General features: G+C 31.7%; 39 protein-coding genes, 3 pseudogenes and 2 riboswitches (2 of these 44 running past the window's edge). Of the genes and pseudogenes, 5 read left to right on the forward strand and 37 right to left on the reverse strand.

The genetic code is table 11. The annotated features are described in order from the left end of the window. From GXK57_RS08780 to yidA, 21 genes and pseudogenes are all read right to left on the reverse strand, one after another. Positions 1 to 449, reverse strand: the 5' end (the start) of a protein-coding gene (locus GXK57_RS08780) for a HAMP domain-containing sensor histidine kinase (RefSeq protein WP_160674501.1). 610 nt of this gene lie to the left of the window's left edge; the window shows 449 of its 1,059 coding nt (coding positions 1-449); it begins with the start codon at positions 447 to 449; the stop codon falls past the left edge of the window. Then, positions 446 to 1,120, reverse strand: coding sequence for a response regulator transcription factor (locus tag GXK57_RS08785; protein WP_160674504.1), 675 nt, complete (start codon positions 1,118 to 1,120; stop codon positions 446 to 448). Before GXK57_RS08785 ends, GXK57_RS08780 begins: the two co-directional genes overlap by 4 nt. Positions 1,121 to 1,522: 402 nt before the next feature. After that, entirely contained in the window at positions 1,523 to 2,626 is a 1,104-nt protein-coding gene (locus GXK57_RS08790; protein WP_160674507.1) for a radical SAM protein, read from the reverse strand. 99 nt (positions 2,627 to 2,725) lie between these two features. Beyond that, positions 2,726 to 3,157, reverse strand: a complete 432-nt coding sequence (locus GXK57_RS08795; RefSeq protein ID WP_160674510.1) for a ferritin family protein — start codon at positions 3,155 to 3,157, stop codon at positions 2,726 to 2,728. Positions 3,158 to 3,530: 373 nt separating this feature from the next. Then, positions 3,531 to 6,692, reverse strand: coding sequence for an LPXTG cell wall anchor domain-containing protein (locus GXK57_RS08800; RefSeq protein WP_160674513.1), 3,162 nt, complete (start codon positions 6,690 to 6,692; stop codon positions 3,531 to 3,533). Between the two features lie 156 nt (positions 6,693 to 6,848). Further along, positions 6,849 to 6,930, reverse strand: a riboswitch (cyclic di-GMP riboswitch). A gap of 99 nt (positions 6,931 to 7,029) precedes the next feature. Then, positions 7,030 to 8,262 carry a response regulator gene (locus GXK57_RS08805; RefSeq protein ID WP_160674516.1) on the reverse strand — a complete coding sequence of 411 codons (1,233 nt, stop codon included), beginning with the start codon at positions 8,260 to 8,262 and terminating at the stop codon, positions 7,030 to 7,032. Between the two features lie 14 nt (positions 8,263 to 8,276). Continuing rightward, positions 8,277 to 11,363 (reverse strand): ATP-binding protein, encoded by a 3,087-nt coding sequence (locus GXK57_RS08810; protein WP_160674519.1) that lies wholly within the window; start codon positions 11,361 to 11,363, stop codon positions 8,277 to 8,279. Between the two features lie 547 nt (positions 11,364 to 11,910). After that, positions 11,911 to 13,779 carry an alpha-amylase family glycosyl hydrolase gene (locus GXK57_RS08815; RefSeq protein WP_160674522.1) on the reverse strand — a complete coding sequence of 623 codons (1,869 nt, stop codon included), beginning with the start codon at positions 13,777 to 13,779 and terminating at the stop codon, positions 11,911 to 11,913. Continuing rightward, complete coding sequence (locus GXK57_RS08820) at positions 13,751 to 14,821, reverse strand: LacI family DNA-binding transcriptional regulator (RefSeq protein ID WP_160674525.1); 1,071 nt, start codon at positions 14,819 to 14,821, stop codon at positions 13,751 to 13,753. Before GXK57_RS08820 ends, GXK57_RS08815 begins: the two co-directional genes overlap by 29 nt. Positions 14,822 to 14,931: 110 nt before the next feature. Then, positions 14,932 to 15,840 (reverse strand): sugar ABC transporter permease, encoded by a 909-nt coding sequence (locus GXK57_RS08825; protein ID WP_160674528.1) that lies wholly within the window; start codon positions 15,838 to 15,840, stop codon positions 14,932 to 14,934. 45 nt (positions 15,841 to 15,885) lie between these two features. Beyond that, positions 15,886 to 16,776, reverse strand: a complete 891-nt coding sequence (locus GXK57_RS08830) for a sugar ABC transporter permease (RefSeq protein ID WP_160674531.1) — start codon at positions 16,774 to 16,776, stop codon at positions 15,886 to 15,888. A gap of 232 nt (positions 16,777 to 17,008) precedes the next feature. Further along, entirely contained in the window at positions 17,009 to 18,214 is a 1,206-nt protein-coding gene (locus GXK57_RS08835; RefSeq protein WP_160674534.1) for an extracellular solute-binding protein, read from the reverse strand. Between the two features lie 193 nt (positions 18,215 to 18,407). Beyond that, complete coding sequence (locus tag GXK57_RS08840; RefSeq protein WP_160674537.1) at positions 18,408 to 20,714, reverse strand: alpha-amylase family glycosyl hydrolase; 2,307 nt, start codon at positions 20,712 to 20,714, stop codon at positions 18,408 to 18,410. Between the two features lie 295 nt (positions 20,715 to 21,009). Beyond that, positions 21,010 to 21,669: an HAD family hydrolase gene (locus tag GXK57_RS08845; protein ID WP_160674540.1), complete on the reverse strand. Its 660-nt coding sequence runs from the start codon at positions 21,667 to 21,669 to the stop codon at positions 21,010 to 21,012. A gap of 5 nt (positions 21,670 to 21,674) precedes the next feature. Next, positions 21,675 to 22,139 (reverse strand): 6,7-dimethyl-8-ribityllumazine synthase, encoded by a 465-nt coding sequence (gene ribE, locus GXK57_RS08850; protein WP_160674543.1) that lies wholly within the window; start codon positions 22,137 to 22,139, stop codon positions 21,675 to 21,677. Positions 22,140 to 22,309: 170 nt separating this feature from the next. Continuing rightward, a pseudogene (ribB, locus tag GXK57_RS08855) lies at positions 22,310 to 22,906 on the reverse strand (3,4-dihydroxy-2-butanone-4-phosphate synthase); the annotation flags it as partial. Positions 22,907 to 22,957: 51 nt separating this feature from the next. Further along, positions 22,958 to 23,608: a riboflavin synthase gene (locus GXK57_RS08860; protein ID WP_160674683.1), complete on the reverse strand. Its 651-nt coding sequence runs from the start codon at positions 23,606 to 23,608 to the stop codon at positions 22,958 to 22,960. A gap of 34 nt (positions 23,609 to 23,642) precedes the next feature. Further along, positions 23,643 to 24,068, reverse strand: a pseudogene (ribD, locus tag GXK57_RS08865) (bifunctional diaminohydroxyphosphoribosylaminopyrimidine deaminase/5-amino-6-(5-phosphoribosylamino)uracil reductase RibD); the annotation flags it as partial. A 522-nt stretch (positions 24,069 to 24,590) separates the two neighbouring features. Further along, a riboswitch (FMN riboswitch) is annotated at positions 24,591 to 24,704 on the reverse strand. A gap of 60 nt (positions 24,705 to 24,764) precedes the next feature. Beyond that, a complete protein-coding gene (locus GXK57_RS08870; RefSeq protein WP_160674552.1) occupies positions 24,765 to 25,469 on the reverse strand; it encodes a hypothetical protein in 705 nt (234 codons plus the stop codon). Between the two features lie 317 nt (positions 25,470 to 25,786). After that, entirely contained in the window at positions 25,787 to 26,158 is a 372-nt protein-coding gene (locus GXK57_RS08875; RefSeq protein ID WP_160674555.1) for a FlxA-like family protein, read from the reverse strand. A gap of 342 nt (positions 26,159 to 26,500) precedes the next feature. Then, positions 26,501 to 27,307 carry a sugar-phosphatase gene (gene yidA, locus GXK57_RS08880; protein ID WP_160674558.1) on the reverse strand — a complete coding sequence of 269 codons (807 nt, stop codon included), beginning with the start codon at positions 27,305 to 27,307 and terminating at the stop codon, positions 26,501 to 26,503. A gap of 309 nt (positions 27,308 to 27,616) precedes the next feature. On the opposite strand from yidA, the gene GXK57_RS08885 reads away from it, so the two are divergent. Then, on the forward strand, positions 27,617 to 28,171 hold the full coding sequence (locus tag GXK57_RS08885; protein ID WP_128215506.1) for an AAA family ATPase: 555 nt from the start codon (positions 27,617 to 27,619) through the stop codon (positions 28,169 to 28,171). 182 nt (positions 28,172 to 28,353) lie between these two features. Here the strand turns inward: GXK57_RS08885 and GXK57_RS08890 are convergent, their stop codons facing one another. Further along, positions 28,354 to 29,946: a peptide chain release factor 3 gene (locus tag GXK57_RS08890; RefSeq protein ID WP_160674561.1), complete on the reverse strand. Its 1,593-nt coding sequence runs from the start codon at positions 29,944 to 29,946 to the stop codon at positions 28,354 to 28,356. 803 nt (positions 29,947 to 30,749) lie between these two features. On the opposite strand from GXK57_RS08890, the gene GXK57_RS08895 reads away from it, so the two are divergent. Further along, complete coding sequence (locus tag GXK57_RS08895) at positions 30,750 to 31,778, forward strand: acyltransferase family protein (RefSeq protein ID WP_160674564.1); 1,029 nt, start codon at positions 30,750 to 30,752, stop codon at positions 31,776 to 31,778. A 67-nt stretch (positions 31,779 to 31,845) separates the two neighbouring features. Here the strand turns inward: GXK57_RS08895 and GXK57_RS08900 are convergent, their stop codons facing one another. The 8 genes and pseudogenes from GXK57_RS08900 to GXK57_RS08935 form a co-directional block, all read right to left on the reverse strand. Then, complete coding sequence (locus GXK57_RS08900; RefSeq protein ID WP_160674567.1) at positions 31,846 to 32,505, reverse strand: hypothetical protein; 660 nt, start codon at positions 32,503 to 32,505, stop codon at positions 31,846 to 31,848. Between the two features lie 170 nt (positions 32,506 to 32,675). Continuing rightward, a complete protein-coding gene (locus tag GXK57_RS08905; protein WP_160674570.1) occupies positions 32,676 to 33,821 on the reverse strand; it encodes an RNA-guided endonuclease TnpB family protein in 1,146 nt (381 codons plus the stop codon). Next, positions 33,799 to 34,422 (reverse strand): annotated as a pseudogene (locus GXK57_RS08910) (IS607 family transposase). Before GXK57_RS08910 ends, GXK57_RS08905 begins: the two are co-directional and overlap by 23 nt. 81 nt (positions 34,423 to 34,503) lie before the next feature. Further along, the gene (locus GXK57_RS08915; protein WP_160674573.1) at positions 34,504 to 37,014 is read right to left on the reverse strand and encodes a glutathionylspermidine synthase family protein; all 2,511 of its coding nucleotides are present in this window, start codon (positions 37,012 to 37,014) and stop codon (positions 34,504 to 34,506) included. A 206-nt stretch (positions 37,015 to 37,220) separates the two neighbouring features. Then, positions 37,221 to 37,550, reverse strand: coding sequence for a hypothetical protein (locus GXK57_RS08920; protein WP_160674576.1), 330 nt, complete (start codon positions 37,548 to 37,550; stop codon positions 37,221 to 37,223). Between the two features lie 13 nt (positions 37,551 to 37,563). Next, positions 37,564 to 38,190, reverse strand: a complete 627-nt coding sequence (locus tag GXK57_RS08925) for a hypothetical protein (RefSeq protein ID WP_160674579.1) — start codon at positions 38,188 to 38,190, stop codon at positions 37,564 to 37,566. Between the two features lie 22 nt (positions 38,191 to 38,212). Beyond that, positions 38,213 to 38,416, reverse strand: a complete 204-nt coding sequence (locus GXK57_RS08930) for a hypothetical protein (RefSeq protein WP_128215513.1) — start codon at positions 38,414 to 38,416, stop codon at positions 38,213 to 38,215. 374 nt (positions 38,417 to 38,790) lie between these two features. Next, positions 38,791 to 39,624 carry a Cof-type HAD-IIB family hydrolase gene (locus tag GXK57_RS08935; protein ID WP_160674582.1) on the reverse strand — a complete coding sequence of 278 codons (834 nt, stop codon included), beginning with the start codon at positions 39,622 to 39,624 and terminating at the stop codon, positions 38,791 to 38,793. Positions 39,625 to 40,164: 540 nt separating this feature from the next. On the opposite strand from GXK57_RS08935, the gene GXK57_RS08940 reads away from it, so the two are divergent. Both GXK57_RS08940 and GXK57_RS08945 read left to right on the forward strand, forming a co-directional pair. Further along, positions 40,165 to 41,178: a 6-bladed beta-propeller gene (locus GXK57_RS08940; RefSeq protein WP_160674585.1), complete on the forward strand. Its 1,014-nt coding sequence runs from the start codon at positions 40,165 to 40,167 to the stop codon at positions 41,176 to 41,178. A 242-nt stretch (positions 41,179 to 41,420) separates the two neighbouring features. Continuing rightward, positions 41,421 to 42,026 (forward strand): hypothetical protein, encoded by a 606-nt coding sequence (locus tag GXK57_RS08945; protein WP_160674588.1) that lies wholly within the window; start codon positions 41,421 to 41,423, stop codon positions 42,024 to 42,026. A gap of 396 nt (positions 42,027 to 42,422) precedes the next feature. Here GXK57_RS08945 and GXK57_RS08950 read toward each other — a convergent pair whose 3' ends face one another. Then, positions 42,423 to 42,806 carry a desulfoferrodoxin gene (locus GXK57_RS08950; protein ID WP_160674591.1) on the reverse strand — a complete coding sequence of 128 codons (384 nt, stop codon included), beginning with the start codon at positions 42,804 to 42,806 and terminating at the stop codon, positions 42,423 to 42,425. Between the two features lie 414 nt (positions 42,807 to 43,220). On the opposite strand from GXK57_RS08950, the gene GXK57_RS08955 reads away from it, so the two are divergent. Beyond that, positions 43,221 to 43,436: a hypothetical protein gene (locus GXK57_RS08955; protein ID WP_160674594.1), complete on the forward strand. Its 216-nt coding sequence runs from the start codon at positions 43,221 to 43,223 to the stop codon at positions 43,434 to 43,436. Between the two features lie 101 nt (positions 43,437 to 43,537). Here GXK57_RS08955 and GXK57_RS08960 read toward each other — a convergent pair whose 3' ends face one another. From GXK57_RS08960 to GXK57_RS08985, 6 genes are all read right to left on the reverse strand, one after another. Then, positions 43,538 to 52,105 (reverse strand): glucoamylase family protein, encoded by an 8,568-nt coding sequence (locus tag GXK57_RS08960; RefSeq protein ID WP_160674597.1) that lies wholly within the window; start codon positions 52,103 to 52,105, stop codon positions 43,538 to 43,540. A 390-nt stretch (positions 52,106 to 52,495) separates the two neighbouring features. Next, positions 52,496 to 54,148 carry an ABC transporter ATP-binding protein gene (locus GXK57_RS08965; RefSeq protein WP_160674600.1) on the reverse strand — a complete coding sequence of 551 codons (1,653 nt, stop codon included), beginning with the start codon at positions 54,146 to 54,148 and terminating at the stop codon, positions 52,496 to 52,498. Between the two features lie 12 nt (positions 54,149 to 54,160). Continuing rightward, a complete protein-coding gene (locus tag GXK57_RS08970) occupies positions 54,161 to 55,387 on the reverse strand; it encodes a 4Fe-4S cluster-binding domain-containing protein (protein WP_160674603.1) in 1,227 nt (408 codons plus the stop codon). A gap of 2 nt (positions 55,388 to 55,389) precedes the next feature. Further along, complete coding sequence (locus tag GXK57_RS08975) at positions 55,390 to 56,766, reverse strand: radical SAM protein (RefSeq protein WP_160674606.1); 1,377 nt, start codon at positions 56,764 to 56,766, stop codon at positions 55,390 to 55,392. 87 nt (positions 56,767 to 56,853) lie between these two features. After that, a complete protein-coding gene (locus GXK57_RS08980) occupies positions 56,854 to 57,015 on the reverse strand; it encodes a hypothetical protein (protein ID WP_160674608.1) in 162 nt (53 codons plus the stop codon). Between the two features lie 629 nt (positions 57,016 to 57,644). Further along, a protein-coding gene (locus GXK57_RS08985; RefSeq protein ID WP_160674611.1) for a M18 family aminopeptidase crosses the window boundary here: on the reverse strand, positions 57,645 to 57,671 show its end. The gene runs 1,269 nt beyond the window's last position; the window shows 27 of its 1,296 coding nt (coding positions 1,270-1,296); the start codon falls outside the window, past its right edge — the gene reads right to left on this strand; its stop codon occupies positions 57,645 to 57,647.

Raw genomic sequence — 57,671 nt, forward strand, 5'->3', positions numbered from 1 at the left:
ATAGATGCTATCGGTGTCTTAAACTCATGAGATACACTGCTCATAAAATCTTTTCTCAAGTATTCCATGCTTTTAAGTTCTTTTATCATACTGTTAAAATTATTTGCCAAAACTCCTATTTCATCTTCACACTTAGCCTTGATCTGTATATCAAAATTCCCTTTTGCTATTTCTTTTGTGCTATCACTTAATTGTTTTATAGGTTTTATTATATGTTTTGTCACATAAAATACAGTAATAGAGCCTATTAAAGCACATATAATCAACGTTATTATAAGAAGGACTATTTGGGTTACATCTTTTTCTCCAAGATAAAAGTAAATATTCAAGTATTTAAAAATTTTATCTAATACTAGTGCAAAACCTAAGGATACAGCGCAGGAAAAACATAATATACTTATAAATGTAAGGGTAACTTTTGCTCTTATAGAGTTTGCTATCTTTTTCATATATATTTTTCCACCTTATACCCTAGTCCTCGAATGGTTACTATCTTAAATTCTGTTAGGTTATCAAATTTTTTTCTAAGTTTTTTGATATGACTATCTACGGTTCTTTCATCTGTATCTATATCCATACCCCATATCTCATCCATAAGCTGCTGTCTTGTAAATATTTTATTAGGATAACTCAACAATTTGAACAGTAGATAGAATTCTTTTTTTGGCAATTCATAAACTTCATCCCTTGTAGTAACTGTAAGGTTGTCATAGTTTAAAACTACATCGCCTATTACAATCTTACGCTCTGTTGATATCTTAGCTCTTCTTAAAAGAGCGGCAACTCTTAAAACCATCTCATTCATATCTATTGGCTTAACCATATAGTCATCTGTTCCTAGCGCGAAGCCTTTTTCCTTGTCCTCAAAGCTTTCTTTTGCCGTTACCATAAGTATAGGTATGTTGTAATCTGCTTCTCTTAGTGATTTTGTAAGCTCGTAGCCATCAACCTTAGGCATCATTATATCACTGATAATCAGATCTATATGAGTACCTTCCATAAGCTCTAAAGCCTTTTCCCCATTCTCAGCTTGATAAACCTCATAACCAGACTGCTCTAGTTTCGCAGCCATGAGCTTCCTTATATTTCTACTGTCTTCCACCACTAGTATACGAAACATTATAACCCTCCTGTAATTCTGATAACTTTCTTATAATTATTTTTTCCGCATCTGCCTTTTCTGAATGTATGTGAAGAAATTCTGGCAGGCGACATATTCTCTCTTTTACTCTTTATTTTAATAGCATTCTTAATATACTTAAGATTAGATATATAAAAAATGAATGTTTAAATAAAGAGTAAAACTATACTGTTCGAACGTAGTGAGTTTACAGTTTTAGCCAAAGATGTATCACTTCAATCCTTAAACTATTTTCAAAACTCTGCTGGGTTCTGAGCAGAGAATTTGAAAATATACAATCATTATGAAGTGATACATTGGTGGAATATGACAAAATCATATTAATTCTTTGCGCAAGCTCATTTAAGCATCGGATGCGTAACCACTTATTTCAACGCATTATTAAATCAATATACCTTCTCCAAGCAGTCTCTTTACTTCCTCTTCTTTTTCAAATAAAACACATCCACCGGCATGATCACCTGAAAGCACCTCATACTGTTTTAACTTTTTAAATAAAGGTGATTGAAGCGCTTCAAGCAAAGTACAATCCTTTAGATTTGTATCTGAGTATGGTGAAAATGGACATGGTTCTGCTCCACCGTTAGTATTTATGTGGAAGAAACCTCTTCCTGCTGCAAGACATCCTCCAGTATACTTTTCATCTCCAGGGAAGGATACAAAAATTGCATCTTCATATTCTACTCTCAGTTTTCCTTGTTCTACTTCCAATATGTCTCTTTCTATATCACTAGGTGCTAGATGCTTTGTGCTTTCTGCTACTGGCACATACTCTACAAATACCATTGCTCTACAGCCCTTATTATATAGCTTATCAAAGAATTCTTTGCTTGTAACTGTAGAAATATTTTCTGTAGTAACAGTAACGGAAGCACCGTATAATATACCTTTTTTATTAAGAGAATCCATTACCTTCATAAGAGTGTCATAGGTTCCAGCTCCTCTTCTGCTATCAGTTTGTTCCTTATTTCCCTCTATACTTAAAATTGGTACAAGATTTCTGTTCTTATCAAGCAATTTTAAATAATCTTCATCTATCATTGTGCCATTTGTAAATATAGGGAACATTATTTCTTTAACAGCTGACGCCTTCTCTATAACATCTCTTCTCATAAATGGCTCTCCACCAGCTAAAAGTATAAATGGTATTCCTATCTCTCTTGCTTCTTTAAATATTTCTCCCCATCTTTCTGCGGACATCTGATTATTATCTAAGCCTTCTCCACAAGATTTATTTGCTCTAGCATAACAGCCTTTACAAAATAAATTACAGGTACTTGCTATACTAGAAATTAAGAAAGCAGGTATATCTTGTCCATTAGCTTCAAAAGCTTCTCTTTTCTTTTTTGCTTCCTTGCTGGCTAGCATATACTTAACGATAAAAGCTGTCTCTCTTGGGTTCTTGAAAGATGCCTTCACTATATTATTTACTATATTTTCTACCCCACCACTCATATACTCTGATATATTAAAATCATTATCCATAAACCTTTTCCCCCTATTATTAATTCTTTGCGCAAGCTCATCTAAGCATCGGATGACTGACCACTTAATTTAAACACAGTACTTTAACATAGCCTAAATTTATTTAGCTTCAAAAGCCTCACTATATATTTTTGAGTGTGCTATTTCATCTGGAAGTATTCTTTTTAAGGCTTTAATATAGTCCTTATTGCCACCTTCAGCTATCTTTTTTTCAATCTCTACCGCAACCTTTGCTTCATTGCCACTGATCATCTTCAACTTCTTGTTTAGTGGCATTGGTCTTAGCAGATGGCCAACACACTTACCAACAGCAATACAAACCTTCTCTTCTTTCAATTCTATATTATATTGTTTGTGATAAAAATGTTTAAATATTCTTCCATGCATATGTTCTTGCTTGCCTGCTTCTTGTAAATGCTCTCCAAAATTAGGCTTAAAGTTCTTGTATTGCCTTCCAAGCACTGTATACAAACCAAAGGCAAACATCTCTGTACGAAAACTTTTTCTCACTTCTGCTTTTAAATTATCCATAATTACTCCTCACATAGCATAATAAATGCATTATATAAATATACCACTTCATAATAAAACTTATATTTCAAATTCTCCATTCAAAACCCAGCGGAGCTTTGAAAATATATTTCGAATTGAAGTGATATATCTTTAAAAATATACTTCGAATTAAAATGGCTCATATATAGTATATCTCTCTTATGTGTCCTAAATATGACCTAAGTAACACTAACAAAGAATTTTATAGACTCATATTTATTTTTTACCTTATGTAGCAAATCTAAACTCTTGATACTCTAAGGTTTATCCAGAAAAAGATTTTACACTTTCCTAGAAAGTAAAAAAGACTGTTAATCCTAGATTATATGATTAACAGTCTTTAGAATATTATTTACCTACTTTTTTTCTTAGCTAAAACCACTCCTGAAGCTATTATCACAATTCCTAAGATAACTAAAAGATTTGAGTCTATTAGTGCTCCAGTCTTTGGTAGTACCTCAGTTTTGTCTGTAATTACTTCCTTAGTTTGTGCGCTAGCTTTATTTGCATCACTTGCACTTGTCACAGGATCTGCTTTAGCTTCATCAGCATTTGCTTTTACTTCATCAGTTTTCACTTTAATTTCATCAGTATTTGTTTTAACTTCGCCAGTTTTCACTGGAGGCGTTTGATCTTGTATAGGCAAATTCTTAGTTTCAGATGAATCTATCTTTCCATCTTTATAATTATAACTTACATATTTTTTATCATTTATATTACTAACTTGGAACTTATACACTTCATCGCTCAAGTTATAACCCTTTGGAGCAGTCTTCTCTCTAATATAATAGTCTAAATCAAACTTCAAATTATTGAAAGTAACCTTGCCTTTACTATCAGTAGGCTCTGAAGTCTTTATTACATTTTTATATTGATCTAAAAGTTCAAACACTGCACCATTAAGCTTATCATTTGTATCTCTGTCTATCTTGTACACATCGATACTTCCACTTTCCCCTGCACTTACTCCACCTGCTACCTGATATCTTACTGTAACAGGATTTGTACTACTACTTCCATTACTACCGCTTCCCTTAAAGGTTGCAGTGTTTGTAAATGGAGACTTACTCTTGTCTGTTATATTGGTAGTAAACACAAGCTTATAGGCACTTTCAACAGTGGAAGGGAACTTAAAAGTAAAGGTTCTTGTATCTTTATCATATTTCACACTATTTATGCTTAGTGCAACTTCCTCTCCTTTTGTCAAACCTCCATTAGCATTAACTATATTCTTATAAAGCTTTACTGAAGTAGTATCTAGTTCTAGACCTTCTTGCAAGGTATCTACTATTGTACCAGCCTCCATAGGAATCTGATTAGAGTTCACATCTATGTTCCATTCTATAAATGAGTTTCCATCTACATAGTTACTATATTTATTTACAACTGAATTCTTTATTGTTATAGTAGCTGGATCACTAACGTTTGGAGGAATTATATCCCCAGACAATGAAGCACTATTATTTATTTGCTTATCTCCATTACTACTAAAGATGCTCAAGTCTGTAACCCTAGTTTTCAAAGTTATAATCTTAGTATCAGCTATATCACCTAAACTATAATTTACAGTATTCGATGCAGCATCATAACTATAATTATTATTATCAGCTTTAACTCCATTTAAGGTCAATGAATCTTGAACAAAACTCTGTCCACTAGGGATAACATCAGTCACTACAGCGTCCTTTATTGGCATCTTGTTCTTGTTTACAATAATTGTCCAAGTAGCTTCTCTTGTTACGTAGTCATAGTTTGTCCCATCTTTTCTTATTACTTCGCTACTAATATTTTGGTATCCAGTACTTTGACTTGTCTCAATACCTTCACCAATAATTGATGCAGTGTTAGAATAAGTTTTTGAAGTGTTAGCTGCAAATACTTTTGGATCTGTAACCTTTGTCTTAAAAATTATAGTATAGGTTCTTCCTACAGGTCCATCAAAATAATATTTAAGAGTACCAGTCTTATATTTGTCCATTTCTTCTGCATTATAACTAAAGCTACCGCTACTATCTTCGTCTATGGTTGCTGACTCATCAACATACTCTTGTCCTACTGGTATATAATCCGTAACCACAGCATTATTAATATTTGTAGCATTTTGATTCACAACAATCTTCCAGGTTATCTCTCCTGTAGCTGCATTATATCCCGAACCACTTTTATATATTATATTGCTTGGCACTTCTACTGTATTACTATCAGATGCATTTAATGGTACACCTTCTGCTTCAAGCGTAGCAGTATTTATATACTTATTTGACTTGTTTGAGTTATATGCTGAACTATCTACTACATATGTAGAGAAAGTTATGGTATGAGGCTCTTGTATTGTTCCTTGGAAGGTATAAGCAAATACATCATCATAGGTTGTGTACTCATCCAAACCTATACTGTTTCCATCAACCTCTATTGCATATTCATTAAGTCTAAGTCCTCTAGGAATAGGATCTCTAACCCTGGCATCCTTTATTGATAAACCATTATTATTAATCTTTATAACCCAATCTATACTTCTAGTACTTGGATTATAGGTTCCCTTTTTACTTATATAATCAGTTGTAACAACTACCTCTGCCTTGTTTGATAGCTCTTCTTTATCTCCATCATGCTTAAGGGTAACTTGGTTATATTCTGTAGTTTTAGCTCCCTCCGATTGAAACGCTGTAGGATCTGTAACTGTAGTTTTAAATACTATATTATAACTACTATTTATCTGGCCATTGAACTTATAGCGTAAGGTTCCTGATTTTGTACCTTCAGCATTACTTTCCCCTATATAGCTAAATCCAGACATAAGTCCCTTATTATCTATCGTTGCAGAGTTTTCTACATATTTTTGTCCAGAAGGAATCTCATCAACTATTTCAACATCATTTAGTACAAGTTTTTCCGGATTGGTCTTTATAGTCCATGTAATTTGATTTTTACTAGAATCATAACTTCCTGACTTTTGCAAATAAGTCTTTGGAGAAACCGGCTGCTGATGGAAGTTAATATCTATGGTTTTAGTGGAGTTTGCTCCTATATTAAATACTAATTTTTCAGGATTTGCATCCCCTATCTGACTTTTGTTAAAATAACTATCTACATAAAAATATCCGCTAATATTTGAATGTGAACTTGAGTAATCAGTAAAAGTTACAATAACATTACCTAAAGTATCTATATTAACCTTAGCAACTACATCTTCAGAATTAGCTGACTTCAAATCAAGACTTATTGGCTTTATAATCTGAATTTGTTTCGGTATCTTCATTGTGTAGGTATCGCCAGCCTTAACTAATGACGTATTAGGAATTGCAAACTTATAGTTTACTAGTACTTCAGATGTCTTGCTAACATCATTGCCTAATGTTTTTCCACTTCCGTCTGTCAAGTTTAAATCTGTAATAAAGTTAAAACTACTGCTTAAGTCTGCCGCTTTTGCAACTATTGGTTGCATACCAATACCACAGAGTTGAAATAGTACTATAATCGCTAGTGCTATTATAGATTTTCTTGCTTTTTTCATTTGTGTCCTCCTTATATTTTATTGGGGCATAAAATTTGTTTCAAATTTAATAAATGCAAGCTTTTGCTGTATATGACGACAAGTTGCTGTCCATTCTTAATATCACTAGGTTTGGTAATATCAAAATATATTTAGACAGTAAAAAAGACCAAACTATAAATAGTTGGTCGGTTGCACTACTAGCTGGCTATATACAAAGTGCCCAAATAAGTATATAGCTTAACGCTTCCAATATTGATAAATATAATTAAATAATAATAAGTATCAAGTGGTATGTCAATATAAACTTGTTATACTTTTCTTTTAGTTCCTTAAAGTAGCTGATTATTTTAATATTCTAAATTCCTAAATTATTTATTAGAGCATTATATAGCTCTATAGTAGCTTTTCTAGGCTTTACATCAAGCTCTTTTTCTAAAGTCTCCTGCATATCTTTATAAAACTTCATAAGCTTTATTCTGTCCCCTTTATAGAAATATATTTTCATCATAAGCTCATATACTTCTTCATTGTAGGTATTGTATTGAAGTAGCTTAGACAAGTATCTGATAGCTAAGTCATACTGTCTTTTGTCAATATAATAGTGTGCAAGCTTCATTGTTGTTTCAGTATATATGTCATTTAATTTTTGACTTTCATCTATAGCCCATAGATATCCCTTATTACCGTAAAGCTCACCTAGATATAAATCCAGTATAGCTTTAATCTGACTAGCATTGCTATCATCTAAAGTCCTATACTTTTCAAGCTTTCTAAAGTCCCAAAGATCACAATAAAATAAATCTATGTTTAAGGTATAACAGCCATTTTTATACTTTATTAATTCTTCTATAAAACCCGCTTTTTTAAAAGAGGACTTAAGTCTGTATATGGTGCTATGTAGGTTATGCTCAGCCTTTTTTTCTGGAAAGTCAGCCCAAAGCAGTTCACACAACTTCCATTTCTCCACTGGGCGGCCCTCACTAAGTACAAGATACGCAAACAGTTCCTCAACCTTTGAGGTTTCAAACTTGACCTGACTCAAAGACGAAGCACTGTTGCTTTCAGTAGATACAATAAGCTGTCCAAAGGATATAATTGAACATCTCTGATCCTTTTTATCTTCAGCACTACTAGAATCTTCATAATCTTTACTTTTATTAATATTCTCCTCAGCTTCACTAGCTGCTCTGACCTTTTTTTCATTCCCCTTTGATATTATAAGCGGATACCTTTTTATAAGCTTATCCACTGTCCTATTTACCTGTTCTTCTGTTACAGGCTTTAGAATATAATCTGAGGCTTCTACCCTAAATGCATCAAAGGCATATTCTTTGTATGCAGTAGCAAAAATTATCTTTATATCATAATTTAAGTCTTCTAAGGCTTCAGCTAAAGCTATTCCATTAATCCCTGGCATCTCTACATCTATAAATGCAACATCTGGCTTCAATAATTTTATTTGCTCTAGAGCCTCTCTAGGATTTGAGAAGGCTCCTACTATTTCTATATTTTTATTCTTACTTATTATATATTTCATAAGATTAAGTGTTGGCAGTTCATCATCAATAATGATAGCTGATAATCTCAAAAACTTTGCACCTCCTACATCCTTGGCAATTTTATTTTCACCTTAGTATAACGTTCCTCTTCACTTTCTATATTGAATTCACTGCCTTTTATACTTTTAATTCTGTCATAAACATTTCTTATGCCAACTCCCTTTTTTCCTCCATCTCTAAGTAACTCTTCTATCTTTTCTTTTTCAATTCCCACACCTGTATCAAATACTTCTATAATTACCTTATCTTGTTCCTCATTTATTTTTATATCAATAGTTACTCCATCTTCCTTATTATATATGCCGTGCTTTATGGAGTTTTCTACAAGTGGCTGTATAGTAAGGGATGGTATCATGCAATTAGTAAGCTTTTCATCCACATCATATTTAACTGACACCAGCTCTCCAAATCTTGCTTTCTCTATTGCTACATAAGCTTCCACTAGGTCAAGCTCATTATATATGGTTGTAAATATGGAGTCCTTATCAATATCAAACACAGTCCTTAGATATTTGCTAAATTGAGCTATAAGACTAGCTGCTTTTTCACCATCTGTGTAGCAAAATGACATTATGGTACTTAAGGCATTGAATAGAAAATGAGGCTTTATCTGTGCATGTAAAAAGGCCATCTCACTACTTAAAGCCTCCCTGACAGACTTCTTCATATTAATTAAAGTTCTTACTCTAGCCTTTACCTCCCTTTCGTTAAAAGGCTTTTCTAAATAATCATTTGCTCCAGCCTCTAGTCCTAAAAGTATGTCATCACTTTTATGGCTTGCTGTAGTTATTAGAATTGGAAGCTCTATAAGATTATAATTTTCTCTAACCTTTCTGCAAATCTCTATGCCTGAAACCCCTGATAGCATTATATCAAGTATCATTACATCTACCGAATTGTCTAAAAGCTTTTTAAACGCTTCTTCTGCAGAAAATGCAATTAATACATTGTATCCCTCAGCAATAAATGCATTTCTCGCAACATATATGTTGGAAAGTTCATCATCTACGATTAATATAGTGAAATCATGTCCTTCTAACACATCTAAATTATTTTTTATATCCTCGTCTTCATCCTTTATTATAGGCTTTCTTATCAATATTTTTTGTCTCTGGTTAACCTTTGTAGATTGCTTATATGTAGGTATATGAAGAATAAATTGTACTCCAGAACTTTTCTTAGTATTACTAACCTCTAAAACTCCATTCATCACTTCTACCAACTGCTTTGATATTAAAAGTCCCAGCTCCAAACTACTTAGATTTTTCTGTTCACTAAATATATCTTCAATTTCATCTTCACTTAACCCCTCACCATTGTGCTCTAAATTGATATATGTCCTATCATTGAAGGTATTACTTGTAGCCTTTATGTATCCATCTTCTATGCTGTTAACACAGCTTTCTACAAGGTTATATAATATTTGTCTTATTCTGTTCTCATCAGCATAGATGAAGGTATTTTCCTTAACCTCATTAATTAAGTCTATTCTTTTTTTATCAATTAAGTATTTAAAAGTTCCAAAAACAATGTCTATGCATATTCTAAGATCTACCTTATTAAATTCAACTCTAAGCTTGCCGTCCTTCAAGGTGATAAAATCCGATATATCTCCAACTAACTTTGACATTCTGCTGGCTGCCTTATTTATAAGCATTATATCCTTTTTTTCTTTAGGCATATTGTTAAGAAATTCTCTTTGCATAAGCGAATGAGATATATTTATTATTCCGTATATTGGAGTCTTAAGCTCATGGGAAGTCTTAACCATAAACTCATCCCTAATTTTTTCAGATTTTATTAAGTCCTCCGAAAGCTTCGCTGAATTTCTGTATGTGGCAGCAAATCTGTACGCAAGCAATATAGCAGTAAAGATGATAAAACCCAAGAAGGAAAACGCTAAAAATATACTGTCTCCCAGCATGTTATTGTTATACACAATTGAGATAATCGGGAAAACCAATAGACATAACATGGATGCCAAAAATAGTACGCTGCTTTTTTCATCCAAGGTACCATAATCCTTCTTATAAAGGCATCTAATAGAATTTATTAGCACTATCAAAATTATTATCTGATTAAAGGATAAAAAAAACAGCTTAACTGATGAGTATACACTTAAAGGTGTCACAGTAACTAAAATTAAATATGGAATTGTTATAAAATAAACTAATTTATTCACTTTATCACTTAAAAAGGCCTTGTTCATGCTTCTAACAAAAAGAGCAAAAGGAATTATAACAGCAATTGAAAAAAAGTGTTGAAGTTTATAAACTAAATAGCCTAAATCGTTGTAAAAAACCTGCAATAGTATTCTCTCATTATTTGCGAGAACACATATGGATAGCATGATAAAAAAGAGTCCATTGTATAAGAAGCTTTTATCTATAAAATATTTGCCCATTGCATATATTGCTATGTGGTATACACCAAAGAGCATAAGTATCACTGTTCCAGATATATCTAAAGCATTTTGCATATCCACCAAGTCCTCAATTGCATTAGCTGTTCCAAAGGATATGCTATTAGAAATTCCTCCATTTATATAATCATAATTAGCAACTTGTATCACAAGCTCTATATCATACTCCCTAGGCACTTTTTTATATTCAGTAGCCATTCTGCTATTGCCTTCATTATAGAAAAAGATTGTATAGGGGCTATTATTAGCTTTATATTGCTTAACCTTGGAAGATACTACACCTCTTTGATCTAATAGCTTTCCATTTATATAAACTTTACTTGCCATCTTTATATTCTCAAGCTTTATACCTAATAGCTGAGGCTTCTTATCTGTTTTAATCATTAGCCTATAAGTAGCTACACCCTTACCCTTAAGCTTATTTTTGTCTTCCTTCCATAGTTCAGGAACATTGATTGTCTCTTTTTCTAAGCTGTAGTCACTAATTAAATCTATAGGCTCTAACAACTTATTTGGATATACCTGCCACCTTCCATCTAAATTAATAACCCTATTCTCACTAAGCTTATAATTTGATAAGTCAATATATCCATCAACAGCCACAGGAGGCCTTGCCGCCTGACTATTTATATTCATAATCATGAATCCAAGTATTAAAAAACATAATATGCTTATGATTTTCATCGTATCTTTAGTTATTTTTGTCATAATATCTCCTATTGTTATTTTATATATTGATGAACTGCTATATATAAAAATTGATTAGTATGTTTAAGCGCATTTATCTAAATTAAGTTATACAACTTCTCTTTACCTGATTTATTTATGTTACCAAGATATATTTTCTACTAAAGTGCGAAAATATATAGCTCTATTTTTAATATTGGCTATGTTCAATAATATTGTTGAAATTAAGCGGTCATGAAGGAGATGCTATATGAGCGAGTAATTAGCGCAAGCTCATCTAAGCATCGGATGACTGACCACTTAATTTCAACACAGTACTTTAACATAGGCTTAATATTAATCATCTCCAATAGTTATATGTATATAATAATTATTATTACTATATAGTTTATAATGGTTTTATGATTAATACAATATTGTCCATCACCTTTAATTTAATCTGGCATATGCTAACTACACAGGCTATAGCTAAATGATTACCTTTTAAATATATAAAGGCGTAGATAAGCAACTTTCAATTGCTTATCTACGCCAAAATTATTTTCTTAGCATACAAATGCCTATTAATCTATCTAAATATTACTTTTAATAGTGCTGATTCTTTTTTTGAAAGATGAACCTTGATGTAATCTTCAGTAAACCCCTTTACTATAAGAGCATTCGGTACAGTCTTTTCTATAATTTCAATAGTATCTGCTACACCAAGTCTATTCATAGGTATTTCTATGTCGCAGCTACTTTCACTTTGAGAGTTAACAAAAACAAATGCTTTTTTATCGTCAAATCTAGCAAAGGATAGGTAGTCTTCTGAAGCATCTAATATGGAAAAAGAACCTTCCACTAGTATTTCTTCTGTTTTTCTTAAAGAAATCATCTTCTTATAAAGACTTCTTATCTCTCTATCCCATTTATCCTCATTCCACTCCATTGGAAATCTGCAGCCACCACTGGTTCCTAGCTCACCTGAAAGTCCAACTTCTTCTCCATAATAAATGCAAGGTACCCCTGGAAATAAAAACTCCATCATTATTGCAGCAGCTACATCTTTCTTCTCTAAGGAAGGTGAATTATTTATTCTATGAATATCATGACTTCCTAAAAGATTAAACTGGAGAGCCTTCATCACATGAGGTAACTTTCCATAATGGCTCAGTACCTCTTCCTTAAACAAAGTACCACTTTGCTTTTTAAATTTTATATCTTTTATCTTCCAGCCTAAAAATACATCATCTTCCCCCAAGTACTTCCTCATTGGTCTCATGAAACCAAAATAGTTCATGGTCCCATCCCAAATATCTCCTTGAAGATACTTACTACAGTCCGTCCAGTGTTCGCTTACTATATAGGAATCTTCCTTAGTTTCTTTAATTTCTTTCCTTACTTCTTTCCATATGGAAACATCTTGCTGGAACTCATTTACCTTACCTACATTATGAGCTACGTCCATTCTCCAGCCATCTATATTATAAGGTTCTTCAAGCCACAGCTTTAGAACACTATCCTTTCCTTTGTATATGATGTCCTTTACTTCCTCACAATTATAATTTAAAATAGGAAGAGACTCCTCCCCACACCAGCACTCATAGCTTCCGTCATTATAAGTATAATAATACTTTTCCTTTTCTTTAAACCATGGATGGTTAATTCCTGTATGATTTATGGATATATCTAATATTATTCTTATACCTGCCTTGTGTAATGCCTCAGTTAGTTCCTTAAGCGCATCATTTCCACCAAAATGTTTATCCACGTTAAAATAATCAGTACAGTCATACTTATGGTTTGACGGCGCCTCAAATATTGGGTTTAAATATACAGCGTCTATGCCTAATTCCTTTAGGTAATCTATCTTCTTCTCAATGCCTTTTAAGTCCCCGCCGAAGAAATCAACGTTTCCTCCTTTTGGGTAATCATAAGGTTTCTCTCCCCAGGCTAATGCTTTAGTTTTAAAATTATTTAAGGTATATTCATCATCCTTTACATCATTGTCTCTATCCCCGTTAAAGAATCTATCCACGAATATTTGATAAAATATAGAATTTTTCACCCAGCTTGGCTGATTATATCCTGCTACAATCTTAAAATCGTATTCTTCTGAGATTATATAGTCATAAAGTCCTTTTTGGTTGTAAAAATAACAACTATCCTCAGTTGCCATTATAAAGTGATAATTAATAAAAGGCTGATTAATAAATAGCTCAGCTTTATAGTAAACAAAGTTGTGCTCCACTCTTCCCTTGTTCATTGGAAGAATAGATTCTTCTCCATTTCTCGTATATCTTAAATACACTGCTTTTATTGGATTAAGTACTGAAAGTCTTATACTGATCTCTATAGTATCCTTCAGATTGATATTTTCTTTACTTATAAATAGTTTACTTCCATCAGAAAAGACAGAAGCTTTCCAATCATCTACCGTCTTCCTCTCTAAACTCATATACTGACTCCCTTTCTATAAGTTCTACTGGTATTATAAATTCTCTTTTATTTGCTTCATTTGAACCTTCAGTTATCATCTGAACAACCTTTTCACCCTTACCGAATATATCTTGTCTTATAGTTGTAAGTTCTGGAATAAAGTATCTACTACTTTTTATATCATCAAATCCAATTACTGAAATATCCTTTGGAACATTAATCTTTTTTTTATGAAGCCCTTTAATAAGTCCCAAAGCCATAATATCGCTTATTGAAAATACTGCTGTTAGCTCATGTCTTTTTTCCTTTATATAATTGGAAGCATTTATTCCTCCCTCATAAGTAACATCAGTCTGTATAACAAAGTCTTCTCTAAGTTCAATATTATTTTCCTGTAAAGCTCTTTTATAGCCTTCAAATCTATTTCTATGAACTATGCTATGTTCAAGATTGCCAGATAAGAACCCTATATTTTTATGACCTTTCTCAATAAGGTATTTCACTGCAATATATGCACCTTGTTCATCATCAGTATTAATATAATAGAACCTATCATCAGTATTTTCTTGATCTATTACAACTACCGGTATATTTACATCATGAAGCTTTTTATATAAAGTCCCACTTATTGCTCCTAAAACCATAACTCCTATAAGTTCACTATCTCTTAAGGCATTTAAGCAATCTTCTTCATTCTCTATTCCAATAATAAGAGTACTAAAGCCTTTTTCTCTAGCGCCATATTCAACTCCACTTATAAACTCTTGATAAAAAGGGTTATCTGTAAGTACTGTTTTTTTATAGCTTTCCTTTATAGGTATTAGTATTCCTATTAACCTACCTTGTCTTTTAGCTAAATTTCTTGCAGTATTATTAGGAACATAGCCCAACTCTTCAATTGTATTTAGAATTCTTAGCTTTGTCTCATTGTTTACCTTTTCTACTCCATTAAGCACATAAGATACTGCAGCTATAGAAACTTTTGCTTTTTTAGCCACATCTTTTATAGTTACATTTTGTTTTTTTACTGCTTCATCCTTTAAGTTTGACTTTTCTGCCATGTCTAGTTCTTCCTCCTGTACTCTTTATGCTTCATGTTCTACCTTTAGGTATATGGATATCTGTGAACAAATCATTTTAAATGTATATATATTTTAAATTTAAACAGTAACTATCCTTTTACGCCTCCAACTGTAAGCCCAGAAATTAGATATCTTTGCAATACTAAGAATACTATTGTTATTGGTAGTGCTATTAGAAGTGCTCCTGCGGAAAATAATGACCAGTTTACCGCATAATCCCCTGCTGAAGATTGAAGATTGTACAATCCCATAGGCAGAGTGAAAAACTTTGGATCAGTTACAAAAGTAATACCAAAAATATATTCATTCCAACTTCCTAAAAATGCAAATAATGCAGTTACGGCTAAAGATGGCTTTGAAAGAGGTATTAATATCTTTAAAAACACATCCTTCCTGGAAGCACCATCTATAAATGCCGCCTCTTCTATCTCTCTTGGCAGAGTATCAAAATATCCTTTTATATTCCATATTGCAAATACTACTTGCCAACTTGTATATATCAATATTAGCTTAATTGGGCTGCTAATAAAATTTAACTTATCAAACAATCTATATATTGCTACCATAGCCAATATATTTGGAAATGCATTTAGTAATAAGAATAAAGATAGCCCAAATTTTCTTCCACGAAATCTAAATCTTGAAAAAGCATATCCACCTAATAATCCTATAGCAATACTTGCAACTGTTGTTACTGATGCAATAATTGTACTATTTCTAAGCCATATAAGAAAATCCCCTTGATTTATTATATTTATATAATTTGCAAGAGTTGGTTTTTCAGGTATTAACCTTAATGTGGAGGAAAACATAGTGTCAGTAGATCTTATAGATGAACTAAATATCCACAGAATAGGAAACACAGCAATCAATGTAGCTATGATTAAAATAAAGTGAGCAATGCCATGCTTTAACATTTGTTTATTCTTCTTTTTTATGTTTTTGGTTTTAAAGGTGTACGTTGATACCTGATCTTCAGTTAATATCTTTTCACTCATAAATCTCCCCCCTTATATAGTAAGTTTATAATCATACCAAACTCTCTAGCCATTGTATACCTCCTCAGCAGAATCAATCATTCTTCTTCTAAAGGAAGTAATTAAAAGTAAGATTACAAATATAATGAAAGAGAATGCTGCACTATAACCATAGTTGTAGTCTGTAAAAGCTTTGTTATATGCATAAGTTATTACTAAGTCGGTCTTTCCAGCCATACCTCTTGTCAGTAAGTATACTACATCAAACTGCTTAAAGGTAACAAAAAGTGTTATTATTATAGCTGGCAGCACTGCTGGTTTCATTAAAGGAAAGGTTATATATCTAAAGTTCTGGAATATACTTGCGCCATCCAGCTCTGCCACTTCATAATAACTTCTATCAATACTTTGTAGTGCTCCTAAACATACTATCATCATAAATGGAGTAGCAAGCCAAACATTTACTATTATACAAGCTATCATTGCTGTTCTTGGGTTTGATAACCACTCTACCCCATTAAGACCAATGGATTTTAATATTTGATTTATTGCTCCAAAATCATAGTTAAACATACCTCTCCATACCAAGGTTGATATATAACCTGGAACAGCCCAAGGCAATATAAGCATTGTTCTATAAAAGCCTTTAAACTTCAACTTTTCCATATTAAGTAAAAGTGCTAGTACAAGTGCCAATCCAACATGTATTATCATATTCAACGCTGTCCATACTATAGTTCTTAGTATAACCTCTATAAAACCACCATCCAAAGAAGAAAATATTTTTATAAAATTATCTATGCCTATAAAGGAAGGGTTGGCCCAGTGATACATATTTAAGTTAGTAAAAGATAGAACTATTGTATAGATTATTGGGTATATACACAGTGTAACAATTATTAGCATTCCCGGAGTTAAATACAGATACGGCAAAAAACTCCTTCTTTTCTCGTTCATTTATTAATACTCCTTTCTACAATAGGTTTTATGTATAGAAAAAACTAAGTCTTTTAACTTTTTTTCTTCTTCTAAAACTTTATATTCATTTTCTTACCACCACGAAGCTTAAGGTAAATATCCACTTTTATCTTATTTAAAGATGTACCTTAATCCTTTTTTACTCTAGATTACAGGTACACCTTTAAATATTTTATATTAAAAATTAGGGAGTATCATTGTAATGTATTATCTATTTAGCTGCCTTAACCTTATCTTCAGCATCTTTTTGTGCTTTGTCCAATAATTTCTTTACATCTGCATTCTTGTCTGTACTAATTGATTTTAATGCATTTGCTAATGGTTCCCAAACTGATGACATCTCTGGTGAGTTAGGCATTGGAGTAGCGAAATTTGCTTGCTCTAAAAGTTTCTTTGTTATAGGATCCTTAGTCATATCAACCTTTTTGTTTGACACCAAGTAACCACAGTCTAAAAGTGCATTAGCAGTTTTTTCTGAAGCAAAACTTTCTAAAACTTTTCCTGCTTCTTTTTTGTTGTTTGATTTAGCCATAACCATTGCTGCTTGAACCCCTAATAAAGGTTGAGCATTTTTCCCGGTCTTTGACACTACAGGTAACACCTCTATACCTAAATCTATCTTATCTATTCCTTTATATCCCTTAATTGCCCATGAACCATTTACTATAGATGCTGCTTTTCCTTCTTTAAAAAGTCCATCTACAACTTGGTAATCAACATTTTTGGGTAAGTACGCAGTCAAATCCTTTATAAAGTTCAATGCGTCTACTGTTCCCGGTTGACTTAAACCAGGAGCTCCGTCTTTACTTATAGCATATCCATTAAATCCATAAATCCATGGCATCATATGGTATCCATCAGATGTATTAGTTACAAATCCCCAGTTACCATCCTTTGTATTTTCCTTAGCTATTTTTAATAAGTCATCTGTAGTTTTAGGTGGAGTAGCGAGAAGTTTCTTATTATACATAAATGTTAAACATTCAAAAGTCATTGGAACTCCATAACTCTCTCCCTTATAAGTAACTGCTTCTACTGTATTATCTAAATGATCCTTCAATATTCCCTTATCTACAGCCTTTGATATAGGATCTATAATTCCCATTACTGAAAACTTACCTGTCCAATCGTTTGGTCCTATTATTAAATCCGGTAAGTCCTTACTATTCTGTCCTGCCACGGTAAGTTTTTGAGATAATTCGTTTTGTTTTACGAACTTAACCTTTATATGTTCACTTGTTTCTAAATCACTTACTGACTTCTTTAATGCATCTTCAACAGGAGTTTCTAGCTGATGCCACACTACTATAGTCTTTTCCCCACTTCCTCCATTTGTTGCTTTGCTATTGCTACCACATGCCGTAAATGTTGTCATTGTAGCTAAAGCTAAAAATACTGATAATATCTTTTTTTTCATTAATACTTCCCCCTATAACCATATTTATATGACGACTGCTCCAATTCTTATATGCTTTTATGTTATCAAGCCTTTACTTCTGTCAAAAGCTTATTTATAAATGAAGCAGTCTATATATTGTGATAACTTGATTAGTTTATTTTTATAAATATATTTCTTCAGTAATTACTCTTCTGATATAATGCTGTTCTTACTAGTTGCTCCAGTCGTAGATTGGCGTATCTAGTACTCCTTGTGTATCTGAAGAAGATGTTATTACTCTATTAACTCCTGATTCCCATACAGCTTTTCCTGTTGAGTCCTTCTTTATAAACTTGAACTCTATAGTCTTGCCTGCTGGAACACTTACTGGTAATATCCATTCTGGATATGATGGATTTAACATTCCTTCAGTACACTTATTCGAATCCCAGTTTCCAAGTTCAGGAATATTACCAACTATGTGTATACTATCTCCATAGTTTGTATTTGCTCTTACATGGAATATAACTTGGTTTTGATCTCCTGAAAGCACCGTATACCTGAAGGTATTGCTGGTTACTCCATTCTTAGTTACTGTTATATCTACAGGACCTGGTGTAGTATTAGGTACCTTTGCTGTGATTAATCCACTATTATTTGAAACCACTGTAGCACTAGTTGTTCCAAATTTCACACCTACAGTTCCATCTAAATTTTCCCCATAAATATATACTAGATTTCCTGGTCTACCCATAGTAGAAATTACATCACCTATTTTTGCACCACTTAATGTAGGGTTATAGCTCCAAACAGATACTTCACCTCCAGCTAAGGTAAATGCACCGCCTTGAAGCACACCATTAGTTACATTTAAAGTCTTTCCTCCACATAGTCCACCTAGGTAATCAGTATATTGACCATTAGGTATTCCTGCTAAAACACTTGAACTTACAGTAACACTCTTATCAGGTTGTCTATTTATTGCTACAATAACCTGTTTGTCATAATACTTTCTCTTCATAACGATTACATCATCGTTTGAGTAAAGTACTTCTGTAGTACCATAAGCTAATGCATCATTTTCTTTTCTCAATGCTGACATTTTACCTATTACTTTATAAGCAGCAGTTGATGTATCGAAAGCACTGGACTTTTCCATAAATACTCTTCCTGCTACATCACTTCCATCTGCTGGAGTAATATACTGTTCAGTTCCATAATATATGTTTGGAATTCCTCTTGAGCTTAAAAGTGCTACTAGTGCTGCATTATAAACCTTCTGGTTTTTTTGAAGGTATCCAAATCTGCTAACATCATGGTTATCCATAAATGTAACAGCTTGATTTTCATAAGAATAACCTGATTCAGTATAGCCAAGCATACTAGCAAAATCGCTCATGGGCTTTGTGAAGTCACCAAAGGCGGAATTTAAGCTTCTATAGTATTCAAAGTCTAGGTTATTAACTCCAGTCCTATCTGGATAACTCTTAAACTCATCATACTTATCTGATGGTCTTCCTATGAAGAATTCTCCGAACTGAGTTATAGGGCCTGTACTATCACTATCAACAGCATCCTTTAATCCTTTTACAAAGGCTGGATTCATATGGAGGGTTGCATCATGTCTTATTCCATCTATACCTTTTTGTTTCCAGAAAAGTGAAGCTTTTTCTAATTGATTTATTACTAAAGGATTTTCTTGGTTGTAATCTGCAAGAGATCCTAAGTCTTTGTATCTGTATCCATAAACACTTGAATCAGTTCCTCTATCACCTTTATTGTGGAAGAAGTTCTTAGTATCATTGTTTGGATCAGCTAATAGATTCTCTAACTTTCCATCTTTATTTATATCAACAGGCTCACCGTTAACATCAAAAACATAATTTCCATTTGCATCTTTATCCGGCTCGTAAACCTTTCCATCCTCAGCGATATTATTCATCGTAGGATTCTTTTCTCTGCTACTATGATTTGTAACAAAGTCAATGACAAGTTTCATATTGTTTTTGTGAAGCTCATCTCTAAGTCTCGCAAAATCTAGCATAGTTCCGAAGTGTTTGTTAGTTGTAAAGTAGTTGCTTGCATGATATCCATGAAAACTAGTCCAAGTATTTGTTGAACCGTCTGCCTGTTTATCATATATAGGCGTATCCCTATTTTCATAAGGAGCAGATATCCATACTGCTGTAACTCCCATCCCTTTTAAATATGGTATTTTATTTATGATTCCTTGAAAGTCTCCACCTTGATAAAGCTTCAGATCAACTCCGTCCCCTTTACCATCATTGTTTTTATCATCAAAAAGCTCTTTTGATGAAGGTATATTATTTGTTGTATCTCCGTCACTAAACCTATCAGTTATCACTTGATATATAACATCTTTTGATGTTACTGGGCCTAGTGGAGTAGAATTGATAGAAGCTACAGTTGTTGCGGCATTAGCAACTTCTGCCTTACCTACAGCAACATTGAAATAGATGCTTGAGGCAGTAGCCAAGCAGGTTAAGATTGATAAAATCTTTAAGTTTCTCTTTCTCATAAAATTCCCCCTTACTTTGGTTAAGCGTTTAACCAAATACCATAAAAATTAGTTAGTCGGTTAACCGATTAACTAACTTAAGTTTAACTCTATTTGTTATCGTTGTCAATATATAGAATTCGAAAACAGATTTAATTTTCAGAAAAATACTAACTATGAATTTATATTTTAACTATACACGGTAGATAGTCCTTATACCCAGAGATTGTATAGGTATCCTTTATGAAAACTTAATTTATACATGTTTGATAATACCAGCTTCCTAAAATTTTATAACATGTATAAATTAAGTCATCTATATTAATTTTCTTAAATCTGAAATATCATTTATGATTATATCAGCATCTTCTAACTCTCCAGACAAGCCAAATCCATAGCTGCATCCTATTGTAAATATTCCATTCTTTCTTCCAGCCTCTATATCCTGTTTTCTGTCACCTACTATAAGCATGTCATTCTGGTAACTTTTCTTTACAATATTTAAAATCTCATACTTTGGTATATATTTATACTCCTCGGAACATGCTAACTCTTCAAAGTAATCATCTAAGCTAAAGAGCTTTTTGTGACAATCTCTGTAATAGATCTTACAATTACTTATAAAGACCAGTTTAATACCTTTACTTTTAAAGTATTCTAAGGTTTCTATAGCACCCTCATATAGCTCTGGTTTTCCAGCCTCAATTAAGGATCTCATTTCTTCAGCTATGATTTTACTAGCCTTATCTCTTAGATTGTCACTAAGATCCGGCATAAATTCTCTCCACATATCACTGGGGTTGAAACCAAGCCAATAACTTATTTCTCTGTCTGCCCACTGCCTTTCTTCTGCATACCCATTTTCAATGAGAAAGGCATATGCTTTTCTAAAAGCTGGACCGTAGATTCTTATGCTATTGTGCAAAGTTCCATCATAATCGAAGAAAATTGTTTTTATATTTTCAAATTTGGCCATATATTTTACTTAAACTCTCTAAGAAGATTTGCCATTTCTATGGCTGTAATAGCAGCATCATAACCCTTATTTCCTGCTTTTGTACCAGCTCTTTCTATGGCTTGCTCTATGCTATCAGTAGTTAATACCCCAAATATTACTGGAACCTCTGTTTCTAAAGATACACTTGCTATGCCTTTTGAAACCTCACTAGATACATAGTCAAAATGTGGAGTTGATCCTTTTATTACTGCTCCAAGGCATATCACGGCATCGTATTTATTTGATTTAGCTAGTTTCTTAGCTATTAGTGGTATCTCAAAAGCTCCTGGAACCCAAGCTATTTCTATTTCACTTTCCAAAGCTCCATGTCTTTTTAATCCGTCTAGAGCTCCTGACAAAAGCTTTCCTCCTATAAACTCGTTAAATCTTCCTACGATTATCCCAAACTTTAAACCTTGTGCAATTAACTTTCCTTCATACATTTTCATACTTTCTTCCTCCTATTTTTTAACACCTTTTAGATTTTAATTTCTTAATTAAGAATAGAATATTTATTTGATCTTACATTCTTATAACAAATCTTTTAATATTTTTTCTACTATAGCCATTGCTAATCAAACGTTTCATACGACTAAACTAACAATTACTATATAGATTCTCTATATTTTATTAAATCAGCCACTGTTATAATTTTTAAATCATGTAATTTTACAAACTCCATAAGGTCTGGTACTCTTGCCATAGTACCATCTTCATTCATAATCTCGCATATAACTCCAGCGGGGTACAAACCTGCAAGTCTAGCTAGATCAACAGCAGATTCAGTATGACCATTTCTCTCTAATACTCCACCGTTTTTAGCCTCTATTGGAAATATGTGTCCTGGCCTTCTCAAGTCTGATGGTTTTGTATCTGGATTTAACACTTTTAAAACTGTAGCCGCTCTTTCATAGGCAGATATACCAGTCGTTGTTTCTATTGCATCTATAGAAACTGTAAAGGCAGTTTTATGAGACTCAGTATTTTGTGGTACCATCTGGTTTATTTCAAGTTCCATTAATCTTTCTTTATTGACTGGCATGCAGATTAAACCTCTAGCATACTTAGTCATAAAGTTAATAGCTTCAGGAGTAACTTTTTCAGCCGCCATTAACAAATCGCCTTCATTTTCTCTATTCTCATCATCTACTACTACAATCATCTTTCCAAGTTTTATATCTTCAATTGCCTCTAATACTGTATTGAACTTACTCATTTTAATATTCCTCCAAACTATTATTTGCAATTTATAAATGGATCTAACTCTCTAAGCAAAGCCATTCTCTCTTAAAAAATCCATACTTATATCTTCCTTCTTACTAGCCTTACTGTTAATACCTAGAATTTTTTCAACGTATTTACCTATAACATCACACTCTAAATTCACTTCATCACCAAGCTGCTTGCTTAAAAGAGTTGTCATGGACTTAGTATGAGGTATTATGGAAACTCTAAATGAAGTTTTATCTACATACGCTACAGTGAGACTCACTCCATCTATAGCAATAGATCCCTTTTCCACCACATACTTAAGTATAGTTTCATCTGCTGATATGGTTATCCACACTGCATTAGCTTCTTCTAAAAACTTTTCTATCTTTCCTACTCCGTCTATGTGACCACTAACCATATGTCCGCCTAATCTATCACTTAATCTTAAAGCTCTCTCTAAGTTAACCTTACTTCCTCTTTCAAGATCATTAAGATTACTTCTTCTCATAGTTTCTGCCATTACATCTACGGTAAACTTACCATTGCTAAATGAAGTCACTGTAAGGCATACTCCATTTGTACATATGCTGTCTCCAAGCTTCACTTCATCTAATACTGTTTTAGCTGCTATTGTTATTACTGCTGATTTTTCTGTTTTATCTATTTTTTCAACAGTTCCTATCTCCTCTATTAGCCCAGTAAAAATAATCACTCACCTCACTTTTACTTTAAATATCTTTGGATATATAGTTTATAAACTCTTCATTAAGAGCTTTTGCTTCCGTTTCCATTACACCTAAAATAACTTCTACGCCATTATCTCTCAAATGTTTTATGCCATTCCCTGATACTAAGGGATTTGGGTCTTCCATACCTATAACAACTTTTTTTATGTTTTTTTCCACTATAGCCTTTGCACAAGGAGGGGTCTTTCCATAATGTGAGCACGGCTCTAGATTAACATACATGGTTGCACCACTAACATCTTCTGACGCACTTTCAAAAGCATTTATCTCTGCATGATTGCCTCCATAAACCATATGATATCCTTCTCCAATAACTTTCCCATCCTTCACAATCACAGCTCCCACCAGTGGATTAGGGCTAACATAACCGCTACCCTTTTCTGCCAGTTCCAATGCTCTCTTCATAAACTTGACATCCATAAAAATCACTCCAGTCACTTATTTATAATTGGCGGGCTTTAATTTTCTTCTCTTTAACACAATTAATTTATAAACTTTATTTAGTTTTCCATTTATTCAAGTATAGATGTACCCCTTGGCTATAAAATTTTTACTTTCAGCCTCTTCTTTTAGAAATCAGACAAGCTTTAATAAAGATTTTATATTGAATGGGAACTCTATAATCTTTTAAGAGAAAAAAATTAAAGCCCTGAGAAATAAATTTCTCAGGGCGTAAAATACTCACTTTATCTATTAATGACTTCACAATATATTTATAAACACAAAATATTTTCATGCTTAAACATAGATGTACCACCTCATATTAAGATTTATATTTTCAATCTCTCCTCTTATAACCATGAGGGGCTTTGAAAATATATTTCTTATTGAAGTGGTACATCTTCAAAAGCAAAATAGATTAAATAAATCTATAGTTCTCAATAAAAATATAAATTACTGTGTCATTTAAATATATAACTACTCATATTAATAAATTACTCTATTAATCTTCTTCTATCCAGACTTTACTGTCGGCCTCGGAGTCTCACCGAATCTGCCTTACGGCTCGCGGGCTATACCGCCGGTAGGGATTCGCACCCTGCCCTGAAGATATTTATTTAATTTTTTTCAATATAACACTACTAAAATAATTTGTCAACCAATTAATCAATATGATTACTTTATTGCAAAATATGTTTTGTCTTCATCCTTTATGCCAGTAGCCTCAAGAAGAAAGGCTTTTGTTTGAGTAGGTATCATCGTTGCTAGTTGAACTTTTTTACTCTCACCAGCTTTTAAAAAGTCATGACTATTATCTTCTATCTCTAAAACTGGTATTCCAACTATAGCCTTATTATCATACTCAATAGCATTTCCATCAATGGCATGAACCCCAAATTCAGTCATATTATATTGTCTTTTTGCTTCTTTTGGTACACTAACAGTAGCATCAATAACCACAAACTCAAACCCCTCACTAAGCTTGTCGAACTTAATTCCATTATCTCCGCTATTATACTTATCTACCATAGCTTTAGCATCATTTCCACGTGTTATTTTCTCAGCCTTCATAGAACATTTCTGAACCTCACTTGAATCATCCCCTGAATAAAGATATATTAATCCATCTGCATTCAATTCAATTGGCTTTTCCACTGTTCCTTTCGCTAATGTACTTATGTCAACACTAGAATTACTTTCAGCTTTATTGTCGCTTTTATCTTTATTTTCCTTATTCTCTGATTTATCAGAAACCTCTGTTTGTTTATTGCTGCTAGTGCTTGTGTTTTTCTCTGTATTAGCTTTGTTACTTCCACAGCTAACCATTAATAAGCTTACTACTAATACAGAAATTAGTACTTTTATCCTTTTGTTTTTCATAATCCTTATCCCCCTATAAAACATTATTCACTTTTATAATATATATTTTTACATTATTTCATATTTAATTAAATTTTCTACTTAATTATACATTATTATTGATAAAAATACAATTTATCCTATGGTATTATTATGCTTTAGTTATAAAATTTTCATTTGTCCATAATTAATGTACAAACTGAGACAAAAATTATTTTTTCTAAGAGTATCTGTAGTAGTATATAAACAAAAAAGCATGCATAAAAGTAGATTATTCTATGCATGCCTTTATCATATAAAGAATTTCTGTAAATTTTTAACACTACTTATTGTTTATATTATGCCATTACATCTATAATATTTCCAGTAGGATAATGAATGGAAGACTTGGATTTTTCATCATCCTTATCTTTTGAAATTACTTTTGACACTTGACCATTACTTGAAGTAACACTTTCATTATCGTTAGATGTATTTGCTTTTTCTGCTTGCTTTTGCTGGATTTCAGCCTCAATCTGTTCAATCTGAGCTTCAATAGTTTTTACTTGCTGCTGTTTTGTCTTTTCATCTTCCTTACTTGCATTAACTTTTTGTAGTTGACTCTCTAAACTTGCTTTTTGCTTCTCAAGCTGAGATACCTCATCACTGCTGCTGTTGCTACTAAAAGAAGCAACTGCTGTAGTTGATGATGACACTGACGAAATATTCATAATATCTGCCTCCTACCTATAATGAGTTTCTTTTCCCCCTCATTATGGCATAAGACTATGTTTTCTTTATGTGAATTTCCCAAGAAAAAGACAAGCTTTTTATTATCCGTCCTGTGTATATAGCGAACATTTATGGAACTTAATTTATACTTATTATAAAACTCATGCTTCTGTGGATTTTATGGCACGTATAAATTAATAGTTGAGTTAGGATTCCAACCCTTTAGCATTAATTACAGCTTCCTAGCCAGCAAAAAATCCTAATCAGTTCCTCACTAAACTGATTAGGATCTTCCATGGTCTAAAAATACTTTTGGGCTATATTAAATAATATTGTTGCAATTAACAAGCTAATATAAACTTTTCTATTACTTCAGCAACACCATCTTCTTCGTTTGTTGAAGTTACATAGTTAGCTACTTGTTTTACTTCGTCAAAGGCATTGCCCATAGCAACTCCAAGACCAGCAAACTCTATCATATGAAGGTCGTTACCAGCATCACCTACACATATTACTTCTTCTTGCTTAATACCTAAATGCTCTGCAAGAGCTCTTACACCTTCTCCTTTATTGCTTTCTTTATTTAAGAATTCTAGGAAGTATGGTGCACTTCTTACAACTGTGTATTTTTCATATACTTCTTTAGGCAATCTTTCTATAGCAGCTTCTAGTATTTCAGGCTCATCAACCATCATTACCTTAGCAATATCTTCTGCCGCTGAAACCTCATTAAAATCTACTATTCCTACCTCAATACCATTTATTGTTGCTTCAACTTCAGTATATTTGCTCATCTTTGGAGTAATGCAGCCATTATCAGTGAAGGCATGAATATTAAGTCCTAGTTCTTTACTTAGGTTGTACAAATATCTTAGGTCGCTTCCCTTTAATACAGTTTTACCAATAACTTCTTTAGTTTTTGTATTTTGAATCATTGCACCATTAAAACTTAGTACATATTCATTTTCACCAATTAATTCTAATTCTTCTAAGTATCTAGTCAAACCTTGAACAGGTCTTCCAGAAGCAATAACTACTTTAACGCCTCTCTTTTTAGCGCTTTTTATTGCTTTCTTTGTCATATCCGAAATTGTTTTATCTTCTTTTAATAAAGTACCATCCATATCTATAGCAATTAATTTATACATAAATCTTCTCATCCCCCGTTATGTTTTTACGACTTTATTATACCATTGATTAAGTTATTGTTGGGTAATAATAATATGGTATTAGATAAAAATATGTACATTTTGTAACGATTACACTTATTTTATTGTGTTCTACAGTGTATTAAGTTATCTGAATATTTCAAGTTTAACTATGGCTATTATTAACCAAAGTCTTCCTTTTACTAATCCTTCATTGAAATGCTTGTCTAAAACTGCTATAATAACTTTGTTTTCATAAAATTCGGATTCTAAAAGTATATTAGAATAATTTATGCGGGGGTTTGCAAAATGCCAATTAGAATTGCAATTCTAGGTGGTCCTAGATGTGGAAAAACCACATTAATACAACAATTATATGTAGATATGAAGATTAAAGGCTTGAATGTAGGTGCTGCAACTGAATATAGTACTGAGTACCTTAGAGAAAAAGGAATGATTGAATCTATTGCAGAACAGTACGGTATTTATTTAGGACAAAAGAATATAGAAGATTCTCTAAATGACTTTGACTATGCAGTTACCGATTATGCTACTTTTGTGCCTTATATATACGGCCGTTTCATGCTCGGTGATAAAAAAAGAACAGTAAAAGATAAAGAGATATTAAAGGATTTATACTCACTTGCGCTTAAAGATTTGGACAAGTATGATCATATCTTCTTCGTTCCAAGAGAGTTTGGATATACTAAAGATGGCGTAAGATGGCAAGACGAAACTGCAGCTGAGGGTATAGACCTAGCCATAAAGCAATTTTTAGACTCAGAAAACGTTAATTATCAAGTTATCGAAGGTAACACAAAGGAAAGATGCGAAAAAATACTATCTATCTTAGACATACAATAAAAAGGTTTTGATAGAGTACATATTTTCTTATTTCATTCTATACTTTCAAAAAAGCACTAACTTCTCTACTTCAAAGAAAAGTTAGTGCTTTTTATTGTCTATGAAATTATATTTTTTCTTAGCTGAAGAAAGATCGCTTCAGCGACTTTTTTACTGTCTAGTCTATATTTAGTAGCTATAGATTATTCTGTTTTACCTATGTCTGAAAGTATCAAGCCCTTATTGTGATCAAGTGCCCAGCTTATGCCCCAGTCATTTTGGAATATAAGAAGATTTCTATCTCTAAAGTCTTTAACCTTCTTAGTATCTGAGGTTAGGTTTAACTTATCAACATCTATATCATCATTTTCTATCCATCTTACATATCTATAAGATGATCTATCCATCTTTATATCGACATTGTATTCGCTCTTTAATCTATATTCTAGAACTTCGAATTGAAGTACACCTACAACTCCAACTATTATCTCTTCCATTCCAACATAGAATTCTTTAAATACTTGGATAGCCCCCTCTTGAGCTATTTGGCTTATTCCTTTTATAAATTGCTTTCTCTTCATGGTATCCACCGGTCTTACTCTTGCAAAGTGCTCAGGAGCAAAGGTCGGAATACCTTCAAATTTGAATTTTGAAGAATCAAAGCATAAAGTATCTCCTATTGAGAATATACCTGGATCAAATACACCTATAATATCTCCAGCATATGCCTCATCAATTATTTCTCTATCTTGAGCTAAAAACTGTTGAGGTTGTGTAAGTTTTATCTTCTTTCCACCTTGTACGTGATTAACTTCCATTCCTTTTTCAAACTTACCTGAACATATTCTCATAAAAGCTATTCTATCTCTATGAGCCTTATTCATATTAGCTTGAATCTTAAATACGAAAGCTGAGAAGTCTTCCTTAAAAGGATCTATTTCTCCCTTACTTGATTTTCTTGGAAGTGGTGATGATGTAAGTTGTAAAAATTCCTTTAAGAATGGCTCTACACCAAAGTTAGTTAGTGCTGATCCAAAGAACACTGGTGAAAGCTCTCCAGTTCTAACCTTTTCAAGATCAAAGTCATCACCTGCTATATCTAAGAGCTCTATATCTTCCATAAGTTTAGAATGAAGTGCTTCTCCTAGAAGGTCCTTAAATACTGGATCTGAAACATCGCCTTCTACAGCATTAACTTCTGTCTGTCCATGATTGCCGCCATTAAATACTTCGATCGAATTGTTATTTCTTGCATAAACTCCTCTAAAGTCTTTTCCTGAACCTATAGGCCAATTCATAGGATAGGACTTTATTCCAAGTTCTCTTTCTATGTCTTCTAAAAGCTGAAATGGATCCTGAGCTTCTCTATCCATCTTGTTTATAAATGTGAATATAGGAATACCTCTTAAGGAACAAACATGGAACAGCTTCCTAGTCTGATCTTCCACACCCTTTGCAGCATCAATTACCATTACAGCACTATCTGCAGCCATCAAGGTTCTATAAGTATCCTCTGAGAAGTCTTGGTGTCCTGGAGTATCCAATATATTTATACAGTATCCATCATAGTTAAACTGCATAACTGACGACGTTACTGATATACCTCTTTGTTTTTCTATTTCCATCCAGTCAGAAACAGCATGCTTAGATGCTTTTCTAGCCTTTACAGAACCGGCAAGTCTTATAGCACCTCCGTATAATAGAAGCTTTTCTGTAAGTGTAGTTTTACCTGCGTCAGGGTGAGAAATTATAGCGAAGGTACGTCTTTTTTCTATCTCTTCAATAAACTCTGCCACTGTTAATCCTCCTTTATTAATGAACCGCATAAACTCTAAAACTTTATGCAAGTACCGAACTTCAAAATCGATTTTATAAAATATTGTAGTTATCTTTCATACTCTACTAAATATTACATTGGTTCACTCTCCAAAAAAGGTCCAAGCCAAAATAGCAAAGACCTCTATTTAAACTGAATTTTATTCATATCTATATACTTAACTCAAAACAAGCTAATTATAGCAATTTACAGACAATTTTTCAACAAATATAGAGATAAAGTTTCAAATCCTATATCATTGTGCTATTTAAAACAAAATCTATTAATAACTTAAGGCATCGCTTAGTAATTCTTTGTAATGAATATGGTAAAAAATCATAGTATAATATTGTTCCATTTTTTATTGAATAATGTGTTATAGCAACTTTAAGCCATATGGCATCACACAAAGCTTCACACAGTTTCACACAATGATAAACTTTTTTTTAAAGATATCAGAAAACTGCTATTACACTGCTTTTTTGTGCTAAAATAGTTTTTGTTAAAAGAATATTAACATTAAGGCTTTATCACTCCAATTTAGAATATAAACTTTAGGCTCTGTAAAAGTGCTGTATTGGAATTGAACTGTTACTCATTATATTTCAATAATATTAAATATGACGAAGTTTTAAAATGAATTAGTATATTTACAATAGACTTACATAATTTTTAGAAAGATATTAATTAAATTTTGATTGAGAGCCACTATACAAAAATTATTATTGCTTTAATTTTGTAATTAAATCTAGGTGGTTCTTCTGAAAGTAGGAGGAGTTAATTATGGACAACTCAAAAAGAGTGGACTACCTTGATATTGCAAAAGGCTTTTTGATCATTACAGTAATTCTCTGCCATAGCGATTTTCCTTTCGCTCAATATATGTATTGGTTTCACATGCCTGCATTTTTTATAATTAGTGGATTATTGTATAAGGACAAACTTAGTCTAAAATCTCAGGCGGTTAAATTTTTTATACCATATACAGCATTTTCAATTATAGATATGATTTTAACCTTTATGGCAAGCCCTCAGGACTTATCTCTTGCAAACATAATCCATTACAGTTATGAACATATATATGCTGGTAAGATGATGCCTGGTGTATTCTGGTTTATACCATGTCTATTCCTTACAAAGGTTTTATTCCATTATAGTAAAAAGTTTTTATCCACTCCAGCACTTGTATTAATAATCAGCGGATTATATATTGCTGGTCATGCATTTGTTTTAGCTACAGTTCCTGAAAATGTAGTGGATATAACTCCGGCAAATTATATACCTTGGAACCTAGATGCATTAATGATTACCTTACCATACTATGCTATAGGCTATTACTCAAAGGATATATTAAGATTTGCAAGCAGTAAAATAACTTTAATTGTAAGCGGAATCCTTGCAATAAGCTATCTAAGATTAAATACAGTTTTTCAAGTATATTATTATATGAATATAAAGTACTCTGAGTTTAGATATTACTTTTTGGATCTTCTAGTACCATTGACTTTTACAGTATTTATAATCTCTCTAAGCTACCATTTAAGTGAGCTAAAACAGTTAAGTAGGATATCAAGCTTCTTTAAGTTTGTTGGTTCAAACTCACTTATTATTATGTACTTGCATATACCATTAAATCATTACTTTGAAACGGTATTTACTTATAATTACGTAATATTCACCCTAATAGGACTATTAATTCCTCTAGGCTTAGGGGTATTAATAAGTAAAAATGAACTGGCAGGTTTCATTTTTAAGGGTATTAATATATCATCATCATCATCAAAAAATCACTCAATGGGATTTGCTCATTAAATCCCATAAATGCTAATGAAAAAGGCAGAAGCGTTTTTCATTAGCATTTTTTTCGCCTCTACCTTTTCTATTCAAACTTTTTAATTCCACCTTTTGGTACATGCAACTTATAGTAAAATACATCTACATTTTTACCTGAGTAATCTCCTGATGTGGCTTTATAAGTCCTTTTAAAGACCTCTACATATCCTGTATTCAAATTATCTTCTTCACTTACATTGCACTGTAAGGAGCTTATCTCCATATCGTAAGATTTTTCTCCTTGATTCTCTACCTCAAATCTATAATAACTTTCATCTTCATAAGTAAAGGTACCTGCATAATAGTTGTCGGTTTTTACTAAATTGTATTTGTTATCTAACTTTTCATTAAAGGCACTAGTAGCATCTATTCCTAAGTACTTAAAATACTTTTCTCCTTTAAAAAAGTTATTATCACTTTTAGACATTCCAAATATAAATACTGCTAATATTACTAAACCACCAAATATAGCTAAGAGTATTCCTGCTAGCTTTAAAGCTTTCAAATCATCTTTTGAATCACCAGCAAACTTCTTATTCATGGATGGATTCTTGACTTTCTTATTAGTTTTTATCAAAGACTCATTATAAACCTTCTCCTTTTCTTTGGATATAGATTTATTATTGAATCTTGAATTTTTTATTTTTGAAGGATTTTTGGGAGCTTGGTATATATTTTTATTTATGGCGGGTTTATTATCATCCATAATTATTTATCCCGTTACATAAAATCTACTAAAATCTAATATTTAGAGATTTATTCCTTATTCAACGCAACCTGTTTTGTCATAAGACTACTCCAGTTTGATATGTTGCTCCAAAGGCTTAAAATCCTGCGTAACGCACAGTACATATCAGCACTATCTTGTTAGTGATATTATGCTGATTTTTTATACCTTGAAAGATTTATTGATGCATTTTTGTCCCTATCCATCCGAGCATTACATGATGGACAAACAAAAACTCTGTCTTTAAGTTTTAAATCTTTCTTTATTGCTCCACAACAAGAACAAGTTTTGCTTGAAGGATAAAACCTATCTGCCTTTACAAATTCAATGCCATTAAATTTACTTTTATATTCTAAGATACTAATAAACTTATGGAAACATTGTTCTTGTATAGCCTTTGATAAGTGTTTATTTTTAAGCATCCCCTTTACATTTAAATCTTCAACAACTATTCTGCTTGGCTTGGTTTTCACTATTTCAGTTGTTGTTTGATGAATATGATTTAAACGTATATTTGAAAGCCTTCTTTGAATAAGTTTTAATTCTCTTTCGAGTTTTTTAATATTATTAGTTTTAGTAAATTTATAACGGTTTTCACCTTCCTTTCCTATTCGAATTTTTCCATCTTCATATTTTCTTGAAACTTGTTTCTGCTTTCTTTTTAACTTCTTTTTTAGTCTTTTCACTTCTTTAGCTTTGTTAATATTTTTAAATGGTTTATCTATATTTGAAACTATTGCTAAATCTTTTAATCCTAAATCCACACCTATTGATATATCTGTATTTTCTGATATAGTTTCTTCTTTTTCTATGCCTATAGATATATACCAAAACTTACCGTCAAAACTTATTCTTGGATTAATATATTTAATATCTGTAGGTATTTGCTCTACTGTTTTAATCCAACCTACTTTTTCAATTAATACTAAATTTTCTTTAACCTTTAGTTTATCTGTATCATTATAGAATGAAGGTTTGCTTTTTCTTCTGCTCTTAAATCTTGGTTTATCGGCTAACCCTTTAAAGAAATTTTTATAAGCACTACAACCATCTTTTACAGCCTGTTTTGCTACATTATTAGATACTTCATTAAGCCAGTTAAGTTCTGATTTCTTTAAAATAGTTAATTCTTTTCTTAAATCTCCATCTTTTATATACTTGCCACCATTTTTGTGATTTTCTTCTTGTCTTGCAAGTGTCCAATTATAAATATATCTTGCAGTACCAACAGACTGCCATAATTTTTGTTCTTGCTCTATATTCGGAATAATTCTAACTTTCTTCGCCAGTATCATTCTCTAACAGCTCCTTAATCATTTTCTTTGCTTTATTGGCTCTTTGCCTTGCAACCTACAACTAAAAACTGTAACAATTTGAATTAAATCCTCAACTAATTCCTGTTCTTCTGTTTTTTCAGTGTTATCTATGATTTCGATATCAGTCCCATACTTATTACATAGATTTTCTATTATTTCAAACCCAAATCTCAGCAACCTATCTTTATATAGAATTACTATCTTTTCAACTTCTGAATTGGTTATCATATCCACCAATTGATTTAATCCTTTTTTATCGTAATTTATTCCACTTACTATATCAGTAATAACATCAAATGAGTACCCTTTAGCAATCATGTATGTTTTAACATTTTCAACTTGTCTTGCTAAATCATCTTTTTGTTTATTACTTGATACTCTACAATATCCAATTACTTTTTTAGTTCTCTTAACAAGTGGCACTTGCCAAAACTTGATTAATTTGTTGTTCAGAATAATAACGGTGTCCACCTTCTGTTATATGATGTGGTTTTAACTTTCCTTCATTATCCCACAATCTTAAAGTTTGAATACTTTTTCCCACTAATTTTGAGAATTGACCAATTGTATAATACTTCATGCTATCACATCTTTACACATATTATGATAACACTAAACTAGCAATATTCTAATATATTTTAGTAGGTTTTAGTAGGTGTTCTTAAACTGTTGTCTCCCCCTCTCTTTCAACTGTATATAAAGGTGAATACATACATATGCTGTCAGTTATTTTCGAACCAACTCTAGTATATATGCCAGCAAAGCTATCTCCAACAATATAAGTTCCTATTATAGGATAGAGGTTTTCTGACCAAGTACCTGTATTGCACTTAACTGTAAACTTCAAGGTAGCTCCTTTCACCGTTTCTTGAAATACACAGTCATAATCTGGCATATGGTCTAACTGATAAGATAGTTTAATATTACTGCCTTCTCTTCCTAAAAGAGGCTTCACAACATAATTCTCATTCTTTAAACTTGTGGGGTCAAAAGTTGTATAAGGAATATATTTTGTTATGAGCTTCTTTTCTTCCTCGTTATAAAAATCATATTTTAAAAGCTCATAAATTGCACTAAAAAAGCCCTTACTCTGAGGTATTATAGATGAAACTGGATTTATTGAGAATATACTTTTATTTATAAGCTCTCCTATAGCCTCCACCTCATATGTAGGATCAAAAAACCAGTCTAAAGGGTAAAACCTATAGAAGCAATCAACTTTTTTCCCATATAAATAACATTGGTCTTCTCTAACTTCTATATCATATATACTTCCAACTATTATCTCAATATCATTCCCCTGAGCTTCTTCAGTATCTTTTACATTAATAGCTTCATAAATACTATTAATGGTATACCAATCTTCATAGTAAGTAGCAGCTACTATAGCCACTGTACTTATGTTGTTCTTAGCTTTTAGGTCTTTTAATATTTTATAAAACTGCAGCTTAATAAGCTTTGGTAGCTCATTATTTATAGGAGTTACCTTCAAGCCATTGTTATTCTTAACACTTTCATAATAATAGTTGTCAATCACTATACTTTCGAGTATACCTGCAGGGGTTTCTGCATTTATCTCTAGTAGCTTCAGATTGTCGTACTTATCAAGCATCCAGTCCATTCTACCTAAGAATATAATATTATCAGTATACTCTCTCTTTATGGTTTCTTTAAGCTCTTCTATTCCAAGAATATCAGCATACAAATCCAAGTTATTATATATAAGCTTAGTAGTCTTTTTGAAAATACAAGCTAATTTTTCTGTTGCAAGCTTCAATTCTTCAACCTTACTTTTGTCCATTAAAATTACATCATCACTTAAATAGTTATAGTTTTTTGCGTATATGCCTGTAAAGCCATGTTCCAATACTAATTTCTTAGTAAGACTATCCAGATCAAGTTTTGGTTTTATAACTTCCATACAACTTGTTCTTTTAACTTTAACTGAACTTATCCAAGTACTCTCTTCTTCCGTAAGATAATCATCATTCCACCTAATGCAGCTTCCTATAAATTTATTTCCACTTAGAAACACTCCGTAATTGCCAAAAGCTTCAACATCATAACTAAACCTTCCATCGTAATATGGAGCGGTTTCAGCATCTATTTCAGAGAATTCCTGGAGTATAAAGGTTTTATTGTCCATTTCTTTCTTTACATACTCAAGGCTTTCCTTCCACTCCTCTTCATTATGAAGCTTTCCTATAAATACATCTATGCTATATCTTCCAAATACAGGTTTTACCACATATTTATCCTTGTCATTAAAGGCTTTATAGAAATTATCTACCTTTAATATTTCTGTTCTTGGCAAAACCGCTTTTATCACCTTAGCTTCTGCTTCACTGATCCTACAGTCTTTGCTATCTAAAAGCTTCCACAGATAAGCATATAAACTTTTGCATTGGCCTATTATCACTCTAGGATCATTTAATATAAGTACTTTTCCTAAATCATGAAGTTTCAATATTTGCTCAAAATGTCTTACTTCATATAAGAATTCAGTAGGATACAATCTTATTATTACATCTATAGGTTTTCCAAAAACATATACTTTATCGTCTAAAACATCAAAATTGTCTGGACCAACTAAAATAAAAGAGTGCTTACTATCTTCTAATATATCTTTTAAGTATATTGCAAGATGGGTTTCCTCATATCTTGAAGGTGCAGTTAAAAATGCTATGTTTACCTCATCCTTATCAGGAAACTCTTTTAAGCACGTTCTTCTTATGGTTTCATATATGTCATTATCAAAGTTATCCCCAAAAGCGTCTTCAACCTTAGAATTAAAACTACATTCTCTCTGTGCACAAGGTTTATCATAATTTAGTTCGCTATAGAAGATTCCATTTTCTTTTCTAAATCCGTCATACCTAACCCATAGAGTTTCAGGCAATGGCCTTTTTATAGATATTATTTCATCCTTATACTTAAAATCTGGTATAAAAGGTTTTAAGTCTTCAAATTCAGTGTTTATATTAGATATAATTCTTTCTATAAGAGCATTAAGAACCTCACTACTGTGCTTAAAGCTGTTTGCCAAAGATTCGCTAATCAGCATTGGTTCATCAGAGAATACATCGTCCTTTCTGGTGGTATGAACCATATTATACTTAAAAAGCATCATATCACTTAAACTTTTGTACCTATAACACTCCTCTATTTTCATAAAATTCACTCTTTCATTTTTAAGTAAGACTTTGTTTAGGTAGCCAACTTCAGCTATTAATTAATACATACACTGTAATCTCCATAAGTCTGGATTATCGAACATGTATAAACTAAGTTTTCATAAAGGATACCTATATATAGAGCACCGTACTATAATCAAGCTATGCTTTAATAAGCTTATAGCTTAATGCTTTATACATATAACTAACTTGAGGAACTGGTCATCCTATCATGCTTATAACCATAAAGCCCTTTTCCATCCTGCCAAGCCTTCCAGCTATCTGAAGAAAACTTTGTTGCCTTTCCTCTTAACATTATAGGAACACTTGAGGGAAATATTATTCCAGAAGATCCAGTACCGTGATAAGCATCATCTTTTTCAAATTGATCAACAGCCTGTTGTTCCTCTTCTTCTGTAAGACTATTTGGGGTTGCTTTAACAATAAGCTTACCTTCATTATATAAAGGACTTGCTAGGCTTACAGCCGTCGCTACTGATAAAGCTAAAGCTCTCTTTTTCCACTTCTCGTCCATTATATTACATCTCCTAAAACTTCAAAATCTCTTGAATCATAACTTCATTTTCTTTTAAATATTCAAGATAATACTTTACATCTTCCTTTACAAACTCTTTAGATATATACACCACTTTACTGACTTTTAGCTCTTGTAACACTTCTACTGGAGGCAATTCTTCCTCAGTTATCTCATATTGGTTATTAAACTTCATATAATCAACTAAATAATCCTCCTGATAGCGTTCCTTGTCCAATATAAAACAGTAAGCTTTTGGCTTTATAGTTTTAAGCTTATCACTATATAAGAGTAACTTCTCAGCCATACTTTCATTTCCTACTATCCCAAAGGGATGAAAAATATGATTGAAAGACAATATAGGTTTTACAAAAGCTTCGTTATTCAAAAGTAATGCCAGATCTAATGCTGTACTTGAATCAAAATCGATTATATACAAAGCATTGGAACTAAAAAACTTCTTTATTCTATTAAATACTTTTATGTTATCTAAACTAGGGTTAACTTCATCTCTTAAGGAAAAATCATTATAATTCTTCAAGGTGGCAAAAGGAGTCACCTTAAGATAACACTGAAACATGTCTAAATCCCTTTGCCAACTATCATATACCTTATTAATATCTAATTCAGTTCTATTCATGATACCACTCTATTTTACCTCTCTAGTACCCACTGTTTTGAGTAGACTTGTAAGTAACTGCAAATACTCTTGTAAGATTTATTATGTGATTATATCCACTTGTATCATTAAGTGTAAGATAATCTCCGTTCTGCTTGATTTCCTTTATCTCTATTGTGACATCAGGAGTCTCGCTATTATAAGAATCGATAGTATTATATATATAGCATTGAGTTATTCCATACATAAATTTCACACCTCTTTATATTATTTTTGTTCTTAGATGTTCACTTCATATTTGAATTTGTATTTTGAAGTTGAAGTGGTATATCTTTATATGTTCTTTGAAATTGATATATCTATTTTATAATATCTCCAATATTTATTAAATAGTAGTAATATAAATTTTACCTTAAGATTAATTATGTAGTTCAAAAATAAATATAAGGATACAATTTTTTTTATTTTTCGCTCTAAATAGCTGCTATAAAGCATTGAAAGTGTTAGGTTTAATAAAGAATAAAAAAACCTAGTCAACCTAATGACTAAGCTTTTCAATAATATTTATTGACTTCATTAATTATATTCAACTATATATCATAGCTTATATTGCTGTTCAAATTAAGCTTCACTCAATACAAACTTTTCTATTGCTTTAGCTACTCCTGAATTAGCATTAGTGTCTGTAACATAATCAGCTTCTTTTTTTATGAATTCTTCAGCATTGCCCATGGCTATCCCAAGTCCTGCGTACTTTATCATTGAAAGATCATTTTCACTATCTCCCATACAGATAACTTCCTCTTGTTTTATACCAAGCATCTCAGCTAGCCTCTTTACTGCAGTCCCCTTGGAGGTTCCCGCATTCATTACCTCAAAGTTATTTGTCCATGAACTTACTACTTCTAAGTCTGAGTATTGCTTAAGATCTTCTTTCGCTTTCATAAGTTTATCTACGTCTTCCATTTCTACACAAATGGCTTTAAGTATATCTCCTTCATGCTTCTTAAAGGCTTCCTTAAAATCAATTCCTTCATCAAACTTTATTCTCTTATCTTCTGGTAAGTCTTTATTATTAACTTTATACCCGTGATTTTCTCCGACTACTATTTCAGATATTAGGGTATCCTCAGTATTAAAGTATGTTAAAAGATCATATTTTTTTATAACACTGTATATTCTTTCTAATTGATCTTGACTTAAAGAAGATTTATATATAACCTCTTCATTATCTTTCTCTCTTACATAAGCTCCATTTGAAGCTACTATAGGAGCTTTTATACCTATTAAATCAGCGTAAAACTTTGCTGAAGTAAAAAGTCTTCCTGTTGCAATAGCAACCTTTACTCCTTTTTCATAAGCTTGCAATATAGCTTTTCTATTTTCTTCACTTATACTACTTGGACTACTTAAAAGTGTACCGTCCATGTCTAAACATATTAACTTATATTTCATCAGTAGTTCACCTCTCCTGTTTTAACTATGATTTTAAGCCCACTTGTTGCAATTACAGTATTTCTAAGACATAAAAGTAATGTCAATTTTAAAGTACTGTGTTGAAATTAAAACATCAAATAATAATGTTTGATATTCTTATTTCTAAAAATATAAATTGCGGCTTCTAAGCTACATATCTATATTATAACAAATAATTGAATGTTTTACCCAACTCCTTAAGTTTATTTGCATGTTAAAATAAATTAATGTAATCTTTGACTTCTATCTATACTACTCTCCATTTTTATAAAGTACAAAATATATGTTAATATGATATTATTTTACAATAACCCCAATTATTCGAACAAATATTCAATAATGTATGTTATAATATTATAGTTGATAAAACTTAATAATGAATTCTTTCAATAGCCAAGTGTTCTATAAAAACACTTATAATTTAATCTTTCCTAGAACAGTTCTATCAAGCCTTGCTGATATAGAAACAATATGAATCTATATTAACTTTAACTTATTAAAATATTTAGGAGGCCTTTAATGAAATCAAATGTTTTTAAAAGAACAACTTTATTATTTACTTCTGTGACTTTATCAATTTTTATAAGTGGGTGTGGTACAAAGGATAATAATGCAGTTAAGAAAGATACAAAAGCAAGTAATACAACATTAAAAACTTCTAATCAAAGCGCTGATAAAAATCCAACCTCAGACTCCCAGAAATCAGATAGCTCCAAATATGAAAAATATGATAAATTTAAAGCTTGGGGGAATCACGGAAGCGAAGATGGTAAATTCGATGGAATAAGCAATCCAGCTATAGACTCATCTGGTAAGATTTATGTTGGTGATCGTAATAATAAAAGAATACAGATTTTTGATTCAGAAGGAAACTTTATCTCTAAATTTCAAACAAATGAAGTAACTCCAGATAAACTACTTATTGATAGTTCAGGCAATCTATATATTTTAGATTGTGAAAATAGAAAAATTCATAAGTACACTTTAGATGGTAGGCACTTATTAAGCTTTGGAATCGAAAGTGCAAACAATGGACAAGTTAGTCAATTACATAGCTTTGCAATTGATTCATCTGATAATATCTATATAACAGACAGTGCAAACAATAATGTACAGAAATTTAAGTCAGATGGTACTTTCATATCAAAATTTGGTTCTCAAGGAGATGGAGATGGTCAATTTAATAGTCCATCATCATTAGCTATTGATAAATCTGGTATCATTTATGTTGTAGATAATCATAAAAGAATCCAGAAATTTGATTCTAGTGGCAATTTTATATCGCAATTTAAATTTGCAGGAGTAAATTTTGACAGCCTCGAGGATTTTACAATTGCTGTAGATATAGATAGTAATGTTTATGTACAGTTTATGATTGGCCAAAATATTATTAAGTTTGATCCCAATGGAAAACTTATTTCAGTATTTAACACTGCTGACGCAACAGTAGATTTGACTGTAGATTCTTCTAAAAATGTTTATAGTTGCTCTTTCTACGGTGATTATATTGTAAAATATATAAAAACAAGATAATAATTACAAAAACATCACTAATAACTCATATGTAGCATAATCAGAGCATTCAATCCAGTAAAAAACAATTATATGGTATTATCATGACTTAAAATAGAAATTTTTAATAACCTTGAAAATTAATCAATACTATATAAAATAATTACTGAAAGTAGTTTGTATGAAAAGTGCACAAGTCTTGAAAGACTAAGCTGGGGAATATTTCAAAATATATAAAAAACAAATATTTAGGAGGGATTATTTTGTTAAAATTACTAGGTTTAAAGAAAATAAGCGCTAATATGATTTTATTAATATTATTAGTATCAGTTGGATTCTCTGTTGGGTGCTCTAATAATAAACAAGCCGACAATAAAGTTTCTAAATCATCTACAGATAAGAATAATACTGAGTCAGATAAAAATAACAAAGATAAAAGCATAGCTGAAAATCAAGGAGCTAAAAGCTATTCTGATATAAATTCTGCCAATCCGGATGAGGTATTTACTAATGCTCTAATTTCAGCACATACACATACACCTAAAACTATATCAAATGATAATGATATAACTCTATCTTATTACTTGAAAGATTTGAAAAAAGAAAAGAAGGAAGAGCTTGATTCTTACTCTAAAACTATTATTGAAACTGATGAATACTCAAAAGGAAGAGACGTTAAGATAGTTCATAAGGTTAGCAAAAGCTACAATTATAATAATGAAGAACATGAAGCCTATTCATATGTAGCTGAAATAACTGATGATGAAAAAAAGAATGATACTGAAGCAAAAAATGTCTACACTAGCTTTGGGCTTGTATCCAAATTCGGAGATAAATGGGTCCTAATATCATTAGGAGAACTCAATTAAGCTTTACTTTATTATATAGAAAATATTACTCTATGAATAAAGTAAAATTTACATGCTTGAAGTATACTTATATGTATTTTTTTGTATATTACATAAGACATCGCTAACACTTCTATGGTATATATTTGTTTTATTGAAATTCTTAACTTCTTATATTTTTAACATGTTATAAATATAAGAAGTTAAGAATTTATTGATTCTATCAGGATCTTAGAGATTTTTGCCATCTTATTTTATCTCTTTACTTTCCCTTATGTTTTGCATCTTCTACTATAATATTTTCAGAAAATGTTATCCAAAATTAAATTATTACTTTCGCTTACTTTAAAACTGTCAAATTGGCATAAAAAAAGAAGCAATCTCTTGCTTCTTTCATAAACACATATATACTTCGAATTATAGTTCTACCTTCCAAAGTCCATGTAAGTTGCAGTATTCTCTTACTGCTACAACCTTTTCTTCTCCTAGCTTAAAGAAAGCTTCTGGCTTGTCTCCAGCTTTAAAGTTCTTTCTAAGTACTGTTGTTTCAGTAACTACTTCTACCCATTGAATTAAGTGCTCTTCAGTCATAGGATGCGCAACCTCTCCAACCTTAACTAATACGCCACCTTCAACGGCTTCTACTACTGGAACATGCTTTTCTTTAGCACCATCAGTTGTATTTTCTTTCTTTAATGTCATTGGCTGACCGCAGCAAGCTAAAGTTCCACCAGCCTTGTTTACTACCTCTACGATGTTACCACATATTTCACACTTATATACTTGATTTGCTTCTGTCATATTAACTCCTCCTATTTAACATTTGATGACTTAATCTACTTATTATTTATATTTTATAAGGGTATAAAATATGTTCACAGGTTGTCCTATAAAAATGTACCAGTTCAAAATGAAATATATGAATAAAATTGGTACCAATAATAATTAAAATTTTTGCTAGTATTCTTAAATTTTATAGAACTTCATTATCTATTCCTCTGAACAGACATACTACTTCGATATCTTGTAATTCTTCATAAAGATATCGCTAAAATAATCTTTTAAATCCCAATAAAAATAGCCATCTATATACATTATAGACTTCATGGATAAGTTTTACAATGCAAACCATTTATATGTCTTCTATTATAAATATTTAAGCTAAGAGTAAAACTCTAGGTATTTGACATACTAAAGATTGAAGGAGTGATGCTTATGTCTGATAAAGAAAAACCTTATCTACCTGATGAAAGAGACTGGTATTCACCTGAAGGTCATGACTTAATCTCGCTTTCAAAATCAGGAAACACCTATACAAAATTACCTAATCCCAAAACAGATCCTATTGTGGTTAATAATATATCTTACATGGAGTTTGATTATACTGATCAATCTCTATATGAAGATGATGATACTGACGATGAAAAATAAGGAAAAAGACGCTAATGTAAATTTCATTAGCGTCTTTTATATGTAAAAAAGAATTCACTAAAGAGTATATATTCTTTAGTGAATTCTTTTTAATTTGAATCTTATATATGAACTTCAACTTCATGGTTTCCTTCTAGGAATGGAACCACTTCATCATCTAATGGATTACCATCTAGTATTATTACCTTAGAAATATCAGCTCCAGCTTTATTAATCTCCTTTAAGTCCTGGCTTACAACTATATGATAGTACATGTTGTCTTTGTTATATTCTATCTCGTATTGCTTCCAGTTAGTCGGTACAACTGGATTAATTGTAAAGCCTTTACCATAATGAGAGTTAAAACCTAGTATATATTCTACTGCAGCTTTATACATCCATCCAGATGCGCCAGTATACCAGCTCCAGCCACCTCTTCCTCCATGAGGTTCTTGCAAATATACATCTGCGGCCATAACATATGGCTCTACTTTATAGGTCTTGCTAGAAAGTTCAGAGGAACTGTGATTTATAGGGTTTATCATATTAAAATACTGCCAAGCTTTATTACCCATTCCCATCTTTGCTAAAGCTACAATAACCCAAACTGCAGCATGAGTGTACTGTCCTCCATTTTCTCTTACTCCAGGTACATAACCTTTAATATATCCTGGCTCTAACTTAGAATTATAAAATGGTGGGTTTAAAAGAAGTATTATACCTTTATCTTCTCTTACTAAGTTGGTATCGATGGCCTCCATAGCTTCCTTAACTCTTTCAGGTCTTCCTCCGCCGGTTATAGCTGCCCAGCTTTGTGCTAAGGAGTCTATTCTACATTCATCATTTTCCTTAGATCCTAATGGAGTTCCATCATCAAAGTATGCTCTTCTATACCAGCCACCATCCCAGGCATTCTTCTCTAAGTTTTCTAATATGAACTCTCTATTGTAGACAAAAATATCTGTATTTATCTTATCCTTTTTATAACCTGTTATATCTAAGAAATCCCCTAGTATTTCATATAAGAACCAACCAAGCCATACACTTTCACCTTTTCCTTCATTACCTACAGTACTCATTCCGTCATTCCAGTCACCGCTGCCCATTAGAGGTATGTTATGTTCACCATACTTCAAGGATTTATTAATAGCTCTAATACAGTGTTCATATACAGTTCCTGAGGTTCTGGATTCAAATCTATCTGAGTATCTCTCATCTTCGCCTTCCTTTAGAGGCTCATCATAAAGGAAGTGTGCTTCTTCATCTAATATGCTATAGTCTCCAGAAAGTTTTATATACTTAGAAACAACATATGGTAGCCATAGTAAGTCATCACTGAACCTAGTTCTTATACCGCTATTTACTACAGGATGCCACCAATGTTGAACATCACCTTCTTCATATTGTCTTGAGGCACTTCTTAATATTTGATTTCTTGTAATCTCATTGTTCAATACACCTAAGGACAGAGAGTCTTGAAGCTGATCTCTATATCCATAAGCTCCACCAGATTGATAGAATGCTGTTCTAGCCCAGTATCTGCAGCTCATAGTTTGATACATAAGCCATCCGTTTACCATATAATCCATAGACTTATCAGGAGTTTTTATTTTAATAGTTCCTAAGAAGCTTTGCCAGTATTTCTTGACATTTTCTAAGGTATCGTCCACTGCTCTGAAACTACTATATTTATTTATCACAGTTTCTATGCCTTCTAAGCTCTCTTCGGCGCCTAGCATTAGTATTATAGTCTTTTTCTTATTTGGTTTTAATACAACCTTAGTTTGAGCTCCTAAACATGGATCGAAGCCACCGCCTACAGTATCAGATAGTTTTTCAAGCCTTAAAGCACTTGGATATCCCAAACCTTCATTCCTTCCTAAGAACTCACTTCTGTCTCCAGTAAAACTCTCTTCTTGACCTCCATAAAACTTAAGGTAACTCTTATAGGCTCCAAAGCTTGCGGAATATGGATTGGATGCCCATATGAATCTTTCATTTTTAGCCTTATTACCAGAAGCTTCATCAGTAGCACTACTAGCCATATCTATATCACTAATATATGTAGATATATATTGAGCAGATTGTTGAGGAACAACTCCTAACACCAACTGAGCATAGTAGTATAGAGATATGGTTCTATCATCTTCTCCATTATTCTCAAGTTCTATCTTTAAGAGCTTTATATTATCTTCCATAGAACAAAACATAGTAGTTTTTCCTTTTATGCCGTGGTAATCATGACTAAAGGTAGAATAGCCAAATCCATGCTCTATAACATATTCTCCAGTATCTCTTAAAGGTTTAGGTGTTATGCTCCATATTTCTTCATTTACATCATCCCTTAGATAAAGCCCTTCAGTAGATGCATCCATTACCCAGTCGTTGTTCCAAGGTGTTATCTTATTTTCTCTTGAATTGCCTATCCAAGTATATGAAGATCCACTTTCAGATACATGGAATCCAAAGTTACCATTTGAAATTACATTTATCCAAGGCGCTGGGGTATCTCTATGGTCATTTAGCACAACCACATATCCACTACCATCCTTCTTAAAGCCTCCATATCCATTAAAGTAATCTAATTCCTGTACGTCGTAAGCATAATTGGTAACTTCTTCTGAGTTTACAAATTCACTATACTTAACATTACTTTTATCATTAGATAAATTATTTTTGCTAACTTCTCTAAGTATGGTTTCTCTTCTTGGAAGATCATAGCCTTGAAGTTCTTTATGTCTCAACAATATATCGGCTCTCACCTTCTTATCCTTTTCTTCCCACTTCTTCATCTGATTAAGCAAAGTTCCTTTATCAGAACTAATAACAAGCTTAGCTATACCTATTAACAAATCTCTCATATCTTCGCCTAAGGTGCTCTTACTGTGAAGATATATTCCACCTGGTTTATTCCAATAATCTCTTGATTGAGAAGTATTGACTTGTTCTATTATATTTTTTTGAACCGGTAGATCGTAGGAGGTCTCCTCATCATTATAGATAACCAAGTCTGATTTTAATCCCTTGCTCCTCCAATAATAATGCAGATTTATAACCTGTCTTAAAAGGTCCATATCAGCTTCTTCTTTTATTACAAGCATCAATATTGGAAGATCTCCTGAAATTCCGTATGGCCATAAATCCCTTTGATGCTTATTAAGATTTTTTATATACTGTTCATTTTCTCTTCTATAAGAGGTTAAAAATAGCATATTAGCAGCTAAAGATTGGAACATATTTGCTTGGAAAGACTTTATAGCAAGATACTTCATTTCCAAAGCAACCTGCTGAGTTGCACCTATAAATGCTCTTTCCGCGGAACTATTATCTGTATATCTGTTTGCAATCTTCATAACTTCTTCTCTGCTGTCAGCTGCTATAGTTACATAAGACAAAGATACTTTTTCTCTAGGAGGTATTTTTACCATAACTCTCATAGCTATAATAGGATCTAAAACTATGCCTATACTATTGGTCAAAGCAGCGTCATTATCCATAGCTCTTGGAGCTCTAAGACTTCTATTTCTTCCGATAAAGTTTACTCTAGAAGTATCATAGGATACTGACCCAATAATATCACCATCACTTACAATCTTTTGAATTAGATGATTTTGCTTTTGCCCTTTAGCTCTAGGTCTTCTCTTTGCTATAATACATCTATTTTCTTCATCATATTCAGTTGTAATGAATAAGTTTGAGAAGGTTGGATGCACTACGTCAGCACTAAATGGAGCTAAGGTCACTTCCATATAACTTGTTATCTCAATACTTCTTTCACTTTCCGAATTATTCTTTAAAGTTATTTTTCTTACCTCAGCATCATATTGAGAAGACACGCAGACTTCCATTGAACTTTCAATGTTTCCAAAAGTTCTTTTAAATAAAGCCTTATCTAAAGTAAATTGCACTAACTCGTCATCTCCCATAACTCTACATGGTTCGTAGGCTGGGCTCCAATATTCATTACTATTCAAATTCTTTATGTAAAATAGTATACCTCCACCTTCATCAGTTGTATCAGACTTCCATCTATTTATAGTCATTTCACCCTTCTTGCTAAGACTACTTCCGCTATTAGTAAGAATTGTTGAATATGATCCATTTGATAAAAGCAGTACCTCTGGATTCTCAGTTATAGAAGAATACTCTCTTACTATAAGAGCTTCTTGTTCTGTCTTTATTTCTGGCAAATCAAACTCTTGCTTTCTAGTAAATATTTCATGATATCCTTGTTTTTCTTGAAGAAGTAATTCAAAGGCTTTAACTTGAGGTAGCTTATGGAATCTTTCTTGCAGTATATTATTGTTTGCAAAGTTATCCAAAGACATTAAACTCATACCTTGGTGATGTACCATGAAACATTTTACCGTTGATTCTTTCTTACCTCTAGTTATTCTTTCCTCAGTAAAATCTATAGCTTCATAAAATCCATATCTTCCTACCATGCCCTTATTTATTAAGTTATTCATGTTTTCTATTGAAGATAAAGGAGCAAAACTTAATGCCATAACTGTAGAATATGGAGATACCACAAGTTCGTCTACCAAACCTCTTTTTAGACCTATTCCTGGAACTCCAAAGGCTTTATATTGATAGTTCATAGCAACATCAAAGTGATAAAAGGCTGATTCTGATATGCCCCAAGGAATTCCCCTTTTATGAGCATAAATCTTTTGAGCTTCAATCACTGAATTATAAGTCATATCCCATAGAGTACCTTCATAGTTTTTCATTATTAATGCTGGCATGAAGTATTCAAACATTGTTCCACTCCAAGAAACAAGACTCTTAGTTCCAAAGGCAGTAGTTATAGCTCTTCCTAGCTTAAACCAATGATCATACTCTACATCGCCTTTAGCAATGGCTATGAAAGATGCTGCTCTTGCTTCTGATGCTAACAAGTCATAACAGTTATCTCCCAAAGTATTACTCTCCATGTCATATCCTATAGAGAATATCTTCCTATGGCTATTGTACAAGACTTTAAAGTCTGTTTCAGAAGCCATAATGTCTAGTCTTCCGATTATGGTGTTAATTCTTCTAACTAAACTTAATATTGACTCATTTTTTATCCTGCATTCTGCTTTGGTAGTTTTAGCTACATCTTTAGCTTCCTTGTAAGCTATATCCCCCAATGAAGTGGCTAAGCTTATAACTGGTACCTTCAACAACAATTTATCTATTTCATCAAGCATACTGCTGTCATTTGCTACAGCTTCATCATCAAATTCTGATACTTCTCCAATCTCAGCCAACTTCATTATAGCTTCTCTTTTTAATTTATTGACCCAATATAACTCTTTTTGCTTATGTTGAAACTCAATATCTAAACACTTTTCTACAATCTGTTTTAGTATACCAACATAATTTCTTATACTCATGTCTTCACTAAGTATAGTTTCTTTTTCAAGCTTAAATAGTACTTCTTCTTTTAACTCTTCTTCTATTATACTCATTGTATCAATAAGAGCTATTCTTTGATTATCAGAAATTAATGGCTTTCTTAGATACTCATTTAGAGCTTCCTCAATAACCCACAAATAGCCAACTAAGTTTCCGCTATCTACAGTAGATACATATCTAGGCCATAATGGATTTCTTGTTCTTGTGTCATACCAGTTTAAAAAATGGCCATGAAACTTATCTAGTTTATCCATGCTATTAAGGATTTTCTCTATTCTTTCTACTAGGTCAAATAAAGTAGAGTAGCCCATATCTCTTGCAACTACGTTGGACATGAGTCCCATTGCCATATTAGTAGGAGATGTTCTAAAAGCTACCCCATTATTAGGGTCCTCTTGAAAGTTATCTGGAGCTAGATAGTTATTTTCTTCATTTACAAAGTCCTCATAATAAGCCCAAGTCCTTCTACTCAAGGTTCTAATAAGCAACTTATCTTTCTCTGATATATCCTTAAATGTGGTGCTTACATTCCTATCTTCTTTGCTTATCAAATAAGCAATTATTGGGCTTATAATCCATAGGACAGAAATGATCAAGTTGGTACTTCCTAGGGATATTGACTTGTTGAAAGTGGCTATTAAGTATAATAAACCAATAACAGATGAAGCCCACATATACTTAAAATAGCTATATAAATCTTTGCTGCAGGCTGCCTCAACATCTGCAGAAGTCTGCCACTGTAATAAGTTTTTCTTTGAAATAGTTGTTCTATATAATGTCCTGCCTATGGCATCCAACATAAGCACACATTGGTTTGGTAAAAAAGTTATTGTAAGTAACACTTGTTTTAAACTTCTTAAAATATCTTTTTTCTTATATTTAGGAGTAATCAGCATATCAGTAAAGGCAAATGCTGCAAGGGATATTACACCTAGCAAAGAAAAAATGTCCCACATCTCTCCGTTTTTAAGCGCTAATATTGTTATAAATAAACTTATTACAATCCAGGGTGCTACTAAGCTTCTTCTTAGATTGTCAAATATCTGCCATCTAGACAATAATTTTAACTTTCTGCTAAACAGCCATGGAATTATCTGCCAATCCCCTCTTACCCATCTATGAGATCTCATGCTGCTAGCCTTATAGGAAGCTGGATATCCATCCACAACGTTTATATCACTAACTAGAGCGCATCTAGTATAAGAACCCTCAAGTAAATCATGGCTCAGCACAGTATTCTCAGGTATTTCATTCTTTAATATATTGTAAAAGGCGTCTATATTTATGATGCCTTTTCCTGTGAATATGCCTTCTTTAAATAAATCCTGATAGGAGTCAGATGCTGCACTAGAGTAAACATCTATACCTCCATCTCCTGCAAATATCTGAGTAAATATTGTTTTTTCTGATGCCTCTATTTTCATATCAACCTTAGGCTGCATTATTCCATAGCCTCTTATAACCTTGTTATCCTCACTAACAACTGCATTGTTAAGAACATGGGCCATAGCACCCACTAACTTTTTACCTGCTGACATAGGAAGTATGGTATCTGCGTCTAGTGTTATTAGATATTTTGCCTTTCTAAGCTCATCAATATTTCCGCTAATTACATTGTAGGTTGTATCTGTATCATGCCTTAATAAAGACATGAACTCCATAAGCTTTCCTCTTTTTCTCTCCCAGCCCATCCAGACCTTATCTTTTTCATTAAAAACTCTTTTTCTGTTAAAGAAAAAGAAGTGCTGTTCCCTTCCACTATAATACTTATCATTTAAGATTTCCGCCGTTTTTGTACCTATATAATTTATATCTTCATCCTTTTCTTCTTCCTCATCTTTAGAATCTCCTAAATCACCTAACAAGGCAAAGTATAAATTATCATCCTTGTTAGCAATATAATACACCTCTAAAGAATCCATAAGTTCTTTTACCTTATGAGGGTTGTTAAATATAGCAGGTATAACCACCAAGGTTCTGCACTGTTCTGGTATCCCCTCTTCTTCAAAGTTTAGCTTAGGCAGAAAATCCGGTTTATATAACTTAGTAACACTCCAATTCAATATGCCAACAACAACTTCTGAAAGTGGTAAAAGTACTACCAAAGCTCCAGTAATAAGTTCAGCATTGGACATATTAGGATCAGCTAAGTAAACTAAGGATACTATAATAATTTCAAATAAAATCACTAGAAATATCTGATATAAAATGAAATTAGCTGGAGTTATAAACTTCTTCTTTCTAAATCTACCTATACTCCTCTCTAAATCCTTTTGCCCATCATCTAATAAATAATAACCTACATGGGCTTTATACCTGTCTTCCTCCAAAGGCCCAGCAGAATTACACAATTTTAAAGCTTCTTCTACTACCTTCCATTCATCTTTAGAAGTCATTCTGCTTATTTCTTCAACCTTATGCCTATAAAAATCCTTAGAATCAAAATCCATTAAGCTATAAGTACCTTCTGGATCTTCACTTAGAAGTTTTTCTATTCTTGATACGCTGTCAAAAACATACTTCCAACTTATAGCGTCAATGGTTCTTAGTGAGGTTATATAGTTGCCCATAGAAAGCTGCAATTTGTTTTCCCTTATAAACTCTCCAGTTATGGCATCCTCAAATTTTTCTTCCTTTGTTACCTTCTTAGCTAAGGTTTTATAAAGCTCATCGTTATCTATAGAATTATCTCTAAGAACTCTAAAAAGTTTTTCTCCCATTTCAATAGAGAACTTCTCATCACTTTTTGCTATGTCAGCAATGGTTTTTTCTAAACTTTCTTTATTGCTACTATCTATTATTCTATAAGCTAGTTCTTCACCAGCTTGCTTTTCCTTTTGAATATAAGCAAGTTTATCTGTAACGGTAGCTATTCCTTCAATTAACCCAACTCTTAACATCAACGGAAAAGCCCATAGTTCTCCTAAGGTTATATACTCTCTCTCATCACAGCCTCTTAAAAAGTTTATGGTATCATTCTCTTCGATTTTCCCATCATTTGACTTCAAGATTTCCTTTGCTAAAAGGTAAACCTTAGGACAAGACTCCTCTCCATTTACTAAAGGAAGATTTTCAAAGTAACCCCATGGCATATTTAGTTTTATAGTCTTATACTCTTTTTCTATAACATAAATATTATCTAGTAGCCATTCTGCAGCTCCTACTATATCCTTATTTTCTTTTACTTGCTGATTGATATATTGATAATTTTCTAGTATTCTATTATAACTTTCTTTTAGAGAATACATTATTCTCCTTCTGCAGTTAACTGAATCAAGTATATTCATGAGTATTATCCTTCCCTCTCTATAGTGTACATTTTATTTTTTCCAATTATAGAATAATTATAGTGGTTGTCCCTTATTTTTTTTTAACAGCCTCAAAGCATTGATGTATAAGGCTTTAGCCCACTTATTATAGGAGGATACTATATTTACCACAAAATTTTTGTATAGCCTATAGTCAAATATACAAAGATGTATTAACTTAATCATATAAAGCTTTATTTTCTCTTGATATGTTGAGAGCTAAAGAAATGTTAAAAAGTTTTTTGCTATTTTAGAACAAAAAAATACTACAAAAACAATAATAGTTTTTGTAGCATCTATCCCTTATATATACCTATAATTACTTTAGACCATCTTGATTTATTTTAAAACGCTTCCTCACTAAGACAATTATAATTGTACCAATCTTTTATCTTCTATTCTGAAGACTTTATTATTTAATGTAGAATTTATTATACTAGCATCATGAGTAATTATTATGCAAATTTTTTCTTCAAATACAGTTGAAATTATTGAATTTAAAAATTCTTTAGCAACAGAATCAATATTAGATGAAGCTTCATCAAATATTATTATATCTGGTTTTCTTAAGATCGCCCTAGCTATGGCAATCTTCTGTATTTGTCCTCCAGATAAATTTTTACCTCCATCTATTATTTTAAACGAATTTCTAAACTCAGATTCAAATAGATTATCTTTAAATATATCACATAAGCTATTCAAGTCACTATCAGATATGTTAGAGTCTCCTAATTTTATATTTTCTTCTATTGTCCCTGAAAATAAGAATATTTTTTGAGAGACTATTGATATTTTATTTCTTAACGACTTTTTATTCAAGGTCCTTAGTTCTTTGTCGTTTATAAAAATACTTCCAGCATATGAATCATAAAATCCCAAGATTAATTTTGCTAGAGTAGATTTTCCACTTCCATTCGGTCCGGTAATGACTATATTATCTCCACAATTTAATGTTAGATTTACATTATTAATAATACTGTCAGTAAAATTATATTTAAACGATAAATCTACTAGTCTTATAGAATTAATTTCTTCTACACTAGAGTTAGAAATACTTTTTTCACAATCAATATTTAAAATACTATTTACTCTCTCTAATGCAACAATTCCGGGCTGTATTGTTATACTGAAAACTGATAATTGCTGTATTGGAGCATATATTAACATTGAATATTTTGTTAGTGATACAAAAGAGCCTATTGATAAAGAACCGTTGATGATATAGATAGCAACGAGAATTGTCAAAACAGTAGATGCCAAATTTAGTACTAAGATAATCCCTTCACTACCTAATGAAGAAAGTTTGCTTCTAACAAATAATTTCTTAGCAGTTGCACTAATCAAGTCAGATATTGATTGCGAATTTTTTTCTTCTGCATTAGTTTGCTTTATATCGAATATACCTTGAAAACTTTCTTGTAGCTGTCCATTAGTCTTAGCCTGCATTTCCATTATTTCAAGTGAGTGATTACTTATAGCACTCATTGAATATCTTGATATAAGGTAGAAAGGGATCCCAAATGCTAATGTAGCAAGTAATAAAGGAACACTCTTATTTATCAATACAATTATTGCTCCAATGGTTGTGAGTGTACTTGTAATGAAATTAAATATCACTGATGAAAATATTATTGATATAGAATCAATTTCATCCAGTCGGGAAATAAGATATCCGGTCTGATTTTCATCAAAAAATGTTATTGGTAAACTGAGTACATGTTGGCAAACATCTTTCTTTAAACTAGCTATAAAATTAATTGATATTTTATTGTAGAGTATGTTACTAAAATAGCTTATTATTGAATTTAAAATATACAATGCTAATATTATAGAACCTAATATAACAACATTCTTTTTATTAGATGCTATTACCCCATTATCTAGTATGTGTTGAAATAATTTTGGCATAGCTAAATTAATTAAAGAAGTCATAACTGTAAAAGTAAGAATTATAAAAAACAACAATTTAAACTTTATTATATATGGCCTTATAAATTTAAATGTAAATATGATTTTCTTCATATTTTAACTCCTTTATGTTGGTAGGCATTCACAAAGCGCTTTACCATATAAATCTCCAGTAAGTTCTTCTTCTATAGCTCTACAATCAACACATGAATATCTAAATTTACAATTGCTACAGTTGCTAATTTTATCTAAGGTAAACTTCCAAAACTTATCTAGCCCCTCATTTGATTCAAAGCTATTTAAAAGATTACATGTAGTTAAATCTACAATTTTATGCTTTTTCATGCTAGGGCAAGGTAATACCTTTTTGTCACTAGATATTGCTACCATTCCTCCCAAGCATAAATTATATTCTTTAGTATGATAAAAATCCAATAATGCTCTTGTATCTATTCTACTATCAATTATATATTGAGATTCATGAGAATCATTAATAATAACACTAATTGAAACCGAACTAAACTTTTCATCAATTAGCATCTTACAAATTTCATTAATTCTATTTTCATAATCTCTAGATATAAGTATGTTGGCAAAAATATTAACTTTACTCTCTACAAAAAAATCTATAACAGTACTTAATTGAGATAACTTATCATTAATCCCCATTTCAAAGTCTTTATCGAAGTGGAATACTATTACTGGATTAACCTTATATTCTATAAGAAATTTTGATATATCCAAATTAATCAGTGCACCGTTGGTCTTTAGTATAATTCTGGTTTTATCTGCTACATTAGCACGTGTATATTCTAATAACTCCTGCAATTGTGACCATAAAACTAACGGATCTCCTCCATGAAAAATAATTATATTAAAATTTAATGGAGAAATTGTATCTATAATGCTCTTATAAAACCCCATATCCATTGTATCGGATACTTTACTTGGCAAAGAACATGTTTCGCAAGACTTGTACACTGATTTATTACAAAGACCACAATTTACAGTGCACTTACAAGGTAATTCTATAAAGCAAGTATTTAAAATATTAGTATGTTCAACTTGAAGTTTCTTTATTTTTCCTACTCTGTAAGGCTCGATATAAAATTTAGTATCAGTATATTCACCTAACCCTTTACATTGAAGCTTATCGATTAATTCATTTACTACATCTACTCCATATATTCCTGTGATATCCTTTAAACTTTCCCCCTTATAAAACATTTTTATTATCTTACTATTAAGCATATCAAAAGAATATATCTTTTGGTTATTTAAATCATAAATGAGTATACCATTGTCACCTTCTACATACTGACAATATTCATTCAAATGAAAAAATGATTTCATTCTCAGCACCCCCTTAAATTCTTGCTAACGCTTAATATGTCATCAAATGTAATGTCATCTTCCATTAGATCCCAAGCCTTCGAAAAACGATCTACATAAAATTGTATTACTGAGTCACATAATTCATCATCCTTACAAACTTCTCCATTATTATCTATAACATGTGAATAACATATGTCGCACAATCTTTGTATAGGACATGATGAACATCTATGAATCATAGCTTTATTATACTTAACTAAAAATTCACTTATTTTATCATAATCGAGCCATGAATTTACATCTCCTATTGGAGTGGCTTCGCTCACTCTTTCACAAAAATGAAGCTTTCCTTGGGAGTTAACAGCAACTTTCGTACCTGGAACACATGCACCTGTGTATGGCAAAAACTTCACCTTTGACTCCTTCAAGCTTAAATTAAGCGGCCTATTAAGAACAGTAAAGTATTCTAACCCAAATATTACTTTTAAAAGTTGGTCTGGCTTACCTAACTTTAACTGCTGAATGTATTTCTCTCTTAATAACTCCATATCTTCTTGTTGTTTTCTCCTCAGTTCTTTAGGATATCTATCATACCAATCTGTAAATAGTGCTGATACTGGAGTAATCTTCGCAACTAGAGGTAAATTATCCATATTTTTTGTAATGAAGTCATTTAATTTTATTAAATCAGTTCCCCAATCAAATGTTATAAGTAGTGAGCAGTATTTTTTATAATAATCTGGATATAGTTCTTTTATCCTATTAATCTTTTTAGAAACTATATCATAAGTTCCAGTTCCATCTTTAAACACTCTAAGCCTATTATGTTCTTCTCTGTCCCCATTTAAGCTTACTGATAAAGAAAACTTATTATCAGCTAAAAATGCTATCTTATCATCATCTAGAAGTATAGCGTTAGTTGTCATATTGTAGTGGATGTCATTAGGGTATATTTCTTTACAAAATTGAACTACCTGCCTTATTAATTTATAATTTAATAAGGGCTCTCCACCATAAAACCCAATTGCAGGAACTAAAAATGGGTTTCTATTTTTAACACTTTTGAATCCCTCAAGATACTTTACCACAGCTTCTTTAGCAATTGAAAAATCCATACAGTTATTGCCATGAACTCTAGAATTGGTATAATTTCCTGAGTATACACAGTACTTACAACGAATATTACAGTCTTCAGTAATCATAAGTGTAAGCTGTTGAAATCCATTTACAGTCAAGTACTTTTCTATATCTTTAGGGTTAACAATATCATTAAAATCCTCTATTTGTTCACCAAAAATAACACCTGACCCCTTTTCCCCATTAACAACTTTCCCAGTTATATCATCATAATAATAATTATTTCCTTTTATTGTATTGAAGTAAAATCCTCGTTTCATTTCTAATCTCCCTTTATAAAATAATTGCTAAAGAGTTATTTCTATAAAAAAGGTATCACCAAAGTGATACCTTTTTCTTAATTAAAATTAGTTATTTTTTATATTTGCATAATACATTGAGCCAGTAACAATAGCTAGTGCTGCTGGGCCAGTTTCAGCTCCTGCTGCACAAGCAATATAACATGGTGCTGAGCAAACAGCCATGCACCCCCAAGTATTTCCATTTGTACCTGCCTTAATTTCTTTCATTGTAATACCTCCCATCATTTTAATAGAGTATTTAACGAATTCGTCTTCCTTATATTACCATATATAGGAAATTAGTTACAATTACATTCCAAGCTTGTTATTTAAAGTATAATACCTTCAACTTAAATAAGCTCGCAAATGCTACATAATCCTATCAATATCCCTGTTATATGAAACTTGCATATACATATTGTGAGTTGTATACTAATAGTAGTAATATTACACTAATGTAAATTGGAGGAAATATGAAAAATACAAAAATATTTAATTTAGCATTGCTCCTATTAGGCGCATTCTTTTTAATTTTAGGTACTACTCTTTATGGAAACTTAAAGACAATATCTTTTCTACTTTCATCATTATTTCTTATAATCTGGGGTTATAGAGTAATAATTGTGCCACGAAAATAAACATGATGCTTTTTAAGCATGTTAAATTACTACCGATTGTATAAAAATTAGTTGTTAATATAAATTTTTTATTGTTGTTAATATATCTACATAGAATTTCTTAGTTTACCATCACCAAAAATCTTTTAATTTATTAAAAAAGTCACTGAATCAAACTTTCTTCAGTGACTTTTTTGCTCATATTCCTTTTATTCTATCTAGTGAGTAAACAATAATAAGTTAAATCTTATAAAACTCTTCAAAGGA

This window comes from Clostridium sp. C8-1-8 (assembly GCF_009928445.1).
In the GTDB taxonomy this organism is placed as follows: domain Bacteria; phylum Bacillota; class Clostridia; order Clostridiales; family Clostridiaceae; genus Clostridium_AR.

Excerpts from the sequence above, each read along its gene's own strand:
- GXK57_RS08895 (WP_160674564.1), top strand. The coding sequence starts at position 30,750 with ATGGACAACTCAAAAAGAGTGGACTACCTTGATATTGCAAAAGGCTTT.
- GXK57_RS08870 (WP_160674552.1), bottom strand. The coding sequence starts at position 25,469 with ATGAAAAACAAAAGGATAAAAGTACTAATTTCTGTATTAGTAGTAAGC.
- GXK57_RS08835 (WP_160674534.1), bottom strand. The coding sequence starts at position 18,214 with ATGAAAAAAAAGATATTATCAGTATTTTTAGCTTTAGCTACAATGACA.
- GXK57_RS08930 (WP_128215513.1), bottom strand. The coding sequence starts at position 38,416 with ATGTATGGAATAACTCAATGCTATATATATAATACTATCGATTCTTAT.
- ribE (WP_160674543.1), bottom strand. The coding sequence starts at position 22,139 with ATGAAAATGTATGAAGGAAAGTTAATTGCACAAGGTTTAAAGTTTGGG.
- GXK57_RS08980 (WP_160674608.1), bottom strand. The coding sequence starts at position 57,015 with ATGAAAGAAATTAAGGCAGGTACAAATGGAAATACTTGGGGGTGCATG.
- GXK57_RS08970 (WP_160674603.1), bottom strand. The coding sequence starts at position 55,387 with ATGAAATCATTTTTTCATTTGAATGAATATTGTCAGTATGTAGAAGGT.
- GXK57_RS08840 (WP_160674537.1), bottom strand. The coding sequence starts at position 20,714 with ATGAGAAAGAGAAACTTAAAGATTTTATCAATCTTAACCTGCTTGGCT.
- GXK57_RS08975 (WP_160674606.1), bottom strand. The coding sequence starts at position 56,766 with ATGAAACGAGGATTTTACTTCAATACAATAAAAGGAAATAATTATTAT.
- GXK57_RS08815 (WP_160674522.1), bottom strand. The coding sequence starts at position 13,779 with ATGAGTTTAGAGAGGAAGACGGTAGATGATTGGAAAGCTTCTGTCTTT.
- GXK57_RS08960 (WP_160674597.1), bottom strand. The coding sequence starts at position 52,105 with ATGAATATACTTGATTCAGTTAACTGCAGAAGGAGAATAATGTATTCT.
- GXK57_RS08920 (WP_160674576.1), bottom strand. The coding sequence starts at position 37,550 with ATGGACGAGAAGTGGAAAAAGAGAGCTTTAGCTTTATCAGTAGCGACG.
- GXK57_RS08830 (WP_160674531.1), bottom strand. The coding sequence starts at position 16,776 with ATGAACGAGAAAAGAAGGAGTTTTTTGCCGTATCTGTATTTAACTCCG.
- GXK57_RS08965 (WP_160674600.1), bottom strand. The coding sequence starts at position 54,148 with ATGAAGAAAATCATATTTACATTTAAATTTATAAGGCCATATATAATA.
- GXK57_RS08785 (WP_160674504.1), bottom strand. The coding sequence starts at position 1,120 with ATGTTTCGTATACTAGTGGTGGAAGACAGTAGAAATATAAGGAAGCTC.
- GXK57_RS08845 (WP_160674540.1), bottom strand. The coding sequence starts at position 21,669 with ATGGCCAAATTTGAAAATATAAAAACAATTTTCTTCGATTATGATGGA.
- GXK57_RS08885 (WP_128215506.1), top strand. The coding sequence starts at position 27,617 with ATGCCAATTAGAATTGCAATTCTAGGTGGTCCTAGATGTGGAAAAACC.
- GXK57_RS08900 (WP_160674567.1), bottom strand. The coding sequence starts at position 32,505 with ATGGATGATAATAAACCCGCCATAAATAAAAATATATACCAAGCTCCC.
- GXK57_RS08940 (WP_160674585.1), top strand. The coding sequence starts at position 40,165 with ATGAAATCAAATGTTTTTAAAAGAACAACTTTATTATTTACTTCTGTG.
- GXK57_RS08950 (WP_160674591.1), bottom strand. The coding sequence starts at position 42,806 with ATGACAGAAGCAAATCAAGTATATAAGTGTGAAATATGTGGTAACATC.
- GXK57_RS08875 (WP_160674555.1), bottom strand. The coding sequence starts at position 26,158 with ATGAATATTTCGTCAGTGTCATCATCAACTACAGCAGTTGCTTCTTTT.
- GXK57_RS08800 (WP_160674513.1), bottom strand. The coding sequence starts at position 6,692 with ATGAAAAAAGCAAGAAAATCTATAATAGCACTAGCGATTATAGTACTA.
- GXK57_RS08925 (WP_160674579.1), bottom strand. The coding sequence starts at position 38,190 with ATGAATAGAACTGAATTAGATATTAATAAGGTATATGATAGTTGGCAA.
- GXK57_RS08795 (WP_160674510.1), bottom strand. The coding sequence starts at position 3,157 with ATGGATAATTTAAAAGCAGAAGTGAGAAAAAGTTTTCGTACAGAGATG.
- GXK57_RS08915 (WP_160674573.1), bottom strand. The coding sequence starts at position 37,014 with ATGAAAATAGAGGAGTGTTATAGGTACAAAAGTTTAAGTGATATGATG.
- GXK57_RS08820 (WP_160674525.1), bottom strand. The coding sequence starts at position 14,821 with ATGGCAGAAAAGTCAAACTTAAAGGATGAAGCAGTAAAAAAACAAAAT.
- GXK57_RS08935 (WP_160674582.1), bottom strand. The coding sequence starts at position 39,624 with ATGAAATATAAGTTAATATGTTTAGACATGGACGGTACACTTTTAAGT.
- GXK57_RS08810 (WP_160674519.1), bottom strand. The coding sequence starts at position 11,363 with ATGACAAAAATAACTAAAGATACGATGAAAATCATAAGCATATTATGT.
- GXK57_RS08790 (WP_160674507.1), bottom strand. The coding sequence starts at position 2,626 with ATGGATAATGATTTTAATATATCAGAGTATATGAGTGGTGGGGTAGAA.
- GXK57_RS08825 (WP_160674528.1), bottom strand. The coding sequence starts at position 15,840 with ATGAGTGAAAAGATATTAACTGAAGATCAGGTATCAACGTACACCTTT.
- GXK57_RS08955 (WP_160674594.1), top strand. The coding sequence starts at position 43,221 with ATGTCTGATAAAGAAAAACCTTATCTACCTGATGAAAGAGACTGGTAT.
- yidA (WP_160674558.1), bottom strand. The coding sequence starts at position 27,307 with ATGTATAAATTAATTGCTATAGATATGGATGGTACTTTATTAAAAGAA.
- GXK57_RS08905 (WP_160674570.1), bottom strand. The coding sequence starts at position 33,821 with ATGATACTGGCGAAGAAAGTTAGAATTATTCCGAATATAGAGCAAGAA.